Raw genomic sequence first — 54924 nt, 5'->3', positions numbered from 1 at the left:
TCTCCTACTGAATGTTAGTTGAACCAATCGGGCATTTAGGTGCCGTTTTCTCACACTTAGACCTTTTGTATTCACTCAAGATTTTGATGTGGGAGTCTACGGCACCTTACATGCGGGATAAAAGCGAGTCCCGGCATTACTTTTTATATCGTTTATGAATATTGTTCTTTTTATATGTTGGTCTTGTGAATTCGGCTACTTCCATCGATAGAGCAAAGTATCTTTTTTCAAATAAAGCGGCGAAATGATCTTCGATAACAGCAAATAGTTTGTCACAGGCAGCAACAAGCCGCTCTTCGGAGCGGCCTCCGCCAATTTTAAGTGTGACATGTACGAAAGCATCGTTTTCGGTTCCATCCGCAACGACATAATCCTTCAGCTCGACAGCCCTTGTTCGAATCCCCCCGATCGGGAATAAACCGTCATTTTTGAGAAGAGACTGATTGATTTTTTCCAGAAGTTCGCCAATATGCCCTTCTCCTTTTATATTGTCCGTATACTCCACTATGACGTGAGGCATGAAACCCTCCTCCTTTACAGTAAAGAAAACTTGCCTAGTTGCACTTATACTTAAAGCGAGTTACGCTTTCATTCCGTCGAATAAACTTCCAGCCAATTAACGTTTTGAAAAAACTTCATCACCAACAATGTTATTGACGAGCCTGCCCAGCCCCTCAATCTCGGTTGCGACTTCATCTCCCGGAACAACATCGACGGTTCCTTTAGGCGTACCTGTCAGGATCAGATCATTTTCATCAAGTGTCATAAAGCTGCTCAAGTATTCAATTAGAAACGGAATGTCAAAAACCATGTCCTTCGTTGATCCTTCCTGTTTGAGTTCTCCGTTTACATATGTACGGAGCGCAAGGTTCATCGGGTCTGGAATGGCCGAAGCTTCGACAAACCACGGGCCAATAGGCGTGCACGTATCACGGTTTTTCACCCGTAAATTGGGACGATAATAGTTTTCCAGGTAATCACGCAAGGCATAGTCGTTCGCAATCGTATAGCCTTTGACGTATTGATAGGCATCTTCACGCTTTACATGCTTTGCTTTTTTCCCGATAATAACGACCAACTCGCACTCATAGTGCATAAACGTAACATCTTGTGGACGGCGTGTTTGAGCGTTATGGCCAACAAATGTATTCGGTCCCTTTAAAAAGACGAGCGGTTCTTCCGGAGCTTTAAAATCAAGCTCGCTGGCATGGTCGGAATAGTTCAGGCCAAGGGCAAATACAGTTCGCGGTTCAACCGGGGGCAGCCAAACAACCTCATTATGGGAAACAAGGCGGCCGTCCAATAATTCTAGCTCGCCATTTTTTTCAGCCGCTTCATGGACAGCGCCAAAGCACGCCACTCTAGCTTTCCTCATTTCGACTCTCCCCTCTGTTCCGGAGCAATGGTATTTTCCAAGGCGCCGATTCTCGAAATCTCAATGCGGACATGGTCGCCTTTTCCGACAAGTGGTGCTCCTTCCGGAACTCCGGCAAGCAATACATCTCCCCGATTCAGCGTCATAAAGTCCGTAACATCTTCGATTAATGTTGGAATCGATCTGATCATGTTTCTCGTGTTATTTTCTTGCTTTAACTCGCCATTTATATAAACACGAATGTTGAGCTGCCCGGGGTCAACAATATCATCCTTGGAAACAATCCATGGACCAATCGGGCAAAATCCATCCCGTGCTTTTTGCTTAATCGCCGGGCGATATACACTTTCATGCGGAATGCTGACATCATTAGCGATCGTGTAGCCTTCAATATAGTCCCATGCATGCTCCGCCTTGACGTGGGTCGCCGTTTTTCCGATTACAACAGCAAGCGCTGCACCCATTTCAAGGCGTTCTTCTCCGGCAGGAAGCGGAATCGGGCAGTTACATCCCGTTAATGTATTGGCAGGTTTGATATAAAGGATCGGTGCTTTTGGTGGCTGTTTGTAAGGCGGTTGATGAAATTGTTCCCGAAATTTATCGTACTGGCCTTGATAGTTTAACAAAACGCCATAAACTGTACCACTGACAGGCGGGTTCCAGGTAATGTCTGAAATCGGCTGCTGGTCACCATGTAGTTCTACCACAAATTCGTCCAAATTAGCCCGCACATCATCCCAAGCACCAAGCCCCCGAAGGCTGGCTTTTACAAGACTCATGTTCTCACTCCTCTTTTCTGGCCTTGATTATTTCCCTTAACGTTATGCCGCGCACTTTAGCGAAGTACTCATACATTAGGTAAAATACGAATCGGATTTGAAGAATACTCGCGAGAATTTACAAATACTCGCCACATCCGCAGACTACTATCCAGTTCAAACAAAATACTCGCTACTAAGAAATATCCCGTCCGTTTCCGGAACGGGCGGGATTTCCGTTATATGACTTTTTTATACTTTCCTTCAAAGAATCCGAGCGGCTCTCCGTCCTGGACGCGCAAATCCGTCACCTCGCCGATATAGAGTGTATGGTCTCCGGCGATCATCGATTGATGGACGTCGCATGTCAGATTCACCAATGCGTCCGGAATGACCGGCATATCGTTAAATGTGTCAAATGAGATCTTCCGTTCTTCTTTGATTTGGCCTGCGAAGTAGGCAGACATGTCTTGCTGACGCTCATTCAGAACACTTACGGCGAACGTTCCGGACTCTTTAATGAGGCGGTTCATGTTTGCTTTTTCGCCAATGGAAATAAGGACAAGCTTTGGATTTAGCGAAACAGACATGAAGGCATTCGCTGTCATTCCATGAACCGCTTCGCCTACCTTTGTCGTAATAACGGTCACCCCTGTCGCAAATTTCCCCATCGCTGTTCTAAACAGACGATCATCCACGTTCACTCCCCCTTTTTCTTTACTCCCATATACATCTTTTTTATATGATAAATTCAGGCTTGCGCTTTTCAAGTTTCGGCTCTTTTGTCGGCACTTCTGCTCCACTTATTACGTCCAGAACAGTTGATGCTTCGTTGAACCAACAGTCAGGCGCCGCATGTCCCCAAAATGTTTGACGCATCGGATCGTCAACATCCCAGCGAATCGGCTTGAAGTCAGGGTCACTCGTCAAATAGTCGCCGCTGTATAACTCAATGCGATGGCCATCCGGATCCCTCAAATAGAGAAAGAAGGCATTGGATAAACCGTGGCGGCCCGGGCCCCTTTCAATGCTTTTGCTATAGCCGGAAGCGGCGAGGACGTCGCAAGCATGGATGAGCGCCAACGGATCGGGAAGCCAGAAGCCGATATGATGAACACGTGGGCCAACTCCGTTCATAAATGCTTGATCGTGAACCGTTTGCTTTCTGTGAAGCCAAGTCGCCCATACTTCCCCTTTTTTCGTATCTGTATATTCGGAGCAAGCAAATCCTAGTTCGTTCATATAGAAATGTTGGGCTTTTTCGACATCTTCGACCATGCAGTTAAAATGATCAATTCGTTGAATACGAGCCCCCCTGTACAGGTCGTACCGTTGCAACAGGCGCTCGACATGATCCATCTTGGCAAAAAACTCAAGCGGAAGTCCCGATAAGTCTTGGACCCGGAGGGTGCGGCCAAGCCCAAGCTGTTTTCCTTCCGCGATCCACTTTGTTTTATATCCCTTCTCTGTAAAAAATTCGGCAATGACATCCAGTTCAGCATCTGATGCCACTTTGTAGCTTAGTGCCTCTACCGCGGGCTTCACGGCTTTTTTCAAATGGATACTGTGGTGATTATGTTCTTCAAGTCCTCGTAAATAAAGATTCTCGGAATCTGCTTCCGTTTCAATAAATCCCAATGTATCCACATAAAATTTTCTTGATGCCTCCAGATTCGTAACGTGTAAAACAACTCTTGCACAGCGAACGATATTAAAGTTCACGATGGTTCCCCCTTATGCATTTATAAAATGAGGTTTGGCCGATTTCTCTTTTTTTAGGAAGTCCGTTACAAATTCTTTATATGGTTCTTTTTCATATCCGCTAAAATAAGTCATGCCCATTCGGATGGGATCTCCAAAGAAGTAGTATTCATAGTGTGTTTGCCTTGCACCGAACGCACTCAAAGTCAAGTCCCAGGCCAGCCTGAACAATTGTACACGCTCATAGCCATTCAAGTGCTTGCCTTGAAGTCCACGATCAAGTATGGGACCAATTTCTTCATGATTGAAGTCATCTTGCGTTGGAATGCCCATCAAGCCGGAAGCCCCCAAGATACGGACAATTTCCACAAGACGCGGGTAAATGCGCGGATACCAGTTGCGTGCCGCGTCAAGAGCTGCAAAATCTGGTGTCATGACTCCCCATTTATCAATTTTGGCATTATGTTCTGCTTTGTACATATGAGAGCGCATCGTTTCAAGAACGAGCATGATTTCTGTGCCTTTATCCTGGACATGCTGGAATTGATCAATCCCGATTGCATCCATGATGCTCAATGCGACACCGAGAATGAATTCTGTTTTGACAATATTTTTAGAAACAACCTGGTGTGACATGTGAACAACGGCATTTGTTTCTTTAAATGTCCGATTGCAGATCGCGGAATTGCCGCAAACGAAGACACGATCCCAAGGTACAAATACATGTTCAAACGATACAACCGCATCTCCTTCTTCAAAACGGGATGAAAGCGGATGATCCCAAGTGCTTTTACCATAATCAAATGCTTCACGGCTAAGGAATTTCAGGCCGGGCGTATTATTCGGGATGGCGAAAGCCAGTGAGTACGGATCATCTTGGGCTCCGGATTTGTTGACTGTAGAGGGGAAGACGATAATTTCATCTGTAATGGCGCCCTGTGTCGCGAGCAATCGTATACCATCAACGATAATGCCGTCACTCTTTTTCTCCACAAGATGCAATGCGACATTTGCGTCTTTTTGCTCAGCCTGGGCTTTGGCGCGGTTCACTTGCGGATGAATGAGCGTATGCGTCAGGCTAAGGTCGTTTTCGCGGGCGTATTCATAATATTTTCTCGCATTATCGGCAAAGGCCGGGTCCCCTTCCGCAAAAAACTCGCTCGCCGCACCGGCCGCCATAACTTCGGCATTCATATAATCCGGAGAGCGGCCCATCATGCCGCCGGAAGTACGCGCCCATTCCTGGATCGCTTCCCGGCGTGCGATGATATCATCAATTGTTTCCGGCACTTTAAACGTCATGCCCACTTGATTTCCCGTTGTCGGAGATGTATAAAGCATTTTTTCAGGCTTTTCATATTGAAGATCGTACAAATAAGCCATCGATTGCACTACATTTTTAAATGCTGGATGCTCCGTCACATCATCCACTCTCTCCCCGTGAATGTATACGTTGTTGTTTGCCTTCTTCAGTCGTTCGATATATTCTTTGCCTGTTTTAGCTGGCATAGGACTTCACGCTCCTTCATTCTATTTTCCAAATTGGGGAATACGATGGTCGCCGATGGCAACATGTATTACTTTTGGTTCTGTGTAAAATTCCAGAATGGCGTAATGTCCGCCTTCACGGCCAATTCCGCTTGCTTTCATGCCGCCGAACGGAATTCTGAGATCCCGGACGTTTTGCGCATTAATCCAAAGCATTCCGGCTTCTACTGCCTGGGCGACACGGTGGCCGCGTTTTATGTCATTTGTCCACACATAACCGGCAAGTCCGTATTTAACATCGTTGGCATAGGCAATGACTTCTTCTTCTGTTTCAAACTCTATAACCGCCATAACCGGCCCGAAAATTTCTTCTTGGGCAATTTTCATGTCGTTCGTGGCATTGAGCAGTAGTGTAGCAGGCACATAATTTCCTGTTTTCAGCTCCTCTGGAACCGTTCCTTGAAAGACCTCGCAGCCTTCTTCCTTGGCAATTTCAATATAGCCTGTTACCTTTTCAAAATGGCCTTTGTCGATAAGCGGCCCCAACTGCGTGGCAGGATCCATCGGATCACCAATCTTAATATTTTGAACCCTTTCTTTTAGCGCTTTGACGAATGTATCTTTAATGTTCTTATGAAGGAACACTCTCGAATTCGCCGTACAGCGCTCACCGTTAAAGGAGAAAATGCCCCAGACGGCCGCATCCAGAGCACGGTCAACGTCAGCATCGTCAAAAACGATGAGCGGAGACTTTCCACCCAGTTCCATGGAAGTCTTTTTCAATGTATCCGCAGCGTTTTTAATAATCGCTGAGCCAGTTACCGTTTCCCCCGTAAAAGAAATCGCTTCCACATCAGGATGTGCTACGAGCGTGGCTCCCGCTGTTTCCCCGAACCCATGCACGATGTTAAAAACACCTTCCGGAAGCTCCGCCTTATGAATGATTTCTGCCAGTTTATTCGCTGTAAGCGGTGACAATTCCGCCGGTTTTAAAATAACGGTATTACCTGTTGCGAGTGCCGGCGCCACTTTCCACGTTGTGAGCATGAACGGAGCATTCCACGGAGTAATTAATCCGACTGGACCGAGCGGACTGTAAACGGTATAGTTGACAAATTCGTTGTCTTGCATATAGGCTTCGCCGTGCATTCTCGTTTGCACCATGCGCGAGTAGAATCTAAAGTTCTCTGCCGCACGCGCCGCCATATTCCTCGTCTGCGCAATGGGCAGTCCCGTATCAAGTGATTCGAGGTATGAAAGCTCTTCTGCTTCTTCGTCGATCAGGTCGGCGATTCGTTCAATATATTTCATGCGCTCGGAAACTTTCATTTTTCCCCAAGGCCCTTCTTTAAATGCTTTTTTTGCCGCAGCCACCGCCTTGTCGATCTCCATCTTGCTTCCTTTGGAAACATGGTTGATCACTTCATTCGTGAATGGACTGTGATTGACAAACCGGGCACCGCTCTCAGACTCAACAAATCTTCCATTGATATATTGTTGAATATCAGGCTGTTTTGTATGTTTTCGGATAGCTGATTGTTCCGCTGTTTTTTGTTCCAACATGTTCACCTTCCTTAATGATGATTTAAGCTTGAGGGAACTTCCCTCCCAACTTAGGCATTGATTTCGTCTTTTAGGGAAATCCCGTAGTTTTTCAACACTTGGCGAATTTCTTTTTGCAACTCTTCAGAAGGAAGGGCCATTGGCTTGCGCAACACCGGCTTGATTTTACCCATCATGCCAAGTGCCGCTTTCGCCGGAGCCGGATTCGTATCTTTGAACAGAACGTCATTTAGCTCCATCATTTCAAAGTGCATGTCTTGCGCGCGTTGAACATCGCCTGCTGTCCACGCGTTGTAAATTTCAGCGACCTGCTTCGGTGCTACGTTGGATGTGGCGCTAATGTGGCCCGCACCGCCGATGGCCAGCATTGGATAGCAAAGCAGTTCAATTCCCGAATATAAGTTAAAATGACGTCCCGCTCTTAATAAAACACGGTTAACGTGTTCAAAGTCTTTGTTTGATTCTTTAATGCCGATAATATTCGGGCAATCTTCCGCGAGGCGCGCAATTGTTTGCACTTCAAGGTTGACTGCCGTTCTGCCCGGAATGTTGTACAAAATAATTGGAATATCCACGGAATCGGCGATTGTTTTGAAATGATTATAAAGCGCCTGCTGATTCGGACGGTTGTAATATGGCACAATGACAAGCGCTCCGTCCGCCCCCATTTCCTGTGCCGCTTTTGTCAGTTTCAATGCCTCATTATGATTGACGGAACCCGTCCCCGGAACGAATGGAACCCTCCCTGCAACCGCTTTTTTTGCGGTCTCCATAACGGTCAGGCGTTCTTCCACCGTCAATGAGCTGGGCTCCCCGCTCGTTCCCGTCACGGAAATGCCGTGGCTGCCATTTTCAATCTGCCAATCAATCAAACTTTTAAACGTTTCCAAATCAAGACTTTCATCTTCATTAAACGGAGTTACGACCGGAGCCATGGAACCTCTTAATCTTAACCTCGCTTCTTCAAACGACATTTTGTCACCCTCCTGTTATGTTAATCCCTTTAAAATTTTCTGAACAATTAAATCATATATGATTTCATATATTTTGTCAATCCCCTGATCCTTCGTGTTGTTGTTAGCGCTTTCACATTCGTGCCGACAAGCTTCATTAAACCCTTTAGACGCAACCGGCTGCTTAGTTGCGCTTGTTCCTGAAACACGAGCATTTCACGACTCAAGACGAACGTGGAAAAAAAGAGCATTCCATGCTCTTTAGTTCTCACCAGTCGATTCCATCCTCAGCGAACGTCGTCTTTCGAAATCGTCCGCTGTCTTAAATTTATGTTCACGGACAAACATTTCCAATTCCTTTAAATCGGATTTTTTCTCTAATAAAAAGATGATTCTTTCATGTTCCTCGATTGACTCTTTTACCCGAACCGAATACAGTGTTGAACCAATTCCCCTAATGGAGTCGAGCTTTTTCCAAATCCCGGCAATCGTATCGTATAATATTTTGCTTTGGCATTCCCGGGTGATCAACTGGTGAAACTCTGCATTCAGCTTGGCAAATAAGTGGATATCGAAATATTCAAGCGCCTCCTTCATTCGCTCATTTAATTCTTTTAACTTCATGATTTTGGCAGCTGAAATATAGGGGGCACTTAATGCCGCAGCGTACCCTTCAAGCACGCCAAGAATCTTTAGGTTATCGTAATATTCAGACTCATTTATTGGCGCAACGACTGGACCCACATTGTGTTTGTACTCGATCAGCCCTTCCGCTTCCAGTTGACGGATCGCCTCCCTAATTGGTATGGAGCTTGTCGCAAGTTCTCTTGACAGTTGATCAATGACAATCCTTTGACCCGGCGCATACACCTTTTCCACAATTCTCGCTTTAATGATTCGATAGGCTCTTTGTTGTTTATTTTCTTTTTTCATCATACTTTTATCATATTTAAAATCATATATGATGTCAATTAGAAAGTGGAAGCACTTTGAAAACTTCCCTTTCATGTATCATGCCCTGACTATGAATTTTTACTTGAAACGTTGTGTTTATCGGAATTTCGGAATAAACAATTGATTCTCTTCCAAGTGTTACCCTTTCTCCAAGCCCCAAGGCGTCACTATTTGCGTCTTGCAAACTATCCAGCGCGTTTTTTGCCAATTCATTGAGTTCTTTTTCCCTTTTAAAGATGTGGGATGTTGTAATGATACTGTTAAAAGACGCACTTCAAATTGTAAAAGGTTCAAATATCGGACAACCATCCACGCTGACAAGGATGGCATTATCAACACTGGAAATGGGTCAAGACCCGTAAGTATCACACAGTATTTTAAAGCATGTCCCGCAAAGGATACCGCATAGGCAATTCGCCAATGGAAAACTTTCTTCGCTATTGAAACAGGAGATGTATGCAGGGGAAGCAGCCCGCACATACGAAGACTTAAAAGAGAACATTGAGACATACATCATTACCGCTATACTAAACGCCTCAAACAGAAATGGGCTGGCATGAGTCCGGCTTAGTACCGTCTTCATTCCAGCCAATAGACTGCTTACCATATCACTTTAACTTTTAGGGGTCACCTCAGTGTGACAGGCGTTTTCCCTCCGAAATCGATTAACCTTCATTCTGGTATTGCAACGTCTCCAGTTTCGGGGCATTTTCTTTCAGAACCTCGACAATTTGGATTTGATGCCCATCCAACTCTTTTACTTTAAAGCTGAATCCGTCAAAATGAAGCACTTCCCCCTCTTGCGCATCGAATTTTTGCGATAAAATCCAACCACCGAGTGTATCCACTTCTTCATCTGACAGATTTGTTCCAAGTAAGTCATTCACCTCATGAATGAGTACTTTACCATTGAATGAATAGTGGTCGTCCGCAATTTTTGTCACATCTGGAACCTCGTCTGCGTCAAATTCATCCCGGATTTCGCCGACGATCTCCTCAACGATGTCTTCGACGGTGACCAGGCCGGAAGTTCCACCATATTCATCCAGCAGAATTGCCATATGTGTGCGTTCCCGCTGCATCTTTAAGAGCAGCTCACTGATCGGGATCGTCTCAATCACAACGATTACAGGCTTTATGAACTGTGTAATATCCGCTTTCATATCTACCTTGGGATCCTTGATCTGTGCGAGCAGCATATCTTTTATGTTTATAATTCCAATAATGTTATCCTTGTCGCCTTCATAAACGGGATAACGAGTAAATTTGGCATCCTTGATGACCCCGAGCAAATCTTCCATTTGATCTTCCGTTGAAAACGAAATCATTTCCGTTCGGGGAATCATAATTTCCTTTGCAATCCGATTATCAAATTTAAATATATTGTTCACATACGTCAGTTCCGTCTGATTGATCTCACCGCTTTTAAAACTTTCAGAAAGAATGATTCGAAGCTCTTCTTCGGAGTGGGACACTTCGTGTTCAGCCACCGGCTCCAGACCAAACATCCTCACCAGCAGTCGGGCCGAGCCATTTAACGCCCAGATAAATGGAAACATGATTTTATAAAACCATTTAATCGGTTTGGCAACAAGCAGCGTGACCATCTCGGATTTTTGGATCGCAACGGTTTTGGGCGCCAGCTCCCCCACAACGACATGCAAAAAGGTAATGATGAAAAACGCAAGCGTAACCGATAAAATATGGGAGACGGAAGCTCCGACCGCCATTTTTTGAAACAACGGATCCAATAATGATTTTACAGCCGGTTCACCAAGCCAACCTATTCCCAAAGCCGTGACCGTAATGCCGAGCTGGCATGCGGATAGATATTCATCTATGTGCGTAGTAACATGCTTGGCCACCTTCGCCCCCGGTTTGCCTTCTTCGACGAGCTGATCAACTCGTGAACTCCTAATTTTAACGATGGCAAACTCCGTCGCAACGAAAAACGCGGTTAATCCAATTAAAATGACAATCAACAATAAACTGACAACGTCCAAATGGATCACCTTTCAAAGAAAGGTGTACACCTCCTGATTAAGAAATTTTTTGTCCGGCGCGTACCCGGACATTCTTTATACATATATTATACTATTAATATGAAAAACATCTGCTTTTTTAGTGATTTATTTTGTAAAATTCTTTTTCAATTATGAAACCGCAAGCGGTCAAGGCACGTGACAACAAACGTTTCACCATCCATCGGAAAGCCATTTGTTTGTATCATCCAAAAGACGGGTACCCTACGCATTTTCGACAAAGCTCTGCCATGGCAACGCCACCATTTTCTATTTTTTTAATCAATATACCACTTTTTCTTCTTTTTACATAAAGAAACCTTTGTGAACGCAGTTTTCAGAGCAGGAAGTTGCTTTATTATACGTAGAATATTCATATTTTACTACAATTGACTGTGTACGTTCCCATTTGAAAATAAAAGGGGAAACCATAAAACGGTTTCACCCTTCTTTTTGGAAAGTGATGATGACAACTCCCAGCACAATACATGCACCACCAATAAAAAAATTGGCGTTTAATTGTTCGTTTAAAAGCAGCCAGCCGAGGAAAGACCCGACAATCGGCTGGAAAAAGAAAAACAATGAGCCGACTCCCGCATCCATCAGCTCCAAGCCTTTATTCCAAAGAAAGAAGGCCCCGGCAGTCGAAACAATGCCTAAGTACAGGATGCCGAAAATAACGAGCGGGCTTTCATAAAAAATGTCATTGGCTTGAAGCTCCCACAGCATGGCCGGCGTCGTAAAGACGAGCGCAAATAAAATGGCATAGGTTGTGGTGGTCAATGACGACAGCCGTTTTGACGCAACTTTTACGTAAACCGACAATAACGCCCACGTAACGGCCGCTCCAACAAGGATCAAACTACCCCAGAAATAGTCGCCGACATGAAAATCCCATCCGATCACAATCGTGACGCCCAATGTCGCCAGCACCATGGAAATGAGTTTTCGCGGCGTAATTTTTTCCTTTAACACCCACCTCGCAAAAATGACGATAAACGCCGGCGTAGCCGAAGTAATTAAAGATCCCGTATGGGCATCGGATAATTTTGTCCCAATAAATTGGAATGAGATGGACACAAAGTAACCGATAAATCCAATCCAGACAAGCAAAAGCCAATCTGTTTTTGCCATCATCTGGCGTTGACCACTTTTTTTCTGAACGGCAAATAAAATGGCATACAAAAAAATAAACGCAATCATGTAACGCAGCCAGACAAGTGTAAACGGCGGAATAAAATCGAGTACATATTTACTGACGACATACATACCGCCCCACATACTTGCCGCCAATGATAAACAGATCGCTCCGATGATACTTTTCTTCATAGATTGCATACCTCCGTCTTTTAATAGGAAAATGTTGTAAAAGTATTTTCCCAAGACGAGGAGGCTTAAGTTGGAAAGCGCCTATTCACCCCTCGACTCAGGATGAATAGTTGCAGGCTGGTCGTTTTCAAAAAGATCAAAATATAATCTCATCTTCTTGACACCTCCCAAACATATTGTTTCCTTCATATTACTCTGTTCATCGCGAGTTTAGCAACCTTATGGACAATTTCTCATTTTACCATCATATATTTAAATATAGAATGCTATAATGAGAGAATCCGTACAGAAAGTGAGGATTTATTTCGTGAACATTTGGGATTTAATCGTTGCATTGATACTCGGCCTTGTGGAGGGGCTGACAGAGTTTGCTCCTGTTTCATCTACGGGGCATATGATTATTGTGGATGATATGTTATTAAAATCTGCTGAATTGCTGGAATCCCAAGAAGTGGCTAATACGTTTAAAGTTGTCATCCAGTTCGGTTCGGTCATGGCGGCCGTGATCGTATTTTGGGAACGGCTATTAAGTTTGATCGGTATTAACAAGCGCAGCTCATCAAAAGTTCCGATGGAAGGGAGTCGGCTCCGTTTAACACATGTGATTGTCGGGTTGATTCCCGCAATGATTTTGGGGCTGTTGTTCGAGGATTTCATCGATACATATTTGTTTTCGGTCGAAACGGTTCTGATTGGGCTTGTCGGAGGAGCGATATTAATGATTCTTGCTGACTGGAAAGTACAGCGGGAAGTCCGGACCAAAGGCTCCCATGAAGGCGTTCCGCTAGATGGCATCAATTACAAGCAAGCTTTGCTCATTGGTTTATTTCAGTGCATCGCCTTGTGGCCCGGCTTTTCTCGTTCCGGTTCAACCATTTCGGGCGGAGTGCTACTTGGCCTACAATACAGGGCAGCCGCCGATTTTACTTTTATTATGGCCGTTCCGATCATGGCCGGAGCCAGCGCCGTTTCTTTGTTAAAGAAAATGGACGTGCTGACGGCGGATGTTATTCCTTTTTTTGCGGTCGGATTTATTAGTGCGTTCATTTTTGCCTGGATTTCTATCCGCTTCTTTTTGGCGCTCATCAACCGGATCAAACTAATTCCATTTGCGATTTACCGGATCTTGCTTGCCACCGTTATCATGGTCATATATATAAGTATCAGATAAGCTATAACATACGCGCGGCTTGAAGCCGGGCGTTTCTTTCGTTATACGCGGGTATTTTTCTCTATGCGCGGGGATTTCACTCTATACGCGGGTATTTTCCTCTATACGCGGGGATTTCACTCTATACGCGGGTATTCTCCTCTATGCGCGGGTATTTCACTCTATACGCGGGGATTTCACTCTATGCGCGGGTATTCTCCCTTATACGCGGGTATTTTCCTCTATACGCGGGGATTTCACTCTATACGCGGGTATTTTCCTCTATACGCGGATATTTCACTCTATACGCGGGTATTTTCCTCTATGCGCGGGTATTTTCCTCTATACGCGGATATTTCACTCTATACGCGGGTATTTTCCTCTATGCGCGGGGATTTCACTCTATACGCGGGTATTTTCCTCTATGCGCGGGTATTTTCCTCTATACGCGGGTATTTTCCTCTATACGCGGATATTTCACTCTATACGCGGGTATTTTCCTCTATACGCGGGTATTTCACTCTATGCGCGGGTATTTTCCTCTATGCGCGGGTATGCCCACTCATTCGCAGACATTCCCACTCACCCACGAGTATTTTCGTTTTGTACTATACAGTTTTAAGCAGCCATGGTATTCTCCCTAATTGCAACGGTTCTTTTTATTCTTGCTGAGGTTTTTTCCGCATACATTATTCATATGAACTTGTTTAGGAGTGGATATGTATGATGATTCATGTCGTTGCACGAGGAGAGACGTTAAATGAGATCGCCCGCCGCTATAGGAGCACGATTTCACAAATTGCTTCGGTGAATGAGTTGCCGGACCCGAATCGGCTTGTTGTTGGCCAGGCGCTTGTAATACCAGTTGGGGCCATCCAACACATCGTCCGGCGGGGTGAGACACTTTGGCAAATCGCTCAACGGTATCTCGTTCCGCTGGATGCGATCGTACGTGCGAATCAATTGGCCGATCCTTCTGTCATCCAAGTAGGGGATGTGCTAGTGATCCCGGCGCGGGTACACACGGTACAGACCGGTGAAACGTTATGGCAGATCGCCCAGCGGTACGGTACGACGGTGCAGCAAATTGTCACGCAAAATCAAATTGAAGATCCGAACTTGATTACTGCCGGCACAGTACTGACGATCCCTTTTCCCAAACCTGTCATTGATGTGAATGCCTATATCATTAATATGGGAGAAACGGGTGCCCGGGAGGTACGGGAAGTAGGGGAACATCTTACTTATATGTGTCCTTTTGCCTATATTATGAAGGCTGACGGGGGACTTGAACCCATTAACGATGTGCCGGCCATTCAAGCTGCTGTTGAAGAACGTGTCGTCCCGATGATGTGTGTTACAAACTTTACTTTCCGTGATCCCGGAACGACATTGGCACATACGATCTTGTCAAGCACGGAACTCCAGGACCGCCTATTAACCAATATCATTCAAATCATGAATGATAAGGGATATCGCCTCCTGAACATCGACTTTGAAAATGTAAGGCAGACAGACAGGGAGTCATACAATCAATTTTTACAAAAAGCTGTAAATCGCCTGCATCCACTCGGTTATTTCGTTTCGACTGCTCTCGCTCCCAAAACGAGCGGAACGCAAAAGGGGCTTTTGTATGAAGCACACGACTATCCAGCACACGGAAGAATTGTCGACTTTGTCATCCTCATGACCTATGAATGGGGTTATCGACTGGGACCGCCGATGGCCATATCACCTCTCAATGAAATTCGCCGTGTCATAGATTATGCCGTTACGGTCATACCAAGAAATAAAATAATGATGGGCTTCCAGCTTTATGCCAGAGACTGGCTGCTCCCCCACGTTCAAGGGCAGGAAGCAGAAACGTTTGATATGCAGGAAGCCATACGCCGCGCGGTTGCACACGGAGCCTCCATTCAATACGATGAAAGGGCTCAAAGTCCGTTTTTCCGATACACAGACCAACAAGGGCGTCGGCATGAAGTTTGGTTTGAGGACGCGAGAAGTGCCCAAGCCAAATTTAACTTGGTAAAAGAATATGGTTTGCGGGGCATTAGTTACTGGGTTCTCGGCTACCCGTTTCCGCAAAACTGGCTTCTGCTTGAAGATAACTTTATCGTAAGAAAAACGTAGGTCTTTTACACATTTCTTTCCAATCTCCGCATCAGCCAACTAATGAAGTATGCGGGGGTACGAAAGCTTCTCTCGTGCGCTTTATGGATGGAGTTGGCCTTCGCATATATTTGTTAATCCTCGGGGAAAATCTGGACGTTCGGAAAGCCAGCTAGTTAACGGTTTCGCTGAACCACTTAAACGCATTCGGCTGAGAGGGCTTTATTGACTTTACGTATGAAACAGGAAACGGAGAAGCGAAAGCTTTTTGATGCCATCGCAGTAAATTTCATGCTATATCATCTGAAAAAATCACAAAAAATGATCGCCATTGATCCTAACTTGCGCCCCTTTGCGCTTATTACATCTGGAAACTGACCGTAACCTTTTTCGCCAGCTTGTAGAGAAAAAATGGGTGTTTTTTTCTACAAGCTTTTTATTGCTGTATAGGACGCCCGTCTTACCCGTCATTATATTTGAATGCCGCCGCATTGAACTAACTCAAGCACATCCTGATACAGGGCCTCTCCTACCCAAATTCATTGGCAAGAATGAATCTTGGATTGACAATAACATAAACGGAATTTATAATTTATTTATTGACTGATAAATAAAAATCGCAAAGGATGATTCTTAGTGGCTGTTCGTGAAGATAAAAAAGAGGTCATTATTGAAAATGCCGTTGGTGTTTTCTCTGAAAGGGGGTATTATAAGGCGACCACTGCGCTTGTTGCCAAGGAAGCAGGAGTCACTCAGCCGTATGTATTTCACTTTTTTAAAAACAAGGAAGAGTTATTCAAAGCTGTCATTGACCGTGCTTTTAACCGGATTTATGATTTGTTTGCTAAAGTCGAGGCCCCAGCCGATCAACTGCTCGAAGCGATGGGTTGCGCATTTGCGGAGGTGGTCGAAACTCACCGGAAAGAAGTTTTATTGGTCATGCAGGCTTATGCTATTCCGGAAAAAGGAATCCGGGAACATGTCCGCCATTTGTTTTTGAAGATGTGGGAGTCTCTTACAGTAAAGTTTAACCAGGCAGGAATTCCCGATGCCAAAAATATAGCCTCCCATTTTATCAGTACTGGGCTGTTGATCACGGTAACGGAAGTATTGAATTTACCACAAATTGTCGCGGAATTGGAGCAATAAAAATAAACATTTGCTCTTTTTTTACCAAATCATTTATTTATTGATAAATAAAACGAGAAAAGAGGGTGTTTTCATGTCCAATCATCGGCTGTTTGAAGGTGAGAAATGGCTTATTGTCACAAGTATGATCGGCTTTTTGCTGGCAGCAACCATAGCGGTTGTCATTTTGGCAAGAGGGCCAATCGTTTGGCCTGAAGGAAACTTACAGGATGCCTTTTCCTTTCATGCGGCTATTGGTATTTTTTTCTTGTCGGTCGCCGCTATTTTGCCGTTTACAGAATATAAAGAGCGCAAAAGAAAGATTGTACGCTGGATGTTTATCGCAGGGGCTTTATATGCATATGGAGTTGAAACAGTGCAGCATTTTCGTGGAATCAACCCCCGGTTTTCACGAGAAGGCTCGGTGATTGATCTCGTCGCCGGAGCACTATTTGGCGTTGTTTCTTTATTGCTGATCCTATTAGGCCTGATACTTACAGTACGGTTTTTTCGCATCAAATCAAATTCGTTTATCTTGGCAATCCGTTATGCTTTTCTCTCCGTTTTAATAGCCAATATGGCCGGATTAGTGATGAGTTTGCTTCAAGGCAGGCACATAGGTGATACTGGAAATCTCATTGTCCTACATGGGATTGGATATCATGCGTTACAGACATTGCTTATACCCGGTTGGCTCCTGCAACAATCTCAAGCAAGCAGCCGTTTTAAAAAAGGATGGACTCATATCGGCGGTATCGCCTGGATGTCGGCCATTGTGCTGATCGGATTACAAACCGGGATGGGACGATCGGTATTCGAGTTGACAATCTTGCCCGTTCTGGCTGCGGTTATGCTGCTCGTTTGGTTTGGTATGACAGTTCTTTCATTTGTTGTCTTTTTAGGTAAAATGAAAGAGCGGATGGATCGCAAACATCTTTTTTATTAACAAAACACAAGAGGAGGCAGTCTCCCCTTTGACTTATAGATTCCATGTTTCAGAATACACTCAGCAAAACTTGTTACAATAACACCTACACCGTTTTACATAGGAGGAATTTCAGTGACATTGTTTATTCTCATGAGAATACTGCATATCGTGGGAGGTTTTACGGCTTTATTTACTTTTTGGGTTCCGGTAGTGACGAAAAAAGGTGGAAAAGTTCACGTTGTTTCCGGATGGATTTATGTGATCGGCATGAGCATCGTATCTGTTTCCGCCTTTTATATGGGGGTCTTCCGCATTTTGGATCCAAGCAGTTCACCAGAACTTATTTCCTTTTCCTTGTTTTTAATTTTTATAGGGATTTTAAGCTCTTCAACAGCCTATTACGGAATTCGGGTGCTTCGTTTTAAAAGGAGGACAGAGAGGCATCGGCATTGGCTTGATGTAGGGTTTTCTGTTACGCTGTTCGTATCGGCAATCGGAATCAGCATTTACGGTTTCGTGCATGATTTTTCCTTGCTGGCTTGGTTTCCGCTGCTCGGGATTTTTCTGGCATCCATCCAATTGAGGTATTGGCTCTCTAAACCGACCCGAAAAATGCATTGGTGGTTTGAACATCTTAGCGGTATGCTCGGCTGCTCCATTGCCACCATCACGGCATTTACCGTTTTTGGAGCACCGCGCTTGTTGAATATTGAATCTGTCAGCATATTGCTGTGGTTTTTGCCTACCATTCTATTAACGCCTGTCATTATTGGCCTTTCCGCCTATTACACTAAAAAATTTAATCAACCAAAAGCAAACGTGACTGGATAGAAAAAACATACTAAGATTAGTATGTTTTTCATTTTATCAAAATCTCCCCCTTGCTTGTTCATAACAACAATCCAGCCGAATATACATGGTGTATGAGCGATTACCGATTGCAAGGAAATGGGGTGCCGTATGTTTATTTATGTCGTAAAAATAGGAGATTCTTTGTTCTCTATCGCGGCAAAGTTCCGGATTACCATGGAGAGTTTGCGAATAACGAACGGCTTGAGGACGGACCGGCTTGTTCCCGGACAGGATTTATTGATTCCCTCCAATTTGTATATCGTCCAGCCGGGGGACAGCCTCTTCTCAATTGCTCAACTGGCATTCGTCCCGGCGGAAACGATACGGCTATATAACGGATTGCCATCTGGTCAACTAACGATAGGCATGGAGCTCTACTTGCCTCCACGGGAAAAGTATTCTGAAGAAGGGCTAAGTTATTTAACGCCTTCCACCCCTGAAAGAAACCGGAGGAATGTACAAACCTTCGCGCCGCTTATCTCCAACTTCGGCATTTTTGAATATCATATTTTACCAAATGGCAATTTAAGCACCTTGAACGATGAGCAGCTTATTAGTCTTATTTGGGAAAATAAGTCAAGGCCGATCGTCGTCATCACTAATTTGACAGAAGCCGGGTTCAGCCCCGAACTGACGAGAAGAGTGTTAAACGATCCCCAAATAAGACAGCGCGTCATCGACAATATATACAACCTCGTGAAAAGCAAAAGATATGCCGGGGTCAATGTAGATTTTGAAAGAATCCTTGAGAGTGAACGGGATTTATATACAGGCTTTTTGGCAGCACTCCGAAATCGCTTAAAACCGGAAGGATACCAGCTTTCTGTCGCCGTACCCGCCAAAACATCGGATGATATTCCATGGCTGCGTGGCTTTGACTATGGAGGGATCGGCGCCGCGGTGGATTTTGTCTTTATCATGGCCTATGACTTTCATGAAGCGAGCAGCCTTCCTGGTCCGGTTGCTCCCATAACAGAGGTGCGAAAAACGCTGGATTATGCACTGACCAAAATGGGACGAGATAAAATTGTGCTCGGAGTCCCACGGTACGGATATAACTGGACCATGGCCAACGGGGATGTGATAAGTGCAAGGGCTTTTTCCGTATCCAATGCCATTGCGACGGCGATGAGATACCAAGTCCCTATCCAATACTCCGCGGAATTTGAACAGCCGCACTACACCTACTGGGATGAATCAGGCAGAAGGCATGTCGTTTGGTTTGAAGATGTAAGGGCGCGCGCCGCCAAGTTTCAACTGGCAGTCCAATACCGAATCAGAGGTGTCGGCTCATGGCAGCTTGGGCTTCACTTTCCACAATCCGGGTATCTTGTACGAGAATTTTTTAAAAAGAGATAAGAGCATTACCCCAAATGGCGGACGTGTTTGTCAGTTTGCTAAATGATCATCATGACAGTCAAAACCGGAGCCACAATGGAGATTCACACATAAAAAAACACTTCAGGCGAATGAAAGGCCTGAAGTGCTTTTTGTATGAGTGGAGGTGTTACTTGGCTACAAAATATATTCACGCTTCTTTCACTCTTTAAACGTCATTTTTGCGTTTTTGGCTTCACTTTCTTCCTTCGGAAAAAAGCGATCATCAGCAAGAGCGCCGGAATAATCACCTGAACAAATATGGAATAAAACGGAAATCCGACAAGTATGTAACGGGTTATATCCATCATGCTCTCCTCTGCCCAAAAGGAAGATTGTACCACAAAGATCCCCACAGGCCATATAATCGGCCGATAATCAGAAAGATCCAGCCATTGAGCTGTTCCCAATACTCCCGCATAATAAAACACGGATATTTTAACAAATGCGCCTACAATCCAAACAGCCATCACAACAGCTTCCATATTTTCGAAAAAACCTGCTAACTTTGCATAGCGGACAACATTCATCAGAGGATATAACTTGTTTGCAGTCGTGACTCCCAGTACAAAAAGAACAATCAGATTGACAATTACGATCGAAACTGTGACGCCTAACACCGTCATCATTCCGTATTTCATTCCTTTTTTCTTATCTGATAAAAAAGGAAGCAAGAAGGCAATTAAGAAAAATTCCGCAAACCATCCAGCCGGCGCAACTGAGCCCTTAAGAGGTGGCACTATCCCTTTTTCAAGAATCGGTAATATATTTCCAAAATCAAAATCCTTGGCCAAAAACAAAATGGCAACAAAAATGGGCAGTACCAAGAGTGGGAAAAGCAGCTGGGCAGTCCTGCCCAGCACTTCCAAGCCCCCATGTATACAAAAAGCGCAAAGCAGCACCATTAATGAAATCACAACGATCTGAGGTGTTTTGAATAAAAAAGACGAGACAATGAATTCGCTGTAAGTTCTCGTAATCGTCCCCGTAGTTTCGATATAAAAGAACAGAATGATAAAGCCGATTATTTTGCCCGGTATTCGCCCGGTGATGTCTTCACAAACCTGAATGGCTGTTTTTCCGGGATACATATGATGGAGCCGGACTGCAATATACACAGTCAAAAAACCGATAACAGATGAAATGATGGGGGATATCCATAAATCATTCCCTGCATATTTGGCTGAAATTGCAGGCATCGAAAGGATCGCTGTGGCAATAATGGTAGGATACAGCAGCATGGCCATTTGTAAAGCTGAAATTTTTCCCTTTTCCATTACGTCCACTTCCCTCACAAAAATGATGAAACAGCATGCATTTTATAAAAACTTGCCAAGCGGTTGAAATATAACATCCACTAGTGTGACGGGACCTTTCATATGCTGAAGATCAAACATGGATAATAGGAGGCCAATCACGAGAAGAACAATAAAAGCCGCTTTATCTCTCGTGGGGTTTTGTTTGATTTTTGGCCATTGGAGGAACATGATCACCAAAACGATCATCATTGTTCCAAAAAAACTTCCCCATGCCATTATGCTTTCACCTTTCCTCTGTTTTTATCGGTTTATGAATGTATCCCGGCCTGCGAATGTGTGCTTCAATGACCAGTTCCGTTTTTACATTCGGGAACATTTCTTGCCAGCGATTTTCAACTTTTTTCCACTGTTCGGGATATTTCCGGTGGAATTCCTTCCCAAAATGAACGATATCCGCTTCTAGCTTTTGTGATTCGTTTATGGCTGCTGTCACTCTCTGTTTGATCATTTTCCGATAGGCTTGTTGGATCTTTTTTTCCGAGCTTTTATGAGCCATGTCCAAACTTGTACTATTTTGAACGACTGTACCTTCTGTTTTGATGTTTACAATCATTTTCCATTCCCCGCCTTGAATTTTTGGTGATAAATTCACTCTAGTCAATACCGGAACGATGGATACTACTCCTTGTTCATGTTTCGGTTTGACATTAACGGTGTACTCTTCAATCTCTCCTCTCAGCCATAGTAATCCCCTTGTTGTCGATTCAGATATTATTCCAGTCAAATGCTCTTTTTTAAACACGGCCATTCCATGTATATTCGGTAACTTTGAGACTTTCCCCGCACTTGTTTGTTCATTTTTTAATTTTAAATAAGGAAGAGCGGCTCCTTGATCTTCATCCGTAATCATTTTCTCCAAATCCTGAAGTGTGATGGTCAAGCCATGACCGGCATCGGCCTTCTTATGAATCGTTTGCGCCGAATAGCGTTCTATGACCGCTTTTTGTTCGATTATTTTCTTTGCTTTTCCTTCACTGACAAACACAAAAGCCCGTTCTCTTGGCTGCGGATGCCGAAGAAGGAAATCCAGATAATGTTGTATCCCATCTTTTGCGGCAGCTGTGCCAAAAATAAATACTTTACAGCTGCCCCAAAAGATCCTGCGCGGCAGCTCTGCTTCCAGCTTCGACAGAGCATCGGCCATATTCTTCCCTTTGTGAGATATAACCATCGTTGTCTGCCCGCCACCGCTCTCTGCTCCGCCGCCTCCTTGATTGCTTCCACTCATTGACTTTGGAATAAAGATCTCTAGGGAAATTTCCACCTGCCCGTCATCATGTTTATCAATCGCCGTTGCAGTCACAATAGAAAGTTCGTCAATTTCTATCTTGTCCCAGCAACCACCCAATAAAACAATCATGGACATTAAAATGATACAAACAAATGCCTTCGTTATATATGGGCTCCTCATGCTATTTTCCTCACTTCATTCCTTAATGTTCGGTTTCCCCTCCCCTTAGCGGACCCGGCTTTTGGTTTGGTGCTTGCCGATATTCGTTCATGTCTTTTTCGAAATGTGGGCGCTTATCCATCTCCCATATGGGTGCCCGCCACAGGACGTCTTTCAATTCGTGCTTTTTCAATGGCGCCAGCGGCGCCAAGTAAGGTTCTCCAAAAGACCTTAATGTACATAAATGAATGACGAGAGCCAATATACCCATCATAATACCGAGCAAACCCAGAGTCGCCGCCAGAACCATCATTGGAAAGCGAAGAAGACGAATAGAATATCCTAGAATATAGTGGGGGGACATAAAGGATGCGATTCCCGTCGTCGCCACAACGATCACCATCGGAGCCGATACCAATCCTGCCTGAACTGCGGCTTGCCCAATGACGAGGGCCCCGACTATACTGACTGCGGCGCCAATCTGATTAGGTAGCCTAACACCCGCTTCACGCAATGCTTCCAGCATCAATTCCATGATCACCACTTCTACTAATGCAGGAAAGGGAACGTTTTCTCTCGCGGCCGCAATACTGAGCAGCAATGGGTCCGGTATCATTTCCTGATGAAAACTTGTAATGGCCACATACAGGGACGGAAGCACAAGTGAAATAAACAGAAATATATAACGGAGCCAGCGGATAACCGTGCCGACAATGTAACGTTCATAATAATCGTCAGGCGCCTGCAGCAACGAAAAAAAAGTAGTCGGGGCAACCAATGCAAAAGGGGTCCCTTCTGCCAAAATGGCTACCCGTCCTTCCAGTATATTGGAACTGACCACATCCGGACGTTCGGTTGCCATTAGTTGAGGAAAAGGGGAGAATGGGTTGTCTTCAATCATCTCCTCGATATAGTTAGTATCAATAAAGCCATCGATATCAATCCGTTTTAACCGATTTTCAACTTCTTGAATTAATGTCGGGTTAGCAATCCCGTTCATATAAGCCAACACAACGCTTGTTTTTGAATATTTCCCCAATTTGATGGATTGTATTTTAAGGGCGGGACTTTTAATTGTGCGCCTCAGCATGGCCGTATTTACCTGAAGAGATTCAATAAATCCCTCACGCGGTCCCCTTAACACTTTTTCAGCCTCAGGCTCCTCTATCGCCCGGGCTTCAAACTTGGTTAAGCCTAAAGAGAGGGCTTGATTCTCCCCTTCCATCAGTAAAATGGAGCTGCCTGTTGAAATGGATTCGATGCAATCCGCCCATAGGCTCAGTTTCTTTGTCTTAGATACGGATACGTTGCTTTCAATAAACTCAATGCTTGGCTGCCGGGGCTCTGAGTCCTTTTTTTGCATCAATGGAGAAAGAACATGATTATCAATTTTTTCCGTATCGGCAAGCCCCTCAATATAGATAATGATCGCTTGCACATTGCCAAATAAACAGAACTCCCGAAATACGACATCGGAACAATGGTTGTAAACCGAACGGAATAATTCAACGTTTTTGTTAAAATCTTTAAACAGAACCTCTTGAGGCTTGGGAATTTGCACATTATTCGCCTGTTGTTTTTTGCGTTTTTTCCTTAACAACTTCTGCACATTCCGAATCAAGCCAATTCCCTCCATTCAAGCTTTCTTTTATCTTTTTACAAATGGGATTTTTTATACAGTGATAGCAGAAACTGTCATGAAGAATTTTGAAAAATGAAAGAAGGCTAGTCCACCTTTAATTTTTTTCCATTCCACATTAGCGAATCCACTCCTTGCGAAAAATGAGCGATGGGAGGATCGTTGGAAACATGAATATTGAATGGGGAAAAGAGAGTATGTTGATTGATATGAACATCTACCTTTTTCAAAGGCCATGGAAGATGATGTATGTCGCCATGATAAATATCTTTTCCGTTCCGGGTTGTATAAAAGCAATATCTTTCGGTAAGCCAATGATCAAGTGTTCCACTCTCGGAAAAATAAGTATCGTTGGTTGGGATGCAGCTTCCCTCAAACGCCAACGGATTGCCCGCTTTACGGACACTTTTATATTGGATGGCGCCGTTTTCGCCAGTCCGCACTTCTATGTTTGCCGGATTGTACGGCAAGCGATACCATCTTTTCGCTATGTTGAGGGAAGCCCAGTCGTCTACATCAAGAGAGAGAAAAAACACACCAGGTTTCCCTTTATAAACGACATATGTACGGACATTCACTTCGGGAAAAAACGGAACAACCGAGAAAGGCAGTCCCCGAAAATAAATCCCCTTCATTGTAAACGCCACGATCCCCATCCAGGCAAAACCTTCAAAAGTATCAATCTCCAGCTCAGACGGAAGATGCGGCCTTATCAATCGGGGCTTGATGGGCCAATGGAGAAACAATACATTCCTCCAGACTTGGCGCATAATCCATTTATTGGAAGGTAGTGGCCAAGGCCGGTGTTCGACCTTTTTACCGATGTGCATTGTATCGTTTTGCTGTATGTTGGACTTTGTAGCTGTTGCAAGTGTGCCTTTTTTATATATGCCCATTTTTCGTTTCCTTCCCATCTTGATTGACATTAATTTGCTCGAATGACCAAGCTTCTATGCCAAGCTTTCTTATAGACATAGATTTTCGGTTCTGAGTCATAATAAAAGGACACATCTCCTAAAACTTGCTGGAGGACCAGAACATGCCGATTATGTTGTCCTATATAACATTTGGAATCGTCGCCTTTTTATTGATGGCATTTTTATTGTTGATCATTGGCTGGCGTTGGATGATGAAACAAATCGTAAAACAGGTCGGAAAAATCATTTTCACAGACAGCTACCAAGAAAATATTATTGAATTATTGCCTGGTCTAAAACATATGGGTATTCAAAATACGCTCGAGAATAATTTGCGGGCGGAGACGGGAGATCTTCTGAACAGGCCGCTGGGATCTTCAAAAAGCTGGCCGCATTTTGATCCCATTACTTTTATTCCCGCGCAAACGACACCTTTTCCGGTATCCACCGAAGAAGAAGTCGATGTAAGTGTCACAATCGGACCAAAGGCAAAAAAGCCAATGAAGATCAAAATACCCCTTATGATCGGCGGAATGGCTTATGGAGTGGCACTTAGCGAAAAAGCAAGAGTCGCTTTGGCGACAGCCGCCAATAATATTGGAACAGCAATCAATTCAGGTGAAGGCGGCATTTTATCAGAGGAATTAAACGAAGCCGGAAAATTCATTTTACAGTTTTCCAAAACCGAATGGGGAAAAGATGAGCAGATTATTAAGCGTGCAGACATGATTGAAATTAAGCTCGGGCAAGGTGCAAAATTGGGAATGGGTTCTAAAATATCACCGAAAAATCTGACGGGAAAAGCCCGCAAAATAATGGAATTGCAAGAAGATGAAGACGCCATTATCCATGAACATTTTTTCGATGACCAAACAATAAAAGACCTCAAGGAGCTTGTTGATGAACTTCGAAGTTTAACTGACGGTGTTCCCATAGGGGTAAAAATAGGAGCCGGCGGAAAAATTGAAGAAGATATTGATCACTTGCTGGAAATGGGTGTTGATGTTATCGCGATAGACGGGGCGCAAGCAGCCACACATTCCAGCCCGCCCATCCTGGCCGATGACTTTGGCATCCCGACACTGCACGCGGTTGTCCGGGCATCCAATCATTTAAAAAGAAGAAAAATGCAGAAGCGGGTAAGTTTAATTATCTCGGGTGGACTTTTGGTCCCCGGCCACTTTTTAAAAGTGCTTGCCCTCGGAGCCGACGCCGTTTACTTGGGATCGGCCATCCTTTTCGCGCTTTCACATACGCAAGTAACCCGTGCCATGCCTTTTGAACCGCCAACTCAAGTTGTTTGGCACGAGGGCAAGTTCAAAAACCAATTTAATATGGAGGAAGGCGCTAAAACGACCGAGAAATTTTTGTCAGCCAGCACCGAAGAAATTAAAATCGCTTTAAGAGCGATGGGAAAGCGATCCTTGAGCGAACTTTCCAGAAATGATTTGACTTCATATGATGAGTTAACCGCGAAGATGATCGGGATTCCGTATACGTTTCGGCCATGGAACGGGGGATGAGGCTGGAAGGCTGTTAAGTGTGTGTCATTGCCGACCGGACACCCGGAAAGAAGCTGATCATGGTAAGTGACCGTCCAGTAGCGTACCTTTTTGTTCCGCAAAAAGACCTCCCTGACTCAAAGCGGGAGGCCTAATCTTTACACCATTACTTTACACATATTGTTCGTAAATTCTACCGGATCTTCAATCGGCAAGCCTTCAATCAGAAGTGCCTGATTATATAACAGGTTTGTGTATAATCTTGCCTTTTCACGGTCTTGGTCAAACGCCGATTTTAACGCTTGAAATACATCGTGATCTCCGTTGATTTCCAGAATTTTGTCTGCTTTTACTTGTTCATTGTTCGGCATGGCGCTGAGGATTTTTTCCATTTCGATGGATACTTCACCATCCGCCGCCAAACAAACAGGATGGGATTTCAACCGTTTTGATATTTTCACGTCTTTCACTTTTCCGGAAAGCACTTCTTTCATATAATCAAGCAGCTCTTTGTTTTCTTTTTCTTCCGATTCCGTCTGCTTTTTATCCTGCTCCTCTTCTATGCCCAAATCGCCGCTCGCTACATTTTTAAACTCTTTCTCTTTATAGCTCATGAGCATTTTAATCGCAAATTCATCGACATCATCAGTGAAATACAGAATTTCATATCCTTTATCTGCAACAAGCTCCGTTTGCGGCAATTTGGCAATTCTTTCGATCGATTCACCTGTCGCATAATAAATATATTTCTGATCTTCCGCCATTCTAGATACATACTCGTCTAATGTAACAAGTTTCTTTTCCTTCGACGAGTAGAACAATAACAGGTCTTGCAGCACTTCTTTATCTTGCCCAAAGTTGTTATATACGCCAAACTTAAGCTGTCTGCCGAACTCCTCGAAAAATTTTTCATAATGCTCCCGATCGTCCTTCAGAAGACTTTCAAGTTCCCTTTTGATTTTATTTTTAATATTTTTCGCGATAAACTTCAATTGCCGGTCCTGCTGTAACATTTCCCTTGAAATGTTGAGCGATAAGTCTTCGGAATCGACCATCCCTTTTACAAAGCTGAAGTAGTCAGGAAGCAAATCTCCGCATTTTTCCATAATGAGGACGCCATTGGAATATAACTCCAACCCTTTTTCAAATTCTTTCGTATAGTAATCGAACGGAATTTTTTCAGGGATAAATAAAATGGCATTGTACCGGACGGTTCCATCGACTTTAATATGAATATGCTTGATCGGTTTATCAAAACCGTAGTGTTTTTCATGATAAAAATTCTCGTAATCCTCCGTGGTCAGCTCGTTTTTGTTTTTTCTCCAAATGGGGACCATGCTGTTAATCGTTTGTTCTTCGATGTAGTCTTCGTATTCGTCCTCGCTGCCCTCTTTCAGCCTGCGTTCGGTCACGTCCATTTTAATTGGGTAGCGAATGAAATCAGAGTGCTTTTTAATGATCGCTCTTAAACGATACTCTTCAAGATACTCGTCATAGTTTTCATCTTCCGTATTCTCTTTGATTTTTAAAATAATCTCCGTTCCGACCGATTCTTTTTCCACCGGTTCAATCGTAAATCCATCAGCCCCGGAAGATTCCCATTTGTACGCCTGGTCGCTCTCCAGCGCTTTCGTAATGACCGTCACATGATCCGCCACCATAAACGCGGAATAAAAACCGACGCCAAATTGGCCGATAATATCATGGCCGTCTCGGATTTCATTTTCGTTTTTAAACGCCAACGAACCGCTCTTCGCAATCGTTCCCAAGTTTGATTCCAGCTCATCTTTCGTCATCCCGATGCCGGTATCCGTAATCGTTAATGTGCGCTGATCTTTGTCTGCCTTCACTTTGATATAATAACTGTCCTTATCAAACACCAAAGAATCATCCGTCAACGCTTTATAATAAATCTTATCAATTGCATCACTCGCGTTCGAAATCAGCTCCCGCAGAAAAATCTCCTTGTTGGAATAAACCGAATGAATCATCATTTCCAACAGCCGCTTCGACTCCGCCTTAAACGCCTGCTTCGCCATATGTATACCCCTTTCATCGAATTGATCAGTGGTTAGCACTCTTATCAGGAAAGTGCTAATCATTTATGAAATACCATAGAGAGCGAAAAGTGTCAACTGGAAAGGGGGCTTCTAGTTTGGAGCAGTGTCAAAACAAGACGGACTTACATCCATGGTCATCGCCTTTGCTTTAGCACCAGCTTTCACGATCAAGCCATCATTTCCTTGCCTGCCAACCGCTATTTCATCTATCTATGGCGGCATCATCTTTGCCGTTTTAGGCTTATGTCTGAGCGTCTATTGTATTGGATAGAGCCTTCGCTTTAGTTGCCGTGAGACCTGCGACTGCGGACACTTGGACTGTGGGCGCTTTCAAGCTTATTTGATAGGCAGATGTTCAACATGTTCCTCACATTCATGGTCGGGACGCTTTTGACTTGCGATTTGGATGAGATCGGCCGGCTCTTTGAGAACTTTGGCAATAATAAGGCCAAGCAAAAATCCAATTAAACCGGTTACAATCCATCCGGCGCCATTTGTAAATAATGGAATGAAACCAAATACTTGATTGATCGCTTCAGACGCGATGTTTGCTTCTTGTAAAGCATCGAGAAAAGCGACAAAACCGACACCGGTTATGGTGGCAACGTAAACCGACTTATATCCGCCAAATAAATTGTTTGTAAAGATTAATACAATCAAAGCAATCGCAATCGGATATAACAATAAAAGAATAGGCGAAGCAAGCGTCAAGATTTTATTTAATCCAAAGTTCGTAATGATCAAACCAACAAGCGAAAAAGGGATGAGCCACTTTTTATAAGAAACGGACGGAATGATCCTTTCGAAATATTCGGAAACAGACGCTAAGCAAGCAACATTCGTTGTGATCCCAGTTAAGAAAATGACTGCCCCAATCATATATACCCCGCCTTGCCCAAACAGCACTTTGGAGCCTTGAGCCAATATTTCTCCTCCATTTTCTTTCAAGCCGATGGAATCCACACTGGAGGCGCCAATCCAGGCCATTGAGAGTTGTAATGCCACAAGTCCAATCATCGTGATCATCCCAGCCTGAATAAAAACCCGTGACACTTCCTTTTCCGATTGGATTCCTAAAGAGCTGATCGATTTAATGAAGATTCCTCCAAATACAAAGGCGGCGAGAACATCCATTGTATAATATCCTTCTGTAAACCCTTTGATAAAAACGCCGCTCAAATATTCCTCTTGAGGCTCGCCAATCTTTCCCATTGGTGTAATCAGCGACTTGGCAATTAAAGTGATTAATAATATTGAAAAGACAGGAGTGATTATTTTTCCTAAACGATCGACAAATTTGGTCGTATTCCACGAGAGCAAAATCGTCAAGACAATGAATATTGTAGAAAAAATGAACAAGTAAAGACTGGCATTTTCCTTACTGTGCACATGTGGATTGATCGCAATTTCATAGACAACAGATGTTGTCCGGGGAATGACGTAAATGGGGCCAAGCGTTAAGAACAGCAATACTGAAAATATAACAGCAAAACGGGGACCCACTCTGCCCGCAAGCCTTTCCACTGTTCCTCCGCCGCGTGTCAACGCAATAATCGCCAATAACACCAAACCGACACCAGTAATTAAAAACCCGCCCATAGCGGTCCAGACATTTCCACCTGCCTGCTGTCCTACCATTGGCGCGAATATCACGTTTCCAGCACCTAGAAACATCGAAAAAAGCATCAAACCTATTGCGAGTATTTGTAGAAAGGGCAGTTTTTTTTGCACCTCAAGTTCCTCCTCTAATGAGAAGGGGAAGAATATCCAGGAGATTCCCCTTCTATTTTTTTCGTGAACATGTTATCCTTCAAATCTATTTTTCCTTTCCGGTCTTGCGTGTGTTGCCCGCCGGAAATGTGCCTAACATGAAATGGCCGCAACGCTCCCCAAATGAAATGATGGCAGAAAACGCAATGTTCTATCCATAATTCCCGCCACATCCTTGAAATTGCGGACCGAGTATCGGCTCCATCATTTCGCCCGATTGTTCGAGAAAGGATGAATAGATTTATCGTAAAAGAAAGCCTTCCTTGAATGGATCGCTCACATCCAATGAGAATTTATGAATGCCGGTCACCCAAGCAGACCCCGTTATTTTAGGGATAATCGCTTTATAGTTTCCGACCTCTGTAAAACCGACTACCTCGCCTTTAAATTGTGATCTAATAATACTTTCCTGGATAATATATTCACCAGGCCTAAGGTTCAATGTAGACAGCTTTGCACATGTACCTGTTCCACACGGTGACCGATCAATTTGTCCATCGCCAAAAACCACGGTATTCCGATAATAATGTTCATCTAATTGTAAACTAAATTCTACGAGATCAATCGTATTGATCTCGGGAATGTACGGGTGGCTGACCGTCAACTGTTCGTTTGCCGCCTTTCTGATCTTCATGCCCAATGAGGTAATTTTTTCCTGTTCTTCAGTGGTTAGTTGTAGTTGAAATGGTTCTGCATCGACAATGGCAAAAAAACTGCCGCCAAAAGCGATATCCATTTCCACATGCCCCACATTTTCAACAAAAACGCTTACACCGCGTTCATATAAAAAGGCCGGAACATTGATAAATGACACTTCCTTCACTTTATCCTGCTCATAAACAAGATGACATTCGACAATTCCGGAAGGCGTATCCAAAAATACCTTGTCTTTTCTTTCTATCAGGCCACTATGGACAGCCACTGTGACAGCTGCTATCGTTCCATGACCACACATGTTTAAATAACCGCCGCTATCCATAAATAAAACCCCAATGTCGCATGATGATTGGCAAGGCCTCGTCAATATGGCGCCAAACATATTCAGGTGCCCTCTTGGCTCATGCATTAACAGCTTTCGTATATCGTCCATATTTTTCTGCACATAACGTTTTTTGTCCATCATGGATTCACCAAGAATCTCCGGAATCCCTCCGATGACAATTCTGGCCGCTTCTCCCATCACATGCGCATCAATGGTTTCTATGTAACTTTCTATCTCAATCATTTCACCATTTCACCTCGTAAATATGTTTCTATATAATAGAGATAGCAAAAATTGTGCCAACACATTTTAATAGGTATACTTGCTACAATTGCTGTTCTGTTGATCATCTATTACAATAGAAGTGTCCAAAAATGTTACACATTTGTTTAATACAAATGGCAGATGTTACACTATTTTAACGAAGGTGTTGGTTATGAAAGAACAATACTTTAAACATTCACACTATTTTTTACAGACGTTAATACAAACAAGTGCGGATGCCATTACCATTATTAACGCATCGGGCGAAGTACAATATTGGAATCCCCAAGCAGAAAAGATCTACGGCATACCGCTTAAAGACATTGAACATAGAAAAATAAGCAATTTTTTTAAAAGAAAAGATTTGAAATTACTGGAAATCTTAAAAACGAAACGACCTGTCCATAACGTCTACCACCAACCCCGGCCGGATAAGCACGTAGTCATCAGCTCGGCGCCTATTTTTGATGAAAATGGAGAGTTAATCGGAGCCATTTCCATCGACCATGATATTACCAACATCGTAAAGTTAAACGAAAAGCTGACCTTGCAAACAACCCAGCTCCAAAACATAAAAAGGCAATATAAAGTACAGGAACAAAATGGTCCTTTTTCGGAAATTAAAGGGGATAGCGAAGCGATTCAACTCGTAAAAGGGTTGGCGCTAAAAGTGGCTAAAACTGATGCGACAGTCCTCATTCATGGAGAAAGCGGCGTTGGGAAAGAACTGTTTGCCCAAGGCATTCATGAAGCGAGCTTCAGAAATCAGGAGCCATTCATTGCCATTAATTGCGGTGCCATTCCCGAAGCCCTATTTGAAAGCGAATTTTTCGGTTACGAAAAAGGCGCTTTTACAGGCGCGCACCGGGATGGCAGGCCGGGGAAAGTGGAAATGGCCGAAGGAGGCACTTTATTTTTGGACGAAATTGGTCTATTACCCCTTGACATGCAAGTCAAATTACTAAGAGTACTCCAAGAAAGAGAAGTATATCGCATTGGGGGCAACACCTCTATTAAAGTAAACATTCGCGTTGTGGCCGCCACCAACAGCGATTTAGAAGAGATGGTGAAACAAGGCACCTTTCGGGAAGATCTGTACTACCGTCTCAATGTGGTTACATTACCCATCCCTCCCCTGCGGGAAAGATTGGAAGACATCCCGCTCTTAGCCAATAACTTTATACAAGAATTTGCAATAAAATACTATAAAGAAATCCCCTCCCTTTCTGACAGCGCCTTGGAATGCTTCATGAACTATCATTGGCCCGGAAATATTCGAGAACTGAGAAATGTGGTCGAAAGAATGATCATCTTTTCAGAAAAACCGATCATCCATGCCGAAGACATCACCCAAATCTTTCCGGCCAACACCAAAAAAGCAGAAGAAAAGGCGGGACTCGCAAAAGAAAAAGCACTGTTAGAAAAAGAGCGCATCCAAGAAGCCCTAAACAAAACCTTCGGCAACAAAAGCGCAGCCGCCACATTACTCGGAATGTCCCGAGCAAACCTATATAGAAAAATAAAGCAATACGATATCAAAACATAAAGCCATAAAGACCACGGAAACCTCATTCATGGATCGCTTAATTCAGTGCAGATATCAAAAACGGAAAGCCATGAAGACGCCCCCCAAAAGGCGGACGCTCCGATGGCTGAGACTTCTTTGACAGGACATCAGCTATTGGAGCAATAAACAAAGAAAAGCTATAGGGAAGATATAAAGTGAAACTTCATTCAGAGGAGTTTTCTTCCCGCTCCTACTGAATGTTAGTTGAACCAATCGGGCTTTTAGGAGCCGTTTGCTCACACTTATACTTTTTGTATTCGCTCAAGATTTTGATGTGGGAGCCTTACGGCACCTTACATGCGGGATAAAGTGAAACTTCATTCAGTAGGGCTCCTACTGAATGTTAGTTGAACCAATCGGGCATTTAGATGCCGTTTGCTCACACTTATACTTTTTGTATTCGCTCAAGATTTTGATGTGGGAGCCTTACGGCACCTTACATGCGGGATAAACGAGAAAGAGATTCGGAGAGGCAAAGCGAAAATCAAAGCACGGAGAAAAGTTCATAGGGAAGATGTTAACGCAAGGTGAATTTTACAAAGACCGCGGCGTTTGCCAAATTTCAATTGCTCATGGGTAAGATGTTAACGTTTTCGATTACCGGGAAGCCTGCCGCAGCTACACGATTTCAATTCCTCATAGGTAAGATGTTAACGGACAGAAAAACTCCAGAGGAGAAAAAAACATTACAAATTTCAATTCCTCATAGGTAAGATGTTAACGCCATGCCATCTTCATCGATTTCATCGGATTGATCGAATTTCAATTCCTCATAGGTAAGATGTTAACTATGGTGGGGAAATGCGGAAAACGCCTGCGAACGTGATTTCAATTCCTCATAGGTAAGATGTTAACGACACCCCTACGTCTGGTATGTCTGACAGCCCAACTGGATTTCAATTCCTCATAGGTAAGATGTTAACATAGACTCATGAACGGATATCCATTTATCTATGTCACCATTTCAATTCCTCATAGGTAAGATGTTAACGGATAGCCCTGTTGGCAAGCGTTGGCTGGGTTTAGCACAATTTCAATTCCTCATAGGTAAGATGTTAACGGCTCACAGCTTTGACAAAAAAGCGCTCATACTTGATTTCAATTCCTCATAGGTAAGATGTTAACTATTTCCTCTATATCAAGTATGTTTATAGTGTCATCATTTCAATTCCTCATAGGTAAGATGTTAACATTGATCACTTGTGAAGTCTTGCTATGGATAAGTGAATTTCAATTCCTCATAGGTAAGATGTTAACTTTAAAATAATCAAACCGATTGGCATGCGCATCTTTATTTCAATTCCTCATAGGTAAGATGTTAACCTCTGACCACTTAGTGATGATGCGTTGGTTTTCCTATTTCAATTCCTCATAGGTAAGATGTTAACCTTTCTAAGTTCAATTTTTGCTCATCTTGATCTTTATTTCAATTCCTCATAGGTAAGATGTTAACCTACGCTGTCTCAAAGTCCGAAATTCGGCCAATCTATTTCAATTCCTCATAGGTAAGATGTTAACAGGCATACTGACACCAGCTGACATGGTGCATCACATATTTCAATTCCTCATAGGTAAGATGTTAACGGAGATCGGTGAACTCATTTGGAGTTAGTACAAAAAATTTCAATTCCTCATAGGTAAGATGTTAACGACGATCGGGTATGTGTCGGCAGAACCTTCGTTGTTATTTCAATTCCTCATAGGTAAGATGTTAACATGGAATTGAAATTCAACTTCGATAATGCCGTGCAAATTTCAATTCCTCATAGGTAAGATGTTAACGTGTACGGGGGTTGTACCAGTTTTCCCACGATATTCATTTCAATTCCTCATAGGTAAGATGTTAACGGAAGGAGAAGTTTTAAAAGTTAAGCAATTGTCCTAATTTCAATTCCTCATAGGTAAGATGTTAACATAGTTGGGGAGCTGACATTCTCATTTCTGTTCACCAATTTCAATTCCTCATAGGTAAGATGTTAACGAAAGGTGTAGAATGTTTATACATAGAAATACATTATTTCAATTCCTCATAGGTAAGATGTTAACGAATTTGGCTTATCGGCTTCGGGAGCGACAATTTTAATTTCAATTCCTCATAGGTAAGATGTTAACCATACAAGCCTGGTCTGTACGGCGATTATTTTTCCAATTTCAATTCCTCATAGGTAAGATGTTAACTCTAAGAAACTAGACAACCACTGAATCATGTCCATCATTTCAATTCCTCATAGGTAAGATGTTAACTTGGCGGCCCCATTTCCCAGCCAAAAGCAGGGACGATTTCAATTCCTCATAGGTAAGATGTTAACGGATTTTCCCGCGCCAGTCACGCATGACCTTTTTGTATTTCAATTCCTCATAGGTAAGATGTTAACGGCAGCCGACGGAGGATAACGGCGCAAAGCAGGCGAATTTCAATTCCTCATAGGTAAGATGTTAACGATACCGAGCTGTCCCGCCGCCTCTGCTACTCCATATTTCAATTCCTCATAGGTAAGATGTTAACAAGTCTATTGCGCAAATGGCAACGGAAGTGATCCAGGGATTTCAATTCCTCATAGGTAAGATGTTAACAGCCAAGCAGAATACGAAAAAGTTCGGGCTGAAGTATTTCAATTCCTCATAGGTAAGATGTTAACGTTTGTTAAGAACACCCTCCTGTACCGTCCTATCCTCATTTCAATTCCTCATAGGTAAGATGTTAACTATGGGTGGGTACGGGATCCAAAGAAGTATGTATAATTTCAATTCCTCATAGGTAAGATGTTAACACGACGGCGCGTGGATACTCGATAGCGATGACGACAATTTCAATTCCTCATAGGTAAGATGTTAACAATGTGGACGCTGGTTGATGAAGATGAAACGAGTTAATTTCAATTCCTCATAGGTAAGATGTTAACGACGAGTCCATCGTCGCCGTGCCGCTTGATTACGTACTATTTCAATTCCTCATAGGTAAGATGTTAACCTAGGGCGCGCATTAATTCGAACGTCGAGATGTTATTATTTCAATTCCTCATAGGTAAGATGTTAACCTCGTATTCGTCATACTGCCGTTCAACTTGCGCGCTCATATTTCAATTCCTCATAGGTAAGATGTTAACTGTTATTTTCGAAGTCCATTAGATAGATAGGATCGACATTTCAATTCCTCATAGGTAAGATGTTAACTTGGAGGCTCCCATGTCTCATTTCTGTATGCATCGGATTTCAATTCCTCATAGGTAAGATGTTAACCCAAAAGACGTAGCGCTATATATATTTGAAAACCGAATTTCAATTCCTCATAGGTAAGATGTTAACCAATTTAGTCAAAGCGTATGGTCTGCGGGATAGAGGTCATTTCAATTCCTCATAGGTAAGATGTTAACGAAAGATTACTGAAACGGTTAGCTTTGAGGGGCTGGATTTCAATTCCTCATAGGTAAGATGTTAACGGACAGGTGGCTCGGCACCTACGCCGATCATAGCCGCATTTCAATTCCTCATAGGTAAGATGTTAACTGCAAGCGCTGGACCGTGCCATTCCATGCCGTTCTGGATTTCAATTCCTCATAGGTAAGATGTTAACTGCCCCGAAACCGGACGCCAATGCCGGAAAAGACCCAAATTTCAATTCCTCATAGGTAAGATGTTAACGGCTCCTGATTGATGGGGAGGAGGGCTTGACAAGTCTATTTCAATTCCTCATAGGTAAGATGTTAACACTATTAGGCGTTGCCGGGACACCATTTTGACCAATATTTCAATTCCTCATAGGTAAGATGTTAACCCCAAAAAACATTGATTCTATCACATTATTGTATATCACATATTTTATAAAAATGAAAGTTATTTTTTCCCAAACAGGGCTCATACTGGTTGCATTTTCCGCTTTTTGGATGATTTTGATTTGTCGTCGATCTCCCGGGGGGTGATGTCACGAGATAGATCGACGACAAATGTTACAGGATAAAATCTATGTTTCCTTTTTCTAAGCCCATGATTTCTCTTTTAGAAAATTTTTGTGATCTGAATGTGTATAAGATGATCGAGTCTTCCTCTGGATCCATGAGTAGCTCCAGCTCTTTTTTTAATTTTACAAAATTTGCTTTTGAAATTTCTCCTTCAAAAACGGAATTTTGAACCCAGTGTAAATACTTTCGGCAAATTTTCAATGCTTTTCCGACTCTTTTTTCTCCAAAGTCATATACAAGGATTAAGAACATTCTCTGAAATCCTCCTCTACCAAAGCGATTCGAACGGTTCGTATTCTTTTTCACCTAATATATGCTTTTGAATTTTGTAAAGCTCTAGTCGGTATAAGCGTCGATATGAAACACGCCTGCCAAGGTGACGGTGATTTACAGTAGTTCTCATTCGCAACTCAGTTTGCTCTAAAAAAATTCTTCTCCCTTTATCATTCAACAAAATGCCTCCTGTATGCTGCTGTTCAAAATGCTTTTTTGTAATCATTTTCTTATTAATGAGCTGAAAAATTAACCGATCCACCATAATCGGCTTAAAAATCTCCGCTACATCCAAGTTCAACGAAAACCTTCTAAAGTTTGTCGAATGCAAGAATCCTATTCTCGGATCTAAATAGGTTTTATATATTTCACTTAAAATCATTGTATAACAAATAGAATTACCAAAACTAATCAAGGCATTGAGGGCATTTAAAGGAGGCTGTTTTGTTCTTTTATCAAACACGAAATCTTTGTTTTGGATAATATCATCAAAGCAAGAGTAATATACTTCTCTTGCATGGCCTTCTGAAGCCATTAATTCCTCTATTGTTTGCGCTTGAATGAGATTTTCCTTTATCTCCGCCATCTTTTCCGCAGAATCTTTTAAATGGATATTATTATCCTTCCGACGATTTACATAGTATTTTAGAACTTGTTGCATTTGGTGAATAGACCCACTCACAAAACGACTGGCCAAATCAAGCCTACGTTCGAAATTCAAATATACTTCACTTTGCTTTAATAATACGTGTCCTGCATTTAAATGTTCTCTTGGATAATAAGTGCCGGAATAATAACCATAATAATTGAAAAAATGAACGCAAATATGCTTCTGGGACAAAAAATCAAGCAGCTTCGTATTGAAGCTTACTTCTGAAAAGATAAAAATATCGTTGATGTCTTCTATCGGAATAAACGTTCTCTTTCCTTCATCATTTATAAAATATAACGTGTTGTCTTTTCTCCTGAACTCACCGCTATTTGTTATATACAATGTTTTTTTCACTCATTCTTCACCCGCCCAGCAATATTCACGATATGCACATTTCGTACAAAACTTAATTTTCTTAGGTGAAGGGGGAACCGGCATTCGTGCATATCTCTGTATCTCTTTTATTACCTTTTTCAACTGTTCCTCATTCTTTTCCGTTAATGCAACCACTTCCTTCTTCTTTTCTTCTACAAACAGCAATTCTCCCTTTGCTTCCATTCCCATTTTCTTTAGTTCGTATAAGTAAAATAACAACTGAAAATAACTGGACTCCCTATAACGAGAGGTTTTCTTTATTTCCTGTACAACAAGCTGATTTCCCACCTTCTTGATTCTGTCAATTTTACCGCTGCCTATATCTACTTCTTTCTTCCCTCTTTTACTGTAGTATTCGTGAAGAAAACGGCCAATATCCACATTTTCATCTTCTTGGTCAGGGGCAATTTTACGAATCATGAGCCAAAGCTCTCTTTTGCAGATGAAATAGTACCAAATGTCCGTACCGGTCACGTTCGGAATGTACTCATTCGGCAATTCACATTCTCCTCTTATATAAAATGATGATCGATCTCATCTTCCATAAAGGCCAATCCTTTTTCTGGGCTGTAGACTCCGTCATCTTTTAATATCGGAATTCTATCAGTAAGGAAATCCTCTTTGGAAACTATTTTTAATGCCTTCTTTGCTGGTATATTTAAAACGAATTGATGAAAAAGGATGTTGAATCTCTTCTTTTCTCCGTATGGACGATTCAGCATTTTTTTCTCTTTAAAAATAGAATAAATATCTTCCGGCGACGAAGCCCCAAACTCCTCCATCAATTGCTTTAAATCTTCAGAGATGAATGGTTCATATTCCTCCCACTTAAAGGGAATAAAAACGGGCAAGCGATGGTATTCGTTACCTCCGAATACTTCATGTCTGGATAAGGCTTCCCAATTCCCTTCCATTGCCTTCTTGATATCTTGCAAAACCGATTGATAATTATTTTCATGAAACATGTTTTGGTAAAACTGTTTAATAAGATTCCCTGTTTCCTCCTCCAACCATATATCTTTCTGAAAAAGCAAATCATCTGAAATGCGCCTCAAATGATGAGCATAAATAAAGCGGGTATCTTGGTCATTTCTCATCAACTTTCCTGTCTCTATAATTCCCATGTCCTTTTCGCCGTGTCTGTTCACCCTGCCAGCGGCTTGAATTAGTGAAGGAAGAATCGGTAAGGCGCGATACATATAATGGAAACTTAAATCCGCTCCTGCTTCTATCACTTGCGTCGAGATGACAAGAATGCGTTGTGAATGTTCTTTTTTACGCTGACTGTTGAGTGCATTAAAAATTTGTTTGATTTGTATGCTTTTATGAATCGGAACCATGAGTCCATGCACCAAGAATGTATTCGTATCTTTTTGTTGATCAAGTTGTTGATAAACATCAATTGCATCATGAATCGTATTCAGGATAGCTGCTCCGCTTGGCTCCCGTAATCTTGATAGTTTTTCAGCACATTCAGCAGCGTCTATTGGCTCTATCAGTTTCAACTTATATCTGTTAAGTGAGCCTTTCGACGATACGGTAAGCCTTTTGGGTTCCTCATTGAGCCCATGGTGAAAAGGAGGCATTGTCGCAGAACAAAAGATCGTAACTTGATGGTAGAGTTTGGACATTGCGTTTGTTCCTTTTAAAAATAAGTTCCAAACTGCAGCATCTATAATTTGGGGTTCGTCAATCACAACAATGGCGTCTTGAAGAAAAATTCGGCGCAACGTTTCCTGGGCACGGCTTGGAAAAATAGCTTTCATCCACTGTACTAAGCTTGTACAAATAATTGGATTGGCCCAAGCCTGTACATGTATGTCACTCATTTCATCCGTTTTTTCATTTTCATCCAACAGATGTTCATTATCAATTCGGCCACGATTTTTTAAAATAGCCATTGAATGAAATTGCAGAGGCGTAAATCCTGTTATTTTCTCAATGACATCCGCATTTTGTTCGAGGATGGACAAATAAGGAGCAATATAAATAATTTTAGAAAAACCTTTTTCTTTTGCAATTTCAGAGGCCAATTTTAAAGCTGTAATCGTTTTACCATATCCCGTTGGCATCTCCAGTACATAATAAGAGCTGTTTTTTTCTGCATTCCATTGTTTAATGATAGACTTTTGGGCATTCGAACGAATGGAGGCAAGAGGATGCTCCTTTCCCTGCAGACAAAATAGATTGATACGGTCGCCAATCTTGTTCCAATCACTCTTTTTAATTCGACGATCAGTAGCCTCTTGAATATCAAACCGATCGGCAGCAATAAAAATCGAAGTGAAAAATCGCCATTGTTGGAGTACAGCCATCATTTCATCTACGTTTTTTTCATGTTGTCTGAGGTCATCATATATCGATTCAAATACTTCGTCTAAAATATCCATATATTCACCGTCCTGCCATAGATTGATATCCTCTTCATTGATCGATATATTCATGGATTCGATCTCAGGATATAAGGAATAAATCCACCTTTCAATCCCAAGCATATCCATTTTTTCAAAAGAGCCAGTATCAATCTCCTCATTCTTTGCATACCCCTTCAAAACTCCGTGGTGATCAGCAATATCCCGTGTTAAAAAAAGCCAAGTCATTTGATAGCGTTCGTTCCATACATTGCTTTCTTTCAGAAAATGATAGGATAAATAAGAAAAGAAGATAGCACCGTAATGGGAATGATTCGGCCCGCGTCTGCTTTCTCCTTTAATATACCGTTGCCATTCAAAATTAGCTTTCCCGATATCATGGCTGATAGCAGCGAATTCGATTAGCTTTTTCACAGTTGGATCAATATCTGTTGTAAAAAAGGAGCGCGCTTTATTACGCACTCCTTCCAAGTGTTCCGTTAATAGATATTGCTTGCCATGATCATCTGGGCGAGCGATGCTCATCGCAAATGGAATTATACTAGACATACAAGGTCACCCTCTATTTCAACCAACTGATATTCTTCTTGATTCAACTTCGGTTTCACCAACAGTTTTTTTCCGCTTTGCTCAAAAATAAAGTCGATGGATTGACTAAATGTCCGATTTCCCTCATACCTTTTCATAAAACCGCTGGCTCGTTGATAATAATGGCCATCCTTGGGAATGAGCTCTTTAATGGCTGTAACAGGGATGATTGATCTCACACGATACGTTTTGCCTGTATCCAGCACTTCACTCATTTCCCATGTCCCTGCATAAACAGGTGTGGTGATGGCAAAAGCCGAGCCGAGATACGTTGTATAGACAAATTGCTTTTCTTTCAGGGCGATTTCCAACTCGTTGAAAAATTGCTCCCCAGCATAGTATATTCTATAGGCAGGTTCCACCAGTAACTGGATAGTTGTTGGCCGATTAAAGGACGAACCTCCATTATGGAGCAACGATAACTGCTGGCTTACCAATCGGACATTTGAACGTAATTCAATACCAACTTTATCGTTCGTGGTAAAGTCTTCTATTCCCAATATTGCACCAACCAGCCCCTTCGCTGCAGTTGGGGGAATGAAGGGATATGTCAGTTGGGTAGCTGTTGTATCCGGCCTACGAAAGTGAGCGACTGAACTTTTCACATCAAAGGCTAAAACTTTCAACGTTTTCCCCTCCTTTACCAGGAGATCTCTTGAATATATTCCTCTAATTTTCCATCTACTTGTAAAAGAGGGTGTTTCCAGATCCGGCAACGTTCAATTTTATCTTTATACATTTCCAAAACCTTTTCTAATTCTGTCACATCTATGGAAATCTCATGAATAGAAGAAGGCCTGCTACTGTCATCCCTCCATGTTTCCTTATCTGGAACCAATTTGATCATTTCTTCTAAGTAACCAATACGGAAAAAAGGGTCGTTATACTCAATATGAACGAGAAATAGAGGCTCCTGCTGCCCTCTTCCCCTAGCATGACGATGCTGGGTTCCTTGCCATAGTCCTCTAAGTAGCAGCTCCTGGTCGTCAATTGTCATTTTCGTATGCTCAGCACTTTTGGCATTCATAACACCTGTCATGGAAAAAACGGCAAATGGAACGGTGTAGCTTGTCCATATGGTCCCTTGGGTTTTCCCTTCTCCAGTACTTGGCATTGTAACCGTTCCTTGAACATACTGCGTGTCAACGGGATGCATCGAATGAGCCCATGAGAATTGCACAGGGCCTGTTAAATGAAATTTTGGTTTTTCGGAATAAACGATCCCAAACGTACGGACATCAAAAGCATGATCAACTAAGACAGACTCCATATCCTCCTTTGCCTCATTTTCCTTTCCGACATTTTTAGCAATTTTTAAAGCGAGGAATTTTCTGCTTAACAAATTCCCTTTATCATTAATAATCGGTTGAACAAAAATATGATTTTTTTCTCCGCCATCTGGATATAATGCAATAACAAAGTCACGGACGTCACGCTTTATACTCACATCGGATAGAGAAATCCGGCCGTCTTCTTCCGGAAAAATTCTTCTCGCATCACTATCATTGAGAGGATCTCTATTTGGAATCCCGTCCTTGACTGATTTGACAAACAGTAATTCACTATTGGATATCGACACCATTTTTTTCCTCCTTCTTTGGCAACATTAAATAGCCAGACCAAAACATGGTCATAAACTCATCTTTTTCTTTTGTTAGAAGATTATTTTTCTTCAAGCGAATCATGGCAGGCAAAATAATAGCAAGCGCTTTTCTATAATTATCCGAAATTCCAAGATCTCTTCTCTTACTCAGTCCTTCCATTTCAATCAGCCCATTTTTCCAAACCATCTCGGGTGTCAATTTGCTTCCAAAACGCATCACGCGGGTATCCAGATAGCTTTTTCCCAGTTTTCTGCGATAGGAACGCTCAAATTGTTGAACTAAACAACCTGCAATAAATCCAACTTTTTCAGTTGAATTAACATCGTCTTCAGTCAAAATTCCATTTGTATATCGATCAATCATTTCCTTCCATTCTTTCACATCGGTGTCCCCCTTTCCTTCATGTAAAATTTCAGAATAATACATTTGATAAAATGCTAAAAACAAGTGATAGAACAGAAGCTCAAAACGGATATTCCAAAAATCTCTTTTGTTTGCAAGCTCTGTCATTCGCCTAGTTGCTTGTTTTGTTACTCTTTCAATGCCAATCGGCCTACCGTGCAACACCTTTTCCATGCTCGTCCACAAATAGCCCGGCCCATATGCATTGCTTAACAAAGTGGGAAGATGCTTAACTTTAAAATGAGTGTAAGCTGTTTGCTCTTCCGGAATATGTAATAAATGAGCGATATATCTCAACTGGCGCCTTTCGATATCTTGGACAATTTTCTGTACCTTTTGGGCAATACTTGGGACTACATCTTCAATCTGCGCGCGAAGGTGGATATCGCCCCGATTCAATATGCCCGAATAGTAGATGATGGTGATTCGATAATCATCACTTACATTGCGCATTATTTTACTCTGCAAACCGCTAATAATTTCTAGTTGCAGATCATTTGGATGGGCATCTTTACTTTCATATCTCGTCTTGAGGTTTTGGAATTTCGTATATAATTCCGTGGGCTCCAGATTTGTTAAAGGCAAAAAGTAAGGGATGCCAAAAATAGTTTCAAAACTCGTTGGCCGCATATTTTGTTTGGCCTCTACACTGAAAGTCGGGGCAAACATTTCTTTTAACACACCAGCACGTATAGGTGTTTGAACTTGCTTTAAAAATTGGGCTCCATAGAAGTAGGCTTCGTACTCTTTTCGATTTAAACGTATCCCCTTCGTCCATTCTTTTTTCTCCCAATAGATGGATCTAGGTGCTTCCCATGTAGGGCTTAGCCATAGCCAGGATTTATTATAAGCGGAAACAACTTCTTCAGAAGACATGTTTGAAATCGTGGATATCGCATTTTTTTCCGAACCCAATTCTTTTGCTTCTTGAAAACGAGCTTCTATAATATTAGCAGTCAACTTTTGGGGATTCATAAAATGATTCTCGGCTGACGAATTGTGTACCTTTATCTCCAAGTAACCTTGCTCTTGCGCTGGCTCAAAAAGTTCAAGCGAACAATCCAATATAAATAGCACACCAAGCTGTTTTTCTTCTCTCACAAATTTTGTCGCTTCTTCAACTAAGCAATCAGCAATGATCTTTGACTTCTTTGCCAACTCCTCTTGATCCGTGTCAAAATAAGGAACTGTTTTAACTAATCTATCATGGACAAGCTTAAAGGTTTTTTTGTCATCGGATATTTGCTTAATATGCTTGTCGTACAAAGGATAACATGGAATCGGGTAGATCCCTTGGGCATTTAACGGGTTTCCACCTGACGGTATCGTTATCGGCATGGCAATAGCTGCATCCAATTGGACCGGCCCGTTTTCTTCGTCTTGAAAAGTCCGATAATGTAAATTGGCGCCCTGCCCATCCAACACAACAACAAACACATTGCCATAAAAATTTTTAGCCTCTTCTTTTCCGACATCTGACAGCAGTTGAATTCTTTCTTGTAACGACATATCACTGTCAATCAATGGCTTTCCAATCCGGATAATATCCGAGAGTAACACATCTAACCCCTCCCCTCTATATCATTAATGAAATGGTGAGATGAATCCAAATCCACTTGAATTCCGGCTGCCAAGACCGGCATTTAAAAGGAAAGACAAATATTCAGGCTTCGCTTTTAGTTCATAAGTCCCAGTCCACCCGGTAATCCAAATGTTTTTATACTTAGTCACTACCTTATCTCTATTAATAACGCGCACCGGACGGATGGACAACAGCTCCTTCTCATGTTCAAGTGATTCGTTAGTAAAAGCTTCATACTTTCGTGCAAAGTTCTCCTGAATCAAATGCTCGAATACTTGATCATGTGGTGAAAAATAATGAGTAATTTTTGAACCATCCCTTTTTTCATAAGTAGAATAAACAGTTATTGGTGAATTTGCTTTTACTTGCAGAGAATTCGTTGTCACACTGTTTTGGCTAAATTGGATTGAATCTATTTTTAGTTTTTCACCGTTTAAAAGTAAATTTTCTGTCGTTAGCAATTGATTCGTCGTTTTTTCTATTAATTCTGGTAAAATAGAACTAATGGATATTGATATTCGGTCATGAAACGTAATTTTTTTAGAACTATTATCATAGATAGCCTTTTTAGCTTTTATTTTTGAAAAACAAAATAGTTTATACGCACGGTTATTGTAATGGTACCCTTGATCATGGAGATATGAAGCTTCTTGTTGAGGGAAAATCGAATAGACGAGCGCCTGAAGCGAATGATGATAGTTCACAGGGAGTACAAGAGGTTGGTCTAGTTTGAATTTGATATGTATAGCAGGAATGTGAATTCCTCCTTTACTTCTTTACTTAAAAAAATTATAACAAATGCAAAATAAGGAATCAAGGGTAAATTTATCCTCGATTCCTTATTTGTTCCTTATAGGTAAGATAAGTGTCCTTTACTTATTTACTATTTCAAACTTCTAACGAAGTAAGGTGTTAACAGCATAATATATTGGTCAGATGAAAGTCAAATAAACCAAAGGGGCTCAACCTAATCTCAATTTCTTAAGGCACGATACAATAGGCCTTCTTTATTACAGACCCTTCTCAGCTTCAGTTCCTGAATGGATCTGAATTTCAAGCTTATGCTTTACCTTCAGCACCTATTGTCATTTAAGTTGTCATAAGGAATGTTAAATGGATAAGAAAGAGGTAGGAAAACAAATTTCCAAGTAGATCAGCGAGCAGCACAAAGAGGAACAACTGAAAGCAATAAATATGCTTCAGCGATAACTTATGAAACTAAGTATGCAGGATAAAAAACGGGGAATAAAAGATGCTTTACCAAAGTGGATAAACGAGACTAAAATTTGCATAAAACTTTAATCGCAAAAATAAAAGCTCATTTCCAGTTACCAGATTACGAGCCCTTTCTGCCATAACTGCATATGATAAATATGGTGAAATATATCTTGGAAAGTGGAAAAACAAGCTGTTTGATTATTGTTAAGATGTTTCAATTCCTCATAGGTAAGATTCAAACGCTGTTGATCCCGATTCACTGATTCCTACTTATACTCAGTTTCAATTCCTCATAGGTAAGATTCAAACCACCACTGCATACCACTCATAGTTTGGTTTTGTGGAAGTTTCAATTCCTCATAGGTAAGATTCAAACGGAAATCGGATTTATTAGTAGGGTGGACTATCCTCAGTTTCAATTCCTCATAGGTAAGATTCAAACACCTTTTTCATTTTAATTCCTCCCCGTTCTTTATCTGTTTCAATTCCTCATAGGTAAGATTCAAACATGAATATAAGTCCGCGATTGCAGAGACGCTTACGGGTTTCAATTCCTCATAGGTAAGATTCAAACAAGTTCCGTGTTTTGGGTAGCAGTTCCTTTATAACCCGGTTTCAATTCCTCATAGGTAAGATTCAAACTTATAAATCTCTTTGATAACTTCCCAGATTCCACTGTTTCAATTCCTCATAGGTAAGATTCAAACAAAGATTACAAATGGGGTATTAAGCAATGGCAGCGAAGTTTCAATTCCTCATAGGTAAGATTCAAACGGGAGACCTCAATCAGATATACAGGTTCGATTTTACAAGTTTCAATTCCTCATAGGTAAGATTCAAACATCGACGGTTTTAAACCAAAGATCACCTTCATTGAGTTTCAATTCCTCATAGGTAAGATTCAAACATAACACGGGCTTGCCCGGTATTAAGGATGCTATTGAGTTTCAATTCCTCATAGGTAAGATTCAAACTTTGATTTTAGAGCGTTAAAAAAGTTCGACATACTTGTTTCAATTCCTCATAGGTAAGATTCAAACCGGGGATGACGTCCGATGAATTCGTAAAGGCTTTTGGTTTCAATTCCTCATAGGTAAGATTCAAACGACGATTACAACGAGGACAACGGCCGACAAAGTATGTTTCAATTCCTCATAGGTAAGATTCAAACATTTAGGGCTGTCAACGTAACAGATGTACGACCATGTTTCAATTCCTCATAGGTAAGATTCAAACGATTAGCACGTAATACAGTCCGAGGGTTGTATTACGAGTTTCAATTCCTCATAGGTAAGATTCAAACCGCCGCTGTCAATCCTGCTACAACAGTTGTAACTCCGTTTCAATTCCTCATAGGTAAGATTCAAACTTTTCCTCCTTGCGTCGGTCGTGTTTGGCAATTTCCTAGTTTCAATTCCTCATAGGTAAGATTCAAACGTCTAGCAGTACTCGTGGAAAACGAAGAAGCTCTAGTTTCAATTCCTCATAGGTAAGATTCAAACTATACGCAAATTCCAAATCATAGATAGGCTCGTCCGGGTTTCAATTCCTCATAGGTAAGATTCAAACGGTTTAGGGTGGGTTACACTACAATCGCTTGGCTGAGTTTCAATTCCTCATAGGTAAGATTCAAACCTTTAGCCGAACAGCTCAACGTCTTAATCGAAAAAGTTTCAATTCCTCATAGGTAAGATTCAAACTAACGACCAGGTTAGGGTTGTCAGGATCCCGGGCAAGTTTCAATTCCTCATAGGTAAGATTCAAACTCGTCTACTCCTTCCGGATAATATTCTCCCTCTCCGGTTTCAATTCCTCATAGGTAAGATTCAAACCACCGAACCACCTCTCGTAGCGACTTCTCGGCATTAGTTTCAATTCCTCATAGGTAAGATTCAAACAACGTACCCGTTTCCTTGTTAACGGCTCCCGTAGCAAGTTTCAATTCCTCATAGGTAAGATTCAAACGGCCATGATAACCGCAGAAAATCCCTGGGCATCAGCGTTTCAATTCCTCATAGGTAAGATTCAAACTTATCGTCGATACTGGAAACCATACGATTATCACCGGTTTCAATTCCTCATAGGTAAGATTCAAACGCCTCTAGCCGCTGCCAATCACGTCCTCGATACGTCGTTTCAATTCCTCATAGGTAAGATTCAAACGTGGGCGAAGGCGAAGTGCCGCGCGTCTACATGTTCGTTTCAATTCCTCATAGGTAAGATTCAAACTCGCGCGGTGTTTTCGATAATACCTGCGCAGAGTCGTTTCAATTCCTCATAGGTAAGATTCAAACCCGTTCCGATAAGTCCGAAAAGGACGGGCGCTTTCTGGTTTCAATTCCTCATAGGTAAGATTCAAACTTTGGTTACGTTGGCAACCTCGCTGGCTAACGCATTGTTTCAATTCCTCATAGGTAAGATTCAAACGTCGTACTTGCAGGTGATTGTAACGTTGTATTGCCCTGTTTCAATTCCTCATAGGTAAGATTCAAACGAAGGCGGAGGCTTTAAGACTTTGGCGGGTCTTGGCCGAGTTTCAATTCCTCATAGGTAAGATTCAAACTATTGCGGTGGTGCATCAAAAACGGAAAATTACGGGTTTCAATTCCTCATAGGTAAGATTCAAACAAGGATTTGGCGGCGGTGACACTCGGCTTGGTATGTTGTTTCAATTCCTCATAGGTAAGATTCAAACATTTTTGTGTCGGAAGCATAGAGCTCAACTAGTCGATGTTTCAATTCCTCATAGGTAAGATTCAAACACTTTTCGGAATAGAAGAGACGCTGGAATTACTCGACAGTTTCAATTCCTCATAGGTAAGATTCAAACCGATTTCACGGATTGCATACGCCTGCTGTTTTTTATGTTTCAATTCCTCATAGGTAAGATTCAAACATACATGACCTTTTTGTTTATGCTGTACTACTAGACAGTTTCAATTCCTCATAGGTAAGATTCAAACACAGATATACGAGGGGGATGTTTTGAAATGTAGTTCATGTTTCAATTCCTCATAGGTAAGATTCAAACCTGCTCCAAATTCCGCAAGTAAAATTCTACCTTCTTGTTTCAATTCCTCATAGGTAAGATTCAAACAAATAATACTGGCCGCTGCCATCGTAAAGCTTTTTAAGTTTCAATTCCTCATAGGTAAGATTCAAACTCTATTGCGCAAATGGCAACGGAAGTAATAGCCGGGTTTCAATTCCTCATAGGTAAGATTCAAACTCGTCCGTATCATCGTCACCTACACCGATATATTCGAGTTTCAATTCCTCATAGGTAAGATTCAAACGGAGTTACCTTATGCCCGCCGCCAAGAATACGAACAGTTTCAATTCCTCATAGGTAAGATTCAAACGTTTAGGGAAATGGTCAATCTGGTCTGGGAGTTTATGTTTCAATTCCTCATAGGTAAGATTCAAACCTCAAAAAACATTGATTCTATCACAATTACTATATATCACATATTTTATAAAAATGAAAGGTGTTTTCCCCAAATAGACTCATAATAATGGTGCTTTCTAGCTTTTGTACCGTTTTGATTTGTCGTCGATCTCCTGGGGTTGATGTCACGAGATAGATCGACGACAACTGTTTACAGGATAAAATCTAAGTTTTTTTAAAATCCATAATTTATCTTTCATGGTATGTCAACACTAACCTCAAAAAATGAAGGGTGTATTAACTTGTATTCATTTGTTGTAAGAGAGTTTAACGATCCCTGTATACGAAATTTGTTGCCCCATAGATATTGATATTTGGTCATGAAACGTAATTTCTTTAGTGCTATTGTCAAAAGTCGCCTTTTTGGCTTTTATTTTTGAAAAACAAAATAGTTTATACGTTCGGTTATGGTAGCGGTACCCTTGATCGTGAAGATATGAAGCTTCTTGTTGAGGGAGAGTCGAATAAACGAGCGACTGAAGTAAATGTTGGTAATTTACCGGGAGTGTGAGAGTGTGGTCTAAGTTCCATTGAATATGTATCGTTGGTATTTTTCTCACTCCTTAGCATTGAACTCAAGAAAGAGTAACAAATGTAAAATAAGGAATCAAGGTAAGTATCCTCGATTCCTTGTTTTTCCTTATAGAAAAGATTACTGGCGTTGTAATGGTAACGTTTCTGCAGTTGGTTGCTCCACCCTCATGAAGGGTTCGGAAAAACGGGGCTGATGGGTGGTGACACATTAGGTGGATGTCCAAACTTCACATCAGGTGAGTTGACTTGTTCGATGTTTTCGGGACAAGTTTAAAAATATCGTGGTTTTCGAAGGCCTCGACGAGGCGATGCAGCCACTGGTAATAATCATAAGCATACTCCAACTTTTCAATATCTATTTTTGCCAGTTTTTTTATTTCCTCATGGGTGTTTCCATCTTCAACGAGTTCCCTCAGGTCTGCCAATGATTTTTTCAAGACGGTGAGGTGCATGGTAATCGCATTCCTCCACTTGATCGAAAACAAATCGATGAAACTTTGGTACCAATCTTCCTCTATTTGATATAAATCTTTCCGGACTCCTTTTTTCCAGACTTTTTCAACTTGCTTAATGTCAGACAGAGCCCTGACAGTTGTACTCATGCTTGTCTTGCTCATGCCGAGTTCTTCCTTCATTTCATCAAGTGTCAACGGCTTGTTATGAAAAAACATTGTGCCATACAATCTTCCAGCTGAATGGGTCAACCCGTAAAGGTCGATATTTTGTGCAATAGCTTCGATGATTCTTTCCCGAGCTTGCTCAAGCTGTTTTTTGCCCTCCAAAGTATTCACCCCTCCAGATTTCTCAAGCTTGTTCATACCTACATTAATCTACCGTCATACCAAAGTAAAGTGTTCATTTCCGTACCATTCTGAAGGAAACGGGAGGATTTATAAGCATAGGTCAAATAAAATGCATACAGTTTATTCTGTATGCGCTTTATACATGTTAAACGTACGAGACAGCATTTGAGGTGTCGACCTGTTTCCCATACACTTGTAATGTAACCGAAGGGGTGAAGAAATGGAAGATCAAAAGCAAACAAAAAAAATAGAGATCAAAAATGTGACGAAAGTTTTTGGAAAACACACAAAAAAAGCTCTCCAACTGTTAAAAGACGGAAAAACAAAAAGAGAAGTTTTAGAGTTGAACGGCGCGACAGTTGGTGTCAATAACGCAACGTTTGATGTGTATGACGGGGAAATATTCGTCATCATGGGCCTTTCCGGAAGTGGAAAATCGACTTTGGTTAGGATGCTGAATCGGTTGATTGAGCCGACAGCCGGCCATATTTTACTGGATGGGGAGGATATCGTTTCCCTAACAAAGGACGAACTTCGAAAGGTGAGAAGAAAGAAGATTGGCATGGTTTTTCAGAATTTTGCGTTGTTTCCCCATAAAACGATTCTCCAAAATACGGAATATGGGTTGGAAATTCAAGGGATCAACAAAGCGATCAGACAAGAAAAGGCGAAAGAGTCATTAAAGCTCGTTGGCCTGTCAGGATATGAAAATCAATATCCAGATCAGTTAAGCGGGGGAATGCAGCAAAGAGTCGGGCTTGCCAGAGCACTCACGAACGATCCCGATATCCTGTTGATGGATGAGGCTTTTAGCGCGCTTGACCCGCTCATTCGAAAAGATATGCAAAATGAATTACTGCAGTTGCATGATGAAATGGGAAAAACGATTATTTTTATTACCCATGACTTGAATGAGGCGCTCCGCATTGGTGATAGAATTGCCTTGATGCGGGATGGCCAAATTGTCCAGGTCGGCACGCCGGAAGAAATATTAATGAATCCTTCCAATAAATATGTAGAACGTTTTGTAGAAGATGTGGATTTATCCCGCGTTCTTACTGCCAGCCATATCATGAAGCAAGCTGAAAGCGTTCAACTTGATAGGGGGCCAAGGGTGGCTTTAAGGCTGATGAAAAACCAAGGCATCTCTTCCATTTATATTGTTGATAAACAAAATCGATTGTTAGGAGCAGTGACGGCTCAAGATGCGAATAAGGCATTTGAACAAGGCAAGCCGTTGAAAGATGTCCTCATTGAAAACATCCCTGCCGTTCAATCAGATACCCTTCTAACGGATCTCTTCAATCTTGTTTCAACTGCGACGATTCCAGTGGCTGTTGTAGATGAAGCCCACAGACTGCAAGGCATCATCATCAGGGGAGCCCTTATCGGTGCTATGTCGGGAAATAACGATTTCATTAATAATGATCAATCGGAATCGGAATTGGAAAATGACTTGCGGGAGGTGCATTAAATGAGTATGAGTGACTGGTTCCCGCAAATACCGCTCGCAGAGTGGATAGATGAGATTGTAGAGTGGCTTGTCACAACGTTTGATATCGTATTTGACGGTATCACAGTAGGGCTTGACGGCTTCGTGACCGCCTTAGTGAGTTTGTTTACGGTGGTTCCATCGGTTCTGTTCGCTCTTCTATTCGGCTTGTTTGCTTGGTGGATTGCCAACAAAAATATCGCCCTATTTTCGTTCATCGGTTTATTATTCATCGACTATTTAGGCTACTGGGAACCGATGCTTCAAATGCTCGCCCTTGTGCTGACATCTGTGATTATTTCGGTTCTGATCGGAATTCCGATCGGTATTTGGGCCTCCCAGAGTGATACAATCAGGAAAGTCATAACACCTTTACTTGATTTTATGCAAACCATGCCGGCGTTTGTCTACCTATTGCCAGCCATCTTCTTTTTTAATATTGGAGTGGTACCGGGTGTCATCGCGTCAGTCATTTTCTCTACACCACCTGCCATCAGACTGACGACACTTGGTATCCGTCAAGTACCGGCAGATCTGATTGAAGCGACAGAAGCCTTTGGATCAACAACAATGCAAAAATTGCTAAAAGTGCAAATTCCGCTCGCTATGCCTACGATAATGGCAGGAATAAACCAAAGCATTATGCTGGCGTTGTCAATGGTCGTCATTGCTTCCATGGTTGGCGCTCCAGGTCTTGGTGAAGATGTGTATCGCGCCGTAACTCAATTAAAGGTGGGTATTGGCTTTGAAGCGGGACTCGCCATTGTCGTGATTGCCATTATTTTAGATCGAGTGACACAACAAGCTGGAAAAGGAAAAGAAAGGGGAACGATTTCGTGAATTTAAAAAATAAGATAACAGGACTAGGGGCCGCTGCTATCTTGGCTTTTGGCCTTGCTGCATGTGGAAGCAGCGGAAGTGACAAAACATCAGGTGGAGAAGGAAAAGCATCAGGCGACTCGGTAGGGGAAAGTGTTAATTATAAAATTACGGGAATTGATCCAGGTGCCGGAATTATGGAAGCAACAGAAAGAGCGATTGAAGATTACGGCCTGGACGATTGGGAATTAGTCTCAGGCTCTGGGGCCGCTATGACGGCGGCTTTGAAAAAAGCTTATGATAAGGAAGAGCCGATCATTGTTACCGGCTGGAATCCTCACTGGAAGTTTTCCAAATATGATTTGAAATATCTTGAAGATCCGAAAGGTTCGTATGGTGGAGAAGAAGAAATTCATACATTTGGACGCCTTGGATTAAAAGAAGATAAACCCGAAGCATATAAGGCCCTTGAGCAGTTCAAGTGGACAGATGAAGATATGGGCGCTGTCATGGTGGATATCCAAGAGGGGGAAAAGCCTGAAGATGCCGCCAAAAAATGGGTCGAAGAGAACCGGGATAAAGTAGATGAGTGGACAAAAGGCGTCGAGAAAGTGGATGGCGACACATTTAAATTCGTTTACGTTGCATGGGATAGCACCATGGCGAGCACGAATGTCATGAAAGTAGTGCTGGAAGAGCTTGGATATGAAGTAGAGCTTGCACAGGTAGAAGCAGGTCCAATGTACACGGCAGTAGCGGATGGAAGTGCAGATGCCCTTCTAGCAGGATGGCTCCCTGTAACGCATAAAACATATTATGAAAAATATGGTGACAAACTGGATGATATCGGTGTCAGCATGGAAGGAGTCAAAATCGGATTGGTCGTCCCGACCTATATGGATATTGACTCTATCGAAGATTTGAAAGAATAACCTAAAGCCGAAAGAAAATGCACCCGGAACAATGATCTTTTCTCAATCAACCAGCAGAATGTAAAGAGGGGCTTCAGACAATCTTTATGCGTCTGAAAGCCCCTTCTTTTGCGATGATTAATGGGCATTTCCTTCACGTAGTAAATGTTTTTTCCGCAATGTAAAGGCCGCCTTTTGCTTTAAGTCTGAACAGCGGTAATGATGCCTTCATTCTCATCAAAGACGAGCCGCCCCCGGCCATGGGGTAACACTGTTTCAATTCCTCTTAGGTAAGATGCAAACGCGCCCTTAAATTGCATTTACAGCAACTCCTTCCAAAGTTTCAATTCCTCTTAGGTAAGATGCAAACCCCACAAAGATTTCTATAAATAAAGGATTCTAGATTTAATAAAAATATCCTTTTTATTTTCTGTTTTTTGTAGGAGATGTATAGAAGCGGATATAAGGCTGTCGACACTCTATTGCCAGAATACGTAGTGTCGTCAATCCCCGGGGTCTGCTGTGCTACTGGATCGACGACATTTTATAAGTGCGTTTTTTAATGCTCTCTTTGGTTTTAATAAAATATGAAAGGATTCTAACAGCTATCTGAATCGATCTATGATGTCAACTTATTTTAACTTGAATCCATAGATGAAAGGGAAGGCGATGATGCTAATGCTTTACCGACAATCTCGTGGTAGATTCCTTCGTATAAAATATATTTTAAAAACTCACAACCCAAGCTTCCCGTTTTGGACATCCAGAATGTAAACTGTTGACACCGTATATA

General features: G+C 42.1%; 40 protein-coding genes and 2 CRISPR repeat arrays. Of the genes, 11 read left to right on the top strand and 29 right to left on the bottom strand.

Going from position 1 to position 54924, the window contains the following annotated elements; genetic code table 11:
- Positions 1 to 136: 136 nt before the first annotated feature.
- From JOC94_RS12055 to JOC94_RS12000, 12 genes are all read right to left on the bottom strand, one after another.
- Positions 137 to 520 (bottom strand): 5-carboxymethyl-2-hydroxymuconate Delta-isomerase, encoded by a 384-nt coding sequence (locus JOC94_RS12055; RefSeq protein WP_077114552.1) that lies wholly within the window; start codon positions 518 to 520, stop codon positions 137 to 139.
- 96 nt (positions 521 to 616) lie between these two features.
- Positions 617 to 1375, bottom strand: coding sequence for a fumarylacetoacetate hydrolase family protein (locus tag JOC94_RS12050; RefSeq protein WP_077114550.1), 759 nt, complete (start codon positions 1373 to 1375; stop codon positions 617 to 619).
- Positions 1372 to 2154 carry a fumarylacetoacetate hydrolase family protein gene (locus JOC94_RS12045; RefSeq protein ID WP_077114548.1) on the bottom strand — a complete coding sequence of 261 codons (783 nt, stop codon included), beginning with the start codon at positions 2152 to 2154 and terminating at the stop codon, positions 1372 to 1374. The genes JOC94_RS12050 and JOC94_RS12045 overlap by 4 nt, the downstream gene beginning before the upstream one ends.
- Positions 2155 to 2372: 218 nt before the next feature.
- Complete coding sequence (locus JOC94_RS12040) at positions 2373 to 2831, bottom strand: flavin reductase family protein (RefSeq protein WP_077114567.1); 459 nt, start codon at positions 2829 to 2831, stop codon at positions 2373 to 2375.
- Between the two features lie 40 nt (positions 2832 to 2871).
- Positions 2872 to 3855, bottom strand: a complete 984-nt coding sequence (gene hpaD, locus JOC94_RS12035) for a 3,4-dihydroxyphenylacetate 2,3-dioxygenase (protein WP_077114546.1) — start codon at positions 3853 to 3855, stop codon at positions 2872 to 2874.
- Between the two features lie 12 nt (positions 3856 to 3867).
- On the bottom strand, positions 3868 to 5343 hold the full coding sequence (gene hpaB / locus JOC94_RS12030) for a 4-hydroxyphenylacetate 3-monooxygenase, oxygenase component (protein ID WP_077114544.1): 1476 nt from the start codon (positions 5341 to 5343) through the stop codon (positions 3868 to 3870).
- 21 nt (positions 5344 to 5364) lie between these two features.
- Positions 5365 to 6885, bottom strand: coding sequence for a 5-carboxymethyl-2-hydroxymuconate semialdehyde dehydrogenase (hpaE, locus tag JOC94_RS12025; protein ID WP_077114542.1), 1521 nt, complete (start codon positions 6883 to 6885; stop codon positions 5365 to 5367).
- 50 nt (positions 6886 to 6935) lie between these two features.
- Positions 6936 to 7859 (bottom strand): 2,4-dihydroxyhept-2-ene-1,7-dioic acid aldolase, encoded by a 924-nt coding sequence (hpaI, locus tag JOC94_RS12020; RefSeq protein WP_077114540.1) that lies wholly within the window; start codon positions 7857 to 7859, stop codon positions 6936 to 6938.
- A 47-nt stretch (positions 7860 to 7906) separates the two neighbouring features.
- Positions 7907 to 8110 carry a hypothetical protein gene (locus tag JOC94_RS12015; protein ID WP_077114538.1) on the bottom strand — a complete coding sequence of 68 codons (204 nt, stop codon included), beginning with the start codon at positions 8108 to 8110 and terminating at the stop codon, positions 7907 to 7909.
- Positions 8100 to 8774 (bottom strand): GntR family transcriptional regulator, encoded by a 675-nt coding sequence (locus tag JOC94_RS12010; RefSeq protein WP_236017077.1) that lies wholly within the window; start codon positions 8772 to 8774, stop codon positions 8100 to 8102. Before JOC94_RS12010 ends, JOC94_RS12015 begins: the two co-directional genes overlap by 11 nt.
- A gap of 683 nt (positions 8775 to 9457) precedes the next feature.
- The gene (locus JOC94_RS12005) at positions 9458 to 10795 is read right to left on the bottom strand and encodes a hemolysin family protein (RefSeq protein WP_077114563.1); all 1338 of its coding nucleotides are present in this window, start codon (positions 10793 to 10795) and stop codon (positions 9458 to 9460) included.
- Between the two features lie 459 nt (positions 10796 to 11254).
- A complete protein-coding gene (locus JOC94_RS12000) occupies positions 11255 to 12142 on the bottom strand; it encodes a DMT family transporter (protein ID WP_077114536.1) in 888 nt (295 codons plus the stop codon).
- A gap of 307 nt (positions 12143 to 12449) precedes the next feature.
- Between JOC94_RS12000 and JOC94_RS11995 the strand changes: the two genes are divergently transcribed.
- The 6 genes from JOC94_RS11995 (at position 12450) to JOC94_RS11970 (ending at position 19671) form a co-directional block, all read left to right on the top strand.
- Positions 12450 to 13313, top strand: coding sequence for an undecaprenyl-diphosphate phosphatase (locus JOC94_RS11995; protein WP_077114561.1), 864 nt, complete (start codon positions 12450 to 12452; stop codon positions 13311 to 13313).
- Positions 13314 to 14015: 702 nt separating this feature from the next.
- The gene (locus JOC94_RS11990) at positions 14016 to 15425 is read left to right on the top strand and encodes a LysM peptidoglycan-binding domain-containing protein (protein WP_077114534.1); all 1410 of its coding nucleotides are present in this window, start codon (positions 14016 to 14018) and stop codon (positions 15423 to 15425) included.
- A 615-nt stretch (positions 15426 to 16040) separates the two neighbouring features.
- Complete coding sequence (locus JOC94_RS11985) at positions 16041 to 16553, top strand: TetR/AcrR family transcriptional regulator (RefSeq protein WP_077114532.1); 513 nt, start codon at positions 16041 to 16043, stop codon at positions 16551 to 16553.
- 73 nt (positions 16554 to 16626) lie between these two features.
- Complete coding sequence (locus tag JOC94_RS11980; RefSeq protein ID WP_077114530.1) at positions 16627 to 17478, top strand: hypothetical protein; 852 nt, start codon at positions 16627 to 16629, stop codon at positions 17476 to 17478.
- Positions 17479 to 17592: 114 nt separating this feature from the next.
- The gene (locus tag JOC94_RS11975; protein ID WP_253191991.1) at positions 17593 to 18291 is read left to right on the top strand and encodes a DUF2306 domain-containing protein; all 699 of its coding nucleotides are present in this window, start codon (positions 17593 to 17595) and stop codon (positions 18289 to 18291) included.
- Positions 18292 to 18420: 129 nt separating this feature from the next.
- On the top strand, positions 18421 to 19671 hold the full coding sequence (locus tag JOC94_RS11970) for a glycosyl hydrolase family 18 protein (RefSeq protein ID WP_077114528.1): 1251 nt from the start codon (positions 18421 to 18423) through the stop codon (positions 19669 to 19671).
- A 194-nt stretch (positions 19672 to 19865) separates the two neighbouring features.
- On the opposite strand, the gene JOC94_RS11965 is transcribed toward JOC94_RS11970, so the two are convergent.
- The 5 genes from JOC94_RS11965 to JOC94_RS11945 all read right to left on the bottom strand — a co-directional run bounded on the left by JOC94_RS11965 (position 19866) and on the right by JOC94_RS11945 (position 24933).
- The gene (locus tag JOC94_RS11965) at positions 19866 to 20966 is read right to left on the bottom strand and encodes a GerAB/ArcD/ProY family transporter (RefSeq protein ID WP_077114526.1); all 1101 of its coding nucleotides are present in this window, start codon (positions 20964 to 20966) and stop codon (positions 19866 to 19868) included.
- A gap of 42 nt (positions 20967 to 21008) precedes the next feature.
- Positions 21009 to 21224, bottom strand: a complete 216-nt coding sequence (locus JOC94_RS11960; RefSeq protein ID WP_077114524.1) for a hypothetical protein — start codon at positions 21222 to 21224, stop codon at positions 21009 to 21011.
- Between the two features lie 7 nt (positions 21225 to 21231).
- Entirely contained in the window at positions 21232 to 22419 is a 1188-nt protein-coding gene (locus JOC94_RS11955; RefSeq protein ID WP_077114522.1) for a Ger(x)C family spore germination protein, read from the bottom strand.
- Positions 22420 to 22441: 22 nt separating this feature from the next.
- Entirely contained in the window at positions 22442 to 24019 is a 1578-nt protein-coding gene (locus JOC94_RS11950) for a spore germination protein (protein ID WP_077114520.1), read from the bottom strand.
- 104 nt (positions 24020 to 24123) lie between these two features.
- On the bottom strand, positions 24124 to 24933 hold the full coding sequence (locus JOC94_RS11945; RefSeq protein ID WP_236017076.1) for a YqjF family protein: 810 nt from the start codon (positions 24931 to 24933) through the stop codon (positions 24124 to 24126).
- 152 nt (positions 24934 to 25085) lie between these two features.
- Between JOC94_RS11945 and JOC94_RS11940 the strand changes: the two genes are divergently transcribed.
- Positions 25086 to 26477, top strand: coding sequence for an FMN-binding glutamate synthase family protein (locus JOC94_RS11940; protein WP_408021920.1), 1392 nt, complete (start codon positions 25086 to 25088; stop codon positions 26475 to 26477).
- A 137-nt stretch (positions 26478 to 26614) separates the two neighbouring features.
- On the opposite strand, the gene htpG is transcribed toward JOC94_RS11940, so the two are convergent.
- The 3 genes from htpG to JOC94_RS11925 all read right to left on the bottom strand — a co-directional run bounded on the left by htpG (position 26615) and on the right by JOC94_RS11925 (position 31511).
- Positions 26615 to 28495 (bottom strand): molecular chaperone HtpG, encoded by a 1881-nt coding sequence (gene htpG, locus JOC94_RS11935; protein ID WP_077114516.1) that lies wholly within the window; start codon positions 28493 to 28495, stop codon positions 26615 to 26617.
- A 357-nt stretch (positions 28496 to 28852) separates the two neighbouring features.
- Positions 28853 to 30247, bottom strand: a complete 1395-nt coding sequence (brnQ, locus tag JOC94_RS11930; protein WP_083717785.1) for a branched-chain amino acid transport system II carrier protein — start codon at positions 30245 to 30247, stop codon at positions 28853 to 28855.
- 280 nt (positions 30248 to 30527) lie between these two features.
- Positions 30528 to 31511 (bottom strand): proline racemase family protein, encoded by a 984-nt coding sequence (locus tag JOC94_RS11925; RefSeq protein WP_139345778.1) that lies wholly within the window; start codon positions 31509 to 31511, stop codon positions 30528 to 30530.
- A gap of 193 nt (positions 31512 to 31704) precedes the next feature.
- Between JOC94_RS11925 and JOC94_RS11920 the strand changes: the two genes are divergently transcribed.
- On the top strand, positions 31705 to 33078 hold the full coding sequence (locus JOC94_RS11920; protein ID WP_077114514.1) for a sigma-54 interaction domain-containing protein: 1374 nt from the start codon (positions 31705 to 31707) through the stop codon (positions 33076 to 33078).
- Positions 33079 to 33658: 580 nt separating this feature from the next.
- A CRISPR array of direct repeats spans positions 33659 to 36874; the repeat unit is 30 nt; unit sequence ATTTCAATTCCTCATAGGTAAGATGTTAAC.
- A gap of 172 nt (positions 36875 to 37046) precedes the next feature.
- Here the strand turns inward: JOC94_RS11920 and cas2 are convergent.
- From cas2 to JOC94_RS11875, 9 genes are all read right to left on the bottom strand, one after another.
- On the bottom strand, positions 37047 to 37310 hold the full coding sequence (cas2, locus tag JOC94_RS11915; RefSeq protein ID WP_077113802.1) for a CRISPR-associated endonuclease Cas2: 264 nt from the start codon (positions 37308 to 37310) through the stop codon (positions 37047 to 37049).
- Between the two features lie 16 nt (positions 37311 to 37326).
- Entirely contained in the window at positions 37327 to 38337 is a 1011-nt protein-coding gene (gene cas1b, locus JOC94_RS11910) for a type I-B CRISPR-associated endonuclease Cas1b (protein ID WP_077113803.1), read from the bottom strand.
- The gene (gene cas4 / locus JOC94_RS11905) at positions 38338 to 38856 is read right to left on the bottom strand and encodes a CRISPR-associated protein Cas4 (protein ID WP_213089034.1); all 519 of its coding nucleotides are present in this window, start codon (positions 38854 to 38856) and stop codon (positions 38338 to 38340) included.
- Positions 38857 to 38870: 14 nt separating this feature from the next.
- Positions 38871 to 41279: a CRISPR-associated helicase/endonuclease Cas3 gene (locus tag JOC94_RS11900; protein ID WP_077113804.1), complete on the bottom strand. Its 2409-nt coding sequence runs from the start codon at positions 41277 to 41279 to the stop codon at positions 38871 to 38873.
- The gene (gene cas5 / locus JOC94_RS11895; RefSeq protein ID WP_077113805.1) at positions 41267 to 41944 is read right to left on the bottom strand and encodes a CRISPR-associated protein Cas5; all 678 of its coding nucleotides are present in this window, start codon (positions 41942 to 41944) and stop codon (positions 41267 to 41269) included. The genes JOC94_RS11900 and cas5 overlap by 13 nt, the downstream gene beginning before the upstream one ends.
- Positions 41945 to 41958: 14 nt before the next feature.
- A complete protein-coding gene (gene cas7b / locus JOC94_RS11890; protein ID WP_171974028.1) occupies positions 41959 to 42900 on the bottom strand; it encodes a type I-B CRISPR-associated protein Cas7/Csh2 in 942 nt (313 codons plus the stop codon).
- Positions 42881 to 44884 (bottom strand): hypothetical protein, encoded by a 2004-nt coding sequence (locus tag JOC94_RS11885; RefSeq protein WP_077113806.1) that lies wholly within the window; start codon positions 44882 to 44884, stop codon positions 42881 to 42883. Before JOC94_RS11885 ends, cas7b begins: the two co-directional genes overlap by 20 nt.
- Positions 44885 to 44908: 24 nt before the next feature.
- Positions 44909 to 45610, bottom strand: a complete 702-nt coding sequence (gene cas6 / locus JOC94_RS11880) for a CRISPR-associated endoribonuclease Cas6 (RefSeq protein ID WP_171974029.1) — start codon at positions 45608 to 45610, stop codon at positions 44909 to 44911.
- 725 nt (positions 45611 to 46335) lie between these two features.
- Positions 46336 to 49552: direct repeats of the CRISPR family, unit length 30 nt; unit sequence GTTTCAATTCCTCATAGGTAAGATTCAAAC.
- Positions 49553 to 50333: 781 nt separating this feature from the next.
- Positions 50334 to 50888, bottom strand: coding sequence for a GbsR/MarR family transcriptional regulator (locus JOC94_RS11875; protein ID WP_236017075.1), 555 nt, complete (start codon positions 50886 to 50888; stop codon positions 50334 to 50336).
- A 241-nt stretch (positions 50889 to 51129) separates the two neighbouring features.
- On the opposite strand from JOC94_RS11875, the gene JOC94_RS11870 reads away from it, so the two are divergent.
- The 3 genes from JOC94_RS11870 to JOC94_RS11860 are packed head-to-tail and all read left to right on the top strand — an operon-like array spanning position 51130 to position 54152.
- Entirely contained in the window at positions 51130 to 52383 is a 1254-nt protein-coding gene (locus tag JOC94_RS11870) for a quaternary amine ABC transporter ATP-binding protein (protein WP_077113809.1), read from the top strand.
- 6 nt (positions 52384 to 52389) lie between these two features.
- Complete coding sequence (locus JOC94_RS11865) at positions 52390 to 53241, top strand: ABC transporter permease (protein WP_077113935.1); 852 nt, start codon at positions 52390 to 52392, stop codon at positions 53239 to 53241.
- Positions 53238 to 54152: a glycine betaine ABC transporter substrate-binding protein gene (locus JOC94_RS11860; RefSeq protein ID WP_077113810.1), complete on the top strand. Its 915-nt coding sequence runs from the start codon at positions 53238 to 53240 to the stop codon at positions 54150 to 54152. The genes JOC94_RS11865 and JOC94_RS11860 overlap by 4 nt, the downstream gene beginning before the upstream one ends.
- The last annotated feature ends 772 nt before the right edge of the window (positions 54153 to 54924 follow it).

This window comes from Siminovitchia thermophila (genome assembly GCF_016909185.1).
Taxonomy (GTDB): Bacteria; Bacillota; Bacilli; order Bacillales; family Bacillaceae_C; genus Siminovitchia; species Siminovitchia thermophila.
Note: the sequence above shows the minus strand (reverse complement) of the source record. Positions and strands in the feature narration are given on the sequence as shown.

Coding starts and splice junctions, on each gene's coding strand:
- JOC94_RS12000 (WP_077114536.1), bottom strand. CDS start 12,142: ATGAAGAAAAGTATCATCGGAGCGATCTGTTTATCATTGGCGGCAAGT.
- JOC94_RS11920 (WP_077114514.1), top strand. CDS start 31,705: ATGAAAGAACAATACTTTAAACATTCACACTATTTTTTACAGACGTTA.
- JOC94_RS11865 (WP_077113935.1), top strand. CDS start 52,390: ATGAGTGACTGGTTCCCGCAAATACCGCTCGCAGAGTGGATAGATGAG.
- JOC94_RS11990 (WP_077114534.1), top strand. CDS start 14,016: ATGATGATTCATGTCGTTGCACGAGGAGAGACGTTAAATGAGATCGCC.
- JOC94_RS11960 (WP_077114524.1), bottom strand. CDS start 21,224: ATGGCATGGGGAAGTTTTTTTGGAACAATGATGATCGTTTTGGTGATC.
- JOC94_RS11870 (WP_077113809.1), top strand. CDS start 51,130: ATGGAAGATCAAAAGCAAACAAAAAAAATAGAGATCAAAAATGTGACG.
- htpG (WP_077114516.1), bottom strand. CDS start 28,495: ATGGCGAAGCAGGCGTTTAAGGCGGAGTCGAAGCGGCTGTTGGAAATG.
- JOC94_RS11900 (WP_077113804.1), bottom strand. CDS start 41,279: ATGTCTAGTATAATTCCATTTGCGATGAGCATCGCTCGCCCAGATGAT.
- hpaB (WP_077114544.1), bottom strand. CDS start 5,343: ATGCCAGCTAAAACAGGCAAAGAATATATCGAACGACTGAAGAAGGCA.
- JOC94_RS11980 (WP_077114530.1), top strand. CDS start 16,627: ATGTCCAATCATCGGCTGTTTGAAGGTGAGAAATGGCTTATTGTCACA.
- JOC94_RS11965 (WP_077114526.1), bottom strand. CDS start 20,966: ATGGAAAAGGGAAAAATTTCAGCTTTACAAATGGCCATGCTGCTGTAT.
- JOC94_RS11970 (WP_077114528.1), top strand. CDS start 18,421: ATGTTTATTTATGTCGTAAAAATAGGAGATTCTTTGTTCTCTATCGCG.
- JOC94_RS12050 (WP_077114550.1), bottom strand. CDS start 1,375: ATGAGGAAAGCTAGAGTGGCGTGCTTTGGCGCTGTCCATGAAGCGGCT.
- hpaE (WP_077114542.1), bottom strand. CDS start 6,885: ATGTTGGAACAAAAAACAGCGGAACAATCAGCTATCCGAAAACATACA.
- JOC94_RS11925 (WP_139345778.1), bottom strand. CDS start 31,511: ATGATTGAGATAGAAAGTTACATAGAAACCATTGATGCGCATGTGATG.
- cas7b (WP_171974028.1), bottom strand. CDS start 42,900: ATGGTGTCGATATCCAATAGTGAATTACTGTTTGTCAAATCAGTCAAG.
- JOC94_RS11940 (WP_408021920.1), top strand. CDS start 25,086: ATGTTGTCCTATATAACATTTGGAATCGTCGCCTTTTTATTGATGGCA.
- JOC94_RS11945 (WP_236017076.1), bottom strand. CDS start 24,933: ATGGGCATATATAAAAAAGGCACACTTGCAACAGCTACAAAGTCCAAC.
- JOC94_RS12045 (WP_077114548.1), bottom strand. CDS start 2,154: ATGAGTCTTGTAAAAGCCAGCCTTCGGGGGCTTGGTGCTTGGGATGAT.
- cas2 (WP_077113802.1), bottom strand. CDS start 37,310: ATGTTCTTAATCCTTGTATATGACTTTGGAGAAAAAAGAGTCGGAAAA.
- JOC94_RS12055 (WP_077114552.1), bottom strand. CDS start 520: ATGCCTCACGTCATAGTGGAGTATACGGACAATATAAAAGGAGAAGGG.
- JOC94_RS12010 (WP_236017077.1), bottom strand. CDS start 8,774: ATGATGAAAAAAGAAAATAAACAACAAAGAGCCTATCGAATCATTAAA.
- JOC94_RS11955 (WP_077114522.1), bottom strand. CDS start 22,419: ATGAGGAGCCCATATATAACGAAGGCATTTGTTTGTATCATTTTAATG.
- hpaI (WP_077114540.1), bottom strand. CDS start 7,859: ATGTCGTTTGAAGAAGCGAGGTTAAGATTAAGAGGTTCCATGGCTCCG.